Genomic DNA, 57,671 nt, shown 5'->3' with positions numbered 1-57,671 from the left:
GGAACGAGCGCCGGGTCGACGCCCTCCCGCTGCGCGATGAGCGCGCGGCGCTGGTTGACCGTGTCGAGCAGGTCCTGGTTGAACCCGCTCTTGTTGGAGCCACCGGAGGTGGTGGTGTCACCCGGACCCAGCGGGTCGGATGACGAGGCCGAGGGCCGGGCGTGGAAGTACGGGTCGGCGGCGGCGTCGGTCGGGACCGGGTCGATCCCGATCAACGACGACCCCACCGGGGTGCCGTTGGCGTTGTAGATGATCGAGCCTTCGGCGTTGGCTGCCAGCCCCGGGATGTGCCCGACCCCGTACACCACCAGCGGGTAGATGATCCCGCAGAGGATGGTGAACGCGATCAGGACCCGCAGCCCGGTGGCGGTCTGGCGCCACAGCGTGGTGAGCATGAACCTCAGATCCCTGGAATCAGACGGACGAGCAGGTCGATGACGAAGATCCCGGCGAACGGCATCACCACACCGCCCAACCCGTAGATCAGTACGTTGCGCCGCAGCAGGTTCGCCGCACTGGACGGCCGGTAGCGCACACCGCGCAGGGCCAGCGGGATCAGCGCCACGATGATCAGGGCGTTGAAGATGACCGCGGACAGGATCGCGGACTGCGGCGTGGCCAGATGCATGATGTTCAACAGCCCCAGCGACGGGTAGATCGCCACGAACATCGCCGGCAGGATCGCGAAGTACTTCGCGAGGTCGTTGGCGATGCTGAACGTGGTCAGCGCCCCGCGGGTGATCAGCAACTGCTTGCCGATCTCCACGATCTCGATCAGCTTGGTCGGGTCGGAGTCCAGGTCGACCATGTTCCCGGCCTCCTTGGCCGCGGCCGTCCCGGTGTTCATCGCCACCCCGACATCGGCCTGCGCGAGCGCCGGCGCGTCGTTGGTGCCGTCACCGGTCATCGCGACCAGCCGCCCACCCTCCTGCTCCTGACGGATCAACGCCATCTTGTCCTCGGGCGTCGCCTCGGCCAGATGGTCATCCACCCCCGCCTCGGCCGCGATCGCCCGCGCCGTCCGCGGGTTGTCACCCGTGATCATCACCGTGCGGATACCCATCGCCCGCAACTCGCTGAACCGGGCACGCATACCGGGCTTCACCACGTCCGACAACCGGATCACACCCAGCACCCGGGCCCCGGCACCGTCCGGCGAGTTCGCCTCGGCCACCACGAGCGGGGTGCCACCGCCGTCGGAGATCTCGGCGACGATCGCGTCGATCTCCCCGGACTCCACATGGGTCCACCCCGCCACGGCCGATCCTGCGCCCTTGCGGACCGAGCGGCCGTTCAGATCCACACCCGACATGCGGGTCTGGGCGGTGAACGGCACGAACTCCATCACGGCCTCGTCCGCCGTGGCCTCGGCGGGCAACCTGTACTCGCGGGCGCACAGCTCGACGATGCTGCGCCCCTCCGGGGTCTGGTCGGCCAGGCTGGAGAGCCGGGCGGCCGTGGCCAGGTCCTGGGCGCTCACCCCGGAGATCGGGATCAGCTCGGTGGCCTGCCGGTTGCCGAACGTGATCGTGCCCGTCTTGTCCAACAACAGCGTGTCGATATCGCCCGCCGCCTCGACCGCACGACCGGAGGTGGCCAGCACGTTGCGCTGCACCAACCGGTCCATCCCCGCGATACCGATCGCGGACAGCAACGCACCGATCGTCGTCGGGATCAGACACACCAACAGCGCGGTCAACACGATTAGCGACTGGTTCACCCCGGCATACGTGGACATCGGGGCCACCGCCACCACAGCCAGCAGGAAGATGATCGTCAGCACCGCCAGCAGGATCGTCAACGCGATCTCATTCGGCGTCTTCTGCCGCGAGGCACCCTCGACCAGAGCGATCATCCGGTCCACGAACGACTCACCCGGCTTCGTCGTGATCTTCACGACCACCCGGTCCGAGAGAACCGTGGTGCCACCGGTGACGGAACTGCGGTCACCACCGGCCTCCCGGATCACCGGGGCCGACTCACCGGTGATCGCCGACTCGTCGACCGTCGCGATGCCCTCGACGACGTCGCCGTCACCCGGGATCGTCTCCCCCGCCTCGACCACCACCAGGTCACCGATACGCAACTCGGTGCCCGGCACCGACTCCTCCGCACCATGCGAACCCAGCCGCCGCGCGACCGTCTCCTTCTTCGTACGCCGCAGCGACTCCGCCTGCGCCTTACCCCGACCCTCCGCCACCGCCTCGGCCAGGTTCGCGAACAACACCGTGAACCACAGCCACACCGCGATCCACCACGCGAACACCGACGGCTGGATGATCGCCATCACCGTCACGACAACGGACCCGACCCACACCACGAACATGACCGGGTTGCGCAACTGCGTACGCGGGTCGAGCTTGCGCAACGCCTCCGGCAACGACTCCCACAGTTGCTGGGGGCTGAACGCTCCCGCCTTGACGGCCTGCGGCGCGTGCGACGCCGCGGTGGGAGCCTTTTTCTCCTGAAGTCCGAGGGTCATGAAAGAGCCTCCGCGATGGGCCCGAGAGCGAGGGCCGGGAAGAAGGTGAGGGCCGCTACGAGGATCAAGGTGCCGCCGACCATCACCCCGAACAGCGTTCCGTCAGTGGGCAAGGTGCCTGCGCTGGCTTCCACCCGCTTCTGCTTCGCGAGCGAACTGGCGAGCACGAGCACGGCGAGGATCGGCACGAAGCGGCCGAAGAGCATCGCGAGCCCGGTCGTGACCTGGAAGAAGTCGCTGGTGACGGTGAGGCCGCCGAACGCGCTTCCGTTGTTGTTGGCTGACGAGGCATAGGCGTAGAGCACTTCGGAGAAGCCGTGCGCTCCGTCGTTGCCGAGGGCACTGAGTGTGCTCGGGAGCGCGATGGCCAGGCCGGCACCGATCAGGACGATCGCCGGCATCGTCAGCAAGGAGATCGAGGCGGCCGTCACCTGGACCCGGCCGATCTTCTTGCCCAGGTACTCCGGTGTGCGCCCGACCATGAGGCCGGCCAGGAACACCGCGATGATCGCGATGATGAGGATGCTGTAGAGGCCGGTGCCGGTACCACCGGGCGCGACCTCGCCGAGCAGCATGTTCAGGATCGTGATCCCGCCGGCACCACCGGTGAAGCTGTCGTGCCACGAGTTGACCGCCCCGGTGGACGTGCCGGTCGTCGACACGCCGAAGATGATCGAGCTCGGTATCCCGAACCGGACCTCCTTGCCCTCCAAGGCCGCCCCGGCGGCCTGCGCGGCCGGCCCGTTGGGGTGTGCCTCGGACGCCCAGGCGAGTGCGATGAAGACGAGCCAGACCGCACCCATGACGGCGACGAGCACCGTGCCCTGCCGGGTGTTGCGGACCATGGTCCCGAACGTGCGGGTGAGCGCCACCGGGATCACGAGCTCGAGGAAGATCTCGACGAAGTTGCTCAGCCCGTTGGGGTTCTCGAACGGGTGGGCGGAGTTGGCGTTGAAGATGCCGCCGCCGTTCGTGCCCAGCTCCTTGATCGACTCCTGGGACGCCGCGGGCGCCAGCGCGAGCGTGTGCTGCGTGCCGTCGACGGCGGTGACGTCGACGCCGGACTTGAACGACATCACCACGCCCGTCGCGATCAGGATGATCGCGAAGACGAAGGAGATCGGCAGCATCAGCCGGATGACGCAGCGGGTCAGGTCGACCCAGAAGTTGCCCAGCCGGTCGGTGTTGTAGCGGACGAACCCGCGGATCAGCGCAATTGCGACCACGATGCCGACCGCCGCCGACACCACGTTCTGGACGGTCAGACCGGCCATCTGCACGGTGTTGCCGAGCGTGGTCTCCGGGACGTAGGACTGCCAGTTCGTGTTGGTGACGAACGAGATCGCGGTGTTGAACGCGACCGCGGCGGGCACCGGGTCGTGCCCGAACGCCATCGGGAGGAAGGTCTGGAGCCGCTGCAGCAGGTACAGCAGGATCACGCCGACGAAGGAGAAGCCCAGCACGCCTGCCGCGTACGTGCTCCATCGCTGCTCGGCGTTCGGGTCCACCCGGAGTATCCGGTACAGGGCCAGCTCGAGGCCGGAGTGCTTGTCGCTCGTGAAGATCCGCGCCATGTAGTCGCCGAGCGGCTTGTACACGATCGCGAGGACCACGAGCAGCGCGACGATCGTGAGGATGCCGGCAAGGGTGTCGCTCATGAATTCACCCCCGCCCGGGGGTTCTCGTCAGTGCGCATCAGAAGCGCTCCGGACGCAGGAGGGCCACGAACAAATAGATGAGCAGGCCCAGCGCGATGAGCCCGCCGACGATGTATGCAGCGGCGTTCACAGGGACTCGAGCCCCCTCGCGATAAGGGCGAGGATCGCGAAACCTGCGATCACCAGCACCACGTAGGCCAGGTCGGCCATCGTTTCTCCTCCACCAGGACACACCGGTCCGCCGAGCCGACGGACCGGTGCGCGAGCATCGTCGGAGTCGGCGGGGCATAGCGGACCGCGAACGCCGCGTTGACGCCTTTGGCCTGCGACGTTGACGCGTTCCTGACGCGCTGGTGGTGGTGCTCACGCGCGTGGGAAGAGTGGGCCGTGCCGGCGCCCCCGACGCATACCGGCACGGCCCGGGCACAACCGGCCGCCAGCTGCAGCGACCGGCCGGAGCTGACCGCACACACCTGGTGGCCACCGCGCACATGTCATGCCCTGTGTGCGGCGGCCACGAGGTGCGCGCCGTGAGGGTTCAGCCTGTGGGGGTGGGGGGTGCCGTAGGCGGAGCCGGCGGGGTCGGCGGGGCCGGCGGTGTCGTGGGCGGCGGCACCGTCACCTGGCCGGTGGCCGACGGCGTCCCGGAGGGCACCGCCACAACCAGTGGCCCGGGCGGGATGGTCACGCAGTCGCCGGTGCGGGGGTCGTAGTCCACGGTTCCGCGCGGGTACGGGCGGGCCGCGCTCGCCCCGGGCGCCGAGAACCGGTACTCGTCCTCGCACGAGGAACTCGTGGTCGTGTCGATCGGGCGCCCGTTCTGGTCGAACAGGTAGACGCCGGTGAGCGGGTTGCCCGCGGCGTCGACGGGCCGGATGTCGAGGATCTGCCGGTCCATGTCCTGCCACAGGCCCGGCTGCTGGTAGCGCTGCACCGAGGCGCCGGACGACGAGGAGGAGCCGAACAGGGCGGAGCTGCCGAGCAGCAGCAGAAGCAGCGCGGCCGCGAGACCGTTCAGCGGGACCACCGCCCAGAGCCAGCGCCGGTCACGACGGGTGCGGTGCCCCAGCCAGATCGACAACGGCACGGTCACCAGCGACAGCAGGACCACCAGTGCGAGCTCCGCCCCCACCACGATCTCGTCCACCAGCACCGCAGCGACCACCCCCCTGGCCACCCACCAGGCCGGCTGCAGGGCCGCCAGGAAGTCCGTGACGGACCGGGCGGCCGTTCCGGGGGGCGGCATGGCGGCGACGAGCCGGCGCATCGCCGGAAGAGCGGTCAGCGAGGGCAGCTCCGGGCCGTCCCTGGTGACGAGCGGGAGCCCTGCGAGGGCGAGGAGCATCCCGAACAGGACGACCTCGGGGGCGCTCGCCGCGACCCCGAGCATGATCAGCACGGTGGATGCGACGAGCCCGGCGATCGCGAGCCGTGCAGCACCCGCCCTCGACGGCTCCCGCGGTGCTCCGGACGCGGGCGGGTATCCGGCCGCCGCCCGCAGCTCGCCCGCGTAGGCGTCCGGGGTGCCGAGCCGATCCACCAGCGCGGCGAGGTTCGCCTCGCTCCCCAGCTCAGCGGTCAGGTCGGCGAGGTGCGCGCGGGCGTCGTCGAGGATGTCGGCGAGCTCCGGTGCCGGCAGGTCCGCCAGCGCGGAGCGGATGCCGGCCAGGTACTCCTCAACCGGCCCGGCCAGTACCCGCACGTTGGGCACGCCATCGGTTCCACCGCGCTTGACGTCGTCGTTGTCGCCGGTCACGCGACCTCCTCGCTAACGCTCGTCGGCTGCGTTCGCGCCGGTGCTGTGTTGAATGGTGGGCTCGCAAGCTCGCTCACGCTGCCCCCACCAGCCCTTCCATCGTCTCGGCGAACGACCGCCAGGTCTTCACCAGCTCCCGGAGCCGGTCCCGGCCCGGCCCGTTCACGCTGTAGTACTTGCGGTGCGGCCCCTCCTCGCTCGGCACGACGTACGAGGTGAGCAGGCCGGCGTTGTAGAGCCGGCGCAGCGTTCCGTAGACGGAGGCGTCGCCCACCTCCTGTAGTCCGGCCGCGCGCAGCCCGCGCACCACCTCGTAGCCGTAGCCGTCCGCGCGGTCCAGCACCGCGAGCACGGCGAGGTCGAGCACCCCCTTGAGCAGTTGGCTCGTGTCCACACCTCCCCCTCCCCTGGTCGACGTGCCCGGCCGGTCGTGCGGACCGGCTTGCGCACGGCACAGTACTACGCACCGCGCAGTAGTACGACAACCGCATGACAGGCGCGTCAGAGGTCGCCCCGGCCCCGTCAGAAGGACGTCAACAGTTCTTGAGCGCCGGATGCCGCGCTGGATCGTCGAAGACGTGCTCGCACCCCGACCCACCACAGGCGACACCGCTCCCGCGCAGCCCCTCATGTCCGGCCCGGTCGGTGGCGTTCTGGGTCTTCCCGCCGGGGCCATCGCCGCCATCGCCGCCTGGGCGTTCGCCGGCGACCACACGATGGGGCTCGCGTTCGCCGCCGCGGCGGCCGTCATCCTCGCGGCGATGACCACCACGGTCGGTGCCGTCGTCACCGCGAGCCTCAGCTGGGCCTGCTACGACGGCTTCGTCCTCCACCGCTTCGGCACCCTCGAGGGCGGCCGGGGCGACCTCATCGCGCTCGGCATCGTGGTGGGAGTAGCCCTCGCCGCACGAGCGGCCGCCGCCGTCGTGCAGCACGTACGGACGACCGAAAGTCGACGCGACTACCCTGCGAATGTGCCTCCGGAGGCACGGTCGCGCATCCGGAGCATGACCGGGTAGCCGCACCTGACGGGAGTACGGATGTCGGTCGTCGACAACGCCATCTACATCGACGGCCGGCGGGCCGTCGATCCGACGTCGCTCGACCACACCTTCGAGGAGCTCCGCCAGTGCCCTGATCAGGGGCGCAGCTTCTGCTGGATCGGGCTCCTGCGGCCCAGCAAGCAAGAGATCGAAGCCGTCGCCGAGGAGTTCGGCCTGCACCCCCTCGCCGTCGAGGACACCATCACCGCCCACCAGCGGCCGAAGCTGGACCTCTACGGCGATGTCGTGTTCGTGGTGCTGCGCCCCGCCCGGTACGTCGACCCCGTCGAGGTCGTGGAGATCGGCGAGGTGCACCTGTTCATCGGCCCCGACTTCGTGATCACCGTCCGGCACGCCGAGGAGCCCGACCTCGCCGCGGTCCGCAAGCGGCTGGAGGGCGATCCGGAGCTCCTCGACAACGGCCCGTACGCCGTGCTCTACGCGGTGCTGGACAAGGTCGTTGACGACTACTTCCCGGTGCTCGACGGCTTGCAGGACGACATCGACGGCATCGAGGTGCAGGTCTTCGGCGGTGACCCCGGGGTCTCGAAGCGGATCTACCAGCTGAGCCGCGAGGTGATCGAGTTCCAGCGAGCGGTCGAGCCGTTGCGGGAGGTCTTCGTCGAGCTGCGCGACCGGCTGAAGGCCACGGCGAGCCAGTCCGACCTGGAGCTGCGCCGGTCGCTGCGCGACGTGTCCGACCACGCCATACGCGTGATGGAGCGCGTCCAGTCCTTCCGCGACCTGCTCTCCAACATCGTCCAGGTCAACGCCGCGCTCGTCGCGCAACGCCAGAACGAGGAGATGGCCCGTTTGACCGAGGCGGGCTTCGACCAGAACGAGCAGGTCAAGCGCATCTCGTCGTGGGCGGCGATCCTCTTCGCCCCCACGCTGGTCGCCTCGATCTACGGCATGAACTTCACCCACATGCCCGAGCTCTCGTGGACCTACGGCTACCCGTTCGCGATCGGGCTGATGCTGCTGTGCGGGATGATCCTCTACACGATCTTCAAACGGGCCGGCTGGCTCTGAACCGCCCGTACGGCCCCCGAGTGGCCCGAACCACTCGGCGCTATGGCGGCGTCAGGACACGGCCGGTGGCCGTCAACGCCGCGGTGACTCCCTGTTCCGTTCGGTCCGATCGCGGGAGAACGGAGACCTCGGCGGTCTGCCGGCCGCCGTCGCCTCCGGAGACCGCCGGATCTAGGAGAACAGGTGACTCTCGCCGATCTCATCCCGTCACTTCGCACGTCGCTCTCATCCCGACTGGCCCCGGGCCTGTGGCCGGAGACTGCCCGAGCGACGTGTGACGGGCAGCTGCTCGTGGGCGGGGTGGACCTCGCCCAGTTGGCCGCGCAGTTCGGCACGCCGGTCCTGGCCATCGACGCCACGGACGTCCGCTCCCGCTGCCGGGCCTACCGGGAGTCGCTCCCGGGAGTGGAGATCGCCTACGCCGCGAAGGCGTTCCTCTGCCGGGCCATTGCCCGGCTGGTCGACCAGGAAGGCCTGGCGATGGACGTGTGCTCCGGTGGCGAGGTCGCCGTGGCCGCGGCCGCCGGCTTTCCCGGATCTCGGATGGTGATGCACGGCAACGTCAAGACCACCGAGGACCTCAAGACGGCCATGGCCACGGGCGTGGGCCGCATCGTGATCGACTCCCTCGAGGAGATCGCCCCGCTCGCAGCCCTCGTGCCGACCCGCCAGCAGGTGCTGCTGCGGGTCGTCCCCGGGGTCGATGCCGGCACGCACGCCGGGCTCACCACCGGCACCGAGGACCAGAAGTTCGGGCTCTCCATCGCGACCGGTGCCGCCGCGGAGGCCGTGCGTGGCGTGCTCGCCCGGCCCGAGCTGGAGCTGGTCGGCCTGCACTGCCACCTCGGCTCCCAGGTGCGCTCGATCAACCGGTACGTGGAGGCCTCCGAGCGCATGGTCGCCTTTCTCGCCGAGATCGCACGCGAGCACGGCATCGAGCTGCCGCAGCTGGACATCGGCGGCGGCCACGCGGTGGCGTACGCGCCCGAGGAGGAGTCGATGGACCTCGCCGCGTTCGGACGCACCGTGCCGGCCGCGATTGCCGAGGCGTGCCAGTGGCACGGCCTGCGGATGCCCCGCCTGACCGTCGAGCCCGGTCGGGCGCTCATCGCCCGCGCGGGCGTCACGGTGTACCGGGTCGCGGCTGTCAAGCACGGGGTGCACCGCACGTTCGTGGCCGTGGACGGCGGGATGAGCGACAACCCACGGCCGGCGCTCTACGGCGCGCGTTACCACGTGCGGCGCTTCGGCAGGCCCGAACGCGTGCCGTCCCGGCCGGTCACGGTCGTCGGACGGCACTGCGAGTCGTCGGACGTGCTCGCCGAGGAGGCGATGCTCCCCGAGGACATCGCCGCGGGCGATCTCCTTGCCGTGCCCTGCAGCGGGGCGTACCACTCCTCGCTCTCCTCGACCTACAACCAGATCGGCAGGCCGCCGGTCGTCGCGGTGGCGAGCGGCGCGGCCGTGCCGATGCTGCGCCGGGAGACGTTGGAGGACCTGATGCTGCGCGACGCGGGTTGAGGAGCGGTCCGGCGGATCAGGCGTGCGGATGACGCGGTCGTGGCTGGCAGCGCGGGCAGCTGAACGAACTGCGGTTCATGAACGGGTCGCGCCGGATGGGCGTGCCGCAGCGGCGGCACGCCCGGTCCGCCTGGCCGTAGACGTCGAGCGAGCGGTCGAAGTAGCCGGACGCCCCGTTCACGTTCACGTAGAGCGCGTCGAACGACGTGCCACCGGCCGCGAGCGCCGCCGCCATCACCTCGGTGGCGGCGGTGAGCACCTCGCGGCCCTGCTTGCGGGTGAGTGCCTCGGTGGGGCGGGCCCAGTGCAGCCGGGCCCGCCAGAGCGCCTCGTCCGCGTAGATGTTGCCGATGCCCGACACCACCGTCTGGTCCAGCAGCGCGCGCTTGAGCCCGGTGCGCCGCCGCCGGATGGCCGCGACGGCCTCGTCGAGGTCGAACGCCGGGTCCATCGGGTCGCGGGCGATGTGCGCGATCGGTTCGGGCAGCAGGCCTCCCCCGGCCGCAGGCACCAGCGGGTGCACCGACAGGCCCCCGAACGTCCGCTGGTCGACGAAACGCAGCTCCGTGCCGCCGTCGGCGAAGCGGAACCGGATGCGCAGGTGCTTCTCGTCGGGCCGGTCGTCGGCGGTCACGAGCATCTGCCCGCTCATGCCGAGGTGGGCGAGCACGGCATCGTCCCCGTCGGCGCCGCCGTCGAGGTCGAGCCATAGGTACTTGCCCCGGCGGCGGGCCCCGGTGATGGCGCGCCCGGTGAGTCGGGCGGCGAAGTCGTCGCCGCCTGCCACGTGCCGGCGCACTGCACGGGGATGGGCGACCGTGACCGCGGCGATCTTGCGGTCGAGAACGTGGTCGGCGAGGCCGCGACGGACGACCTCGACCTCCGGGAGCTCCGGCACGGCCGGGTGTCAGCCGGGGCCGGACGCAGCGGGCTCGCTGCCCGCTGCGGCTTCGGCCGTGAGAGTGCGCCACGCGAGCTCGGCCGCCTTCTGCTCGGCCTCCTTCTTCGTGCGCCCTTCGCCCGACCCGAGCTCCCGGTTCGCCACGACCGCGGTGGCAGTGAAGATCTTGAGGTGGTCCGGGCCGTCCTCGGCGATCCGGTACTCGGGGACGCCGAGCTCCGCCGCCGCCGTGAGCTCCTGGAGGCTCGTCTTCCAGTCCAGCCCCGCCCCGAGCAACGGCGCGCTGCGCATCAAACCGTCGAAGAGACGGTCGACGAGGCCACGTGCCGTCTCGAGCCCGTGCTCGAGGTACACAGCGCCGATCAGGGCCTCCGTGGCGTCGGCGAGGATGCTCGCCTTCGTGCGGCCACCCGTCAGCTCCTCGCCGCGGCCGAGGTAGAGGTGCGCACCGAGCCCGCCGTCACCGAGGGTGGCCGCCACGCCGGCGAGCGCGTGCATGTTGACGACGCTCGCGCGCAGCTTGGCCAGCTGTCCCTCGGGCAGGTCCGGGTGGTCGCAGTAGAGCCGCTCGGTGACGATGATGCTGAGCACGGAGTCGCCGAGGAACTCCAGGCGCTCGTTGGTGGGCAGCCCGCCGTTCTCGTACGCGTAGGACCGGTGGGTGAGCGCCAGAGTGAGTAGATCGTGGGCGATCTCGACTCCGAGGGACGCGAGAAGGGGCCCGCGGTCCTCCACGGGCCCCTGTAGGCCTCGCGCTACCACTGCGTCGTCGCCGATTCCGTGCTCCCGGCGATCAGGCCGGGGTGACGACCTGGCGGCCGTCATAGGTGCCGCAGGTGGGGCAGGCGACGTGCGGGGGCTTGACGGCCCGGCAGGCGCGGTTCGAGCAGGCGACGAGCGTGGGTGCAGTGGCCTTCCACTGCGACCGGCGCGAGCGCGTGTTCGACCGCGACATCCGGCGCTTCGGAACAGCCACGGTGAATCTCCTAGCAGTACTCGAGGGATCAGTCTGCGGACAGGCGCTCACGCAGAGCGGCCCACCGAGGATCCAGTGTCTCATGCCCGTGGCCGGGCGCGAGGTCGGCCCGCTTCTCCCCACAGTCGGGGCAGAGGCCGAGGCAGTCAGGGCTGCACAGCGGGGCAAGGGGCAGGGCGAGCACGACCGCGTCGCGCACGGTCTGCTCGACGTCGACCATCTCGTCGACGACCCTCGGCAGCTCGTCCTCGTCGGTGGTCTCGTCGGTGACGCTGTCGGGATAGGCGAACAGCTCCGAGAGCTCGACGTCGATCTCGTCGGTGAGCGCGTCGAGACAGCGGGCACACTCGCCCGTGAGGGGCGCGTGCACGCTGCCCGAGACGTAGACCCCTTCGGTGACCGACTCGAGCCTGACGTCGAGCTCGATGGGTTCCCCCGCCGGCACGGCGATGGTCTCCAAGCCGAGCGCAGCAGGGGCCGCCGGAGCCGGGACGGTGCGCTGGTAACTGCGCATGTTCCCCGGACGCCGCCCGAGCTCACGGGTGCTGAAGACCCACGGGCTTGCCGGATCGGGGTGGCCGGGGACGGGGTGGTGCGTACTCACCCCACCAGAGTAGTAGCCCGGGACGATGCGGGCACCGCGCCGGGAAGTCGTCGGTCAGCCCGGTGTGACCTGGAACTCCGCCGTGCCACCCCCGGCGCGCATGACCTCGATCACGGCGGTGCCGACGGTGGCGTCCGAGCCGGGGGCGACCGTCACCGTGGCCCCGTCGGCCGTGAACGTGACGCCGGCGTCCTCGACCGCCGCGATCGCGATGACCGGACTCGAGCCGCAGGAGAACGTCGTGTGCCCGTTGACGGTGGACGAGCGCGCGCTCGTGCCCGAGCTGTTGATCGACGTGCCGCCGGACGTCACCCTCACGCGACAGAACCCTGAGGCCGCCCGCGGCACAGCCGACGGCGAGGCGCTCTGCGGGGAGGGTGCTGCCTGGCCGGACGCGTCCGGGCGGGAGCTGGGCTCACCGGTGATGCTCGTGGTGCAACCCGCCACGACGAGCATCGGCAGCGTGACGGCGACCAGCACGGAGCCGAGCACGCGCAGGCGGGTACGGAGGAGCTTCACGATCCGGATCGTGCCGTTGATCCAGGTTGGTTGGCGAGCCCTGTGCGACGACCGGCCGTGCGCATGCCGCCGACCAGGGTATGCCGCTCGGCATTCGTCCGGCAGGCTGATCACGTGCGTGTACTGGTGGTCGAGGACGACGACGGGGTCGCCGACGCGGTGCTCGAGGCGCTGACGGCCCACGGGCACACCGCGGTCCGGGCGGCCCGCGCAGCCGAGGTCTGGGGCAACGCGCACGACGCGGACGTCGTCCTGCTCGATCTCGGGCTCCCCGACGCCGACGGGCTCGACGTGCTGCGCAGGCTGCGGCGCATCACCTCCACGCCGGTGCTCGTGCTCACCGCGCGCGACACCGAGCGGGACGTGGTGCGGGGGCTGCGGCTGGGCGCCGACGACTACGTGGTGAAGCCGGTGCGCCTGCGCGAGCTGCTGGCGCGCATGGAGGCGGTGGCGCGCAGGGCCCGTGCGGGGCGCTCCGCCGACGACGCCCCGGCGGACGTCGTGGAGATCGAGGACCTGCACATCGACCTGGGCGCCCGGCGGGCCACCGTCGGCGGGAACGAGATCACCCTGACCGTGAAGGAGTTCGAGATCCTCGCTGCGCTCGCCCGCAGGCCGGGAGCCGCCGTCAGTCGTCAGCAACTGCTCGACGAGGTCTGGGGGGATGCCTACCTCGCGGTTTCACGCTCGCTCGACGTGCACCTCGCAGCGTTGCGGGCCAAGCTCGGGCGCCCCGGGCTGCTGACGACGATCCGCGGGTTCGGCTTCCGGCTCGGCGGCTGAGGACATCCCGTGCGCCGTCGCCTGCTGCTGGTCCTCTCGGCGTTCTCGGTCGCCACCGTCGCGGCCTTCGCGCTGCCGCTGCTCGACAGCACGGCGGCCGAGCGCACGCAGCGGTTCGTGCTCGCCCGCACCGCCGACATGGACCGCTTCGCCGCGTACGCCCAGCAGGCGGACCAGGACACGGGCACGGCGCTCGCGGAGGAGGTCCGGGCGCACAGCGAGCTCTACGGCGAAGGGGTCGTGGTCGTGGACCGGGGGGCCCGTCCGATCGTCGAAGCCGGTCTGGACGTCGACGATCCCGGGGTGCTCGCGGCCGTCGACGCCGCCCTGCGCAACCAGCCGGCCGCCCGGCCGGAGCGACTCGGGCCAGGGTCCGACGAGCCGGTGCTGTTCGCGCGTCCGGTCGGAACCGGCACGCAGGTGGAAGGTGCGGTCGTGTTGCGGGCCTCGCCCGCCGGGGCCGCGGCCGACATCGCCACCGCCTGGACGGCCATCCTGGTCGGTGCGCTGGCTGCGGCTGTGGCGTTCGCCGCGCTGGCGCTGGTGGTGGCCCGCTGGGTGCTCCGGCCGGTCGCCGAGCTGGCGGGAGGGGTGCGTGCGGTCGCCGAGGGGCATCCCGGAGCGCACGTGTCGCCGCGCGGCGGCCCGTCGGAGCTGCGCGAGCTGGCCACGGCGTTCAACCGGATGTCCGACGTCGTCTCCACCAGCGCCGAGCAGCAACGCCGGCTCGTCGCGGACACCTCCCACCAGCTGCGCAACCCGCTCGCTGCGCTCCGGCTGCGGGTCGACGCCCTGGACGCGCACGTCCCGGACGACGGCCGCCGGACCTACCGCTCGACGCTCGCGGAGGTGGAGCGGCTGGAGTCGCTCCTCGACGGGATGCTCGACCTCGCCTCCGCCGAGAGCCGGGCCACGGACCTCGCAGCAGGCGACGCCGGCGGCGAACAGGCGGACATGGGCACGGTCGTGGCAGAGCAGGTCGAGCTGTGGGCACCGGTGGCCGAACGCGCCGGAGTGCGGCTCGTCGTCACCGAAGGGCCTGCGGCCGAGGTGGCATGCTCCGCGTCGGAGCTGGCCCAGCTGCTCGACGTGCTGCTGGACAATGCCGTGAAGCATGCGGGGGCCACGGCCACCGCACGGGTCGGCTGGACCGCGGCCGGGACGCCTGGAGCACGGCGGGTCCGGCTCGAGGTCCGCGACGACGGACCGGGGCTGCCTGCCGAGGACCTCGGCCGCGCCACGCAGCGCTTCTGGCGTTCGGCGCAGGCGAACGGGAGCCGCGGGTCGGGGCTCGGGCTCGCGATCGCGGAACGCCTCGCGACCGCACGAGGTGGGGCGCTGTGGCTCGCACCCGCGCCCGGCGGGGGTCTGGCCGTCACCGTGGAGCTGCCGTGCCTGTGACCTTCTCCCGCCGGACGGTCCTGCGCGCGGCGCCACTGGCTCTGGCGTTCGCCGCCGCCGGCTGCAGCGGCGACGGCGAGCCGCCGGTCGTGGTGGCCGCAGGCGAGCCCGGGGGCTTCTATGTGGAGTTCGGCGAGCTGCTCGTCCGGCAGCTGCAGGCCGCAGGGATCCCCGCGCGCGTGATGGAGACGGGCGGCAGCGTCGACAACGCCCGCCACGTGGAGGACGGCACGGCCGCCCTCGGGCTCGCGCTCAGCGACATCGCCGTGGCCGCCCTGCGGGGCGAGGCGCCGTTCGCCCAGGGGGTGGCCCTGCGGGCGATCGGGCGCGTCTACGAGAACTACATGCAGGTCGTGGTGCGTGCCGAGGACTCGATCGCGGACGTCGCCGACCTGGCGGGACGGCAGGTCTCGCTCGGAGCGCTCGGCTCCGGCGCCGCCGTGTTCGGCGACCGGCTGCTCGCCGCGGCCGGGATCACCGCCCCGGTCACCCGGCGGCCGCTGCGCGAGGCCGTCACCGCGCTGGACTCGGGGGCGACGGACGCGCTGCTGTGGTCCGGCGGCGTGCCGACGCCCGCACTCGACGAGCTGGCGGCCCGCCGTCCCATTCGGCTGATCCCGCTGGTCGGGCTCCTGCCGCAGCTGCGCGCCCGCCACGGGGAGGTCTACGGGCCGGTCGCGGTGCCGGCCGGGGTGTACGGGACGAGCACGCGGGTGCCCACCGTCGGCGTCGCGAATCTCCTCGTCGCGGGCGCCTCGCTGCCCGACGACGTGGCAGGCGCGGTCGCGCGCACCCTCGTGGGCTCCGCGCCCGATCTGGTGCCCTCGGCGGCCCTGGGCACCCAGTACCTGGACCAGCGATCGCTCATCGGCACCGGGGACGTCCCGCTGCACCCCGGCGCCGCGGCCGCCTACCGCGACCTGCACGGCTGAGCGACCAGTCTCCTAAGCGTTGGTAAAGATCTCATCCGAGGTACTGCTCCACGTTGTGATCGCTTTTACCTTCCCTGCGACACCTCTGACAGAACGAGGAGCGGGGAGCAGATGACAACGACGTCACCGGTAGGAGAGCTCAGTCCACCGGTCGGATTCACGGCGAAGGTCAAGCAGGTCGGTCCGGGGCTGCTCGCCGCTGCCACCGGTGTGGGTGCGGGCGACCTGGTCGCCACGATGGTGGCGGGCGCCGAGTACGGGATGGTGCTCCTGTGGGCGGCGGTGCTCGGCACGGGTCTCAAGCTCGCGCTGGCCGAGGGCGTGGGCCGGTGGCATCTCGCGACCGGCACCACCCTGCTCGACGGGTGGCGCAGGCTCGGGTACTGGGCCACGGTCTTCTTCGGCGCCTACATCATCATCTGGGGCTTCGTCTACGGCGCCACGGCGATGTCCGCGGTCGGCCTGCCACTCAACGCCCTGTTCGGCGGGCTTCCCGTGCGGTACTGGGCGATGATCGCCGGCGTCATCGGCCTCGTTCTCGTGTGGGCGCAGCGCTACCACGTCTTCGAGAAGTTCATGACCGTGCTCGTCCTGATCAAGTTCGTGTCGGTCGTCTCGGTCGCGCTGCTCGTCTCCCCGAACCTCGGTGAGGTGTTCAGCGGGCTGGTGCCGCGGCTGCCCGAGGGCTCCGTGGTCAACGTGCTCGGCCTGATCGGCGGCGTCGGCGGCACGATCACGATGGCCGCATACGGCTACTGGATGATCGCCAAGGGTTGGAAGGGCACCCGCTGGCTGTCGATGATGCGGCTGGACAACACCGTCGGCTACGTCATGACCGGCATCTTCGTGATCGCGATGCTGATCGTCGGCGCGGAGATGCTGCGGGGCCAGAACCTCACGTCGAGCGACTCGGGCCTGCTCACCCTCGGCACCGCGCTCGGTGAGACCTACGGCGACTGGGCCCGGATCATGTTCCTCATCGGGTTCCTCGCCGTCACCTCGTCCTCGCTGCTGGGCGTCTGGAACGGCGTGAGCCTGCTGTTCACCGACTGGACCCGCACGATCCGGCTGCCGCACGGCAGGAAGGCCGAGGCGGAGCTCGAGGCGGCGGAGGCCGAGACGGCCGCGGGCGCCACCACGGACCCGACCGGCACTTCCACCGGGTACGAGGCCACGGTCGCCGAGCGCAGCCTCCCGTTCCGCGGGTACCTGCTGTGGCTGACCATCCCGCCGATGGCGCTGCTCTTCCTCGACAGGCCGTTCGGGCTCACGCTGGTCTACGGCGTGCTCGGCTCGGCGTTCATGCCCTTCCTGGGCATCACGCTGATGCTGCTGCTCAACTCCAAGCGGGTTGTGGGCAACGGTCGTTCCGGGTGGGTGTCCAACCTCCTGCTCACCGGGGCGTCGGCGCTGTTCGTCGTCCTGCTGGTGATCGACCTGGTCGATCGCTTCGGCTGATCCTCGGCGGGGCGCCGCGTGCCCGGACGGCACGGGGCGCCCCGCTTCCACCTGTGGCACGAAGGGACGGGGCGTGGACTCGGTCATCGAGTTCCGGGTGCTGGGACCGCTCGAGGTCGTCCGCGACGGAGTCGTCCTCCGGTTGGGCGCGGGCAAGCTGCGGGTGGTCCTCGCCGCACTGCTTCTCCAGGCGAACCGTCCCGTCTCGATCGACGACCTGGTCGACAAGCTGTGGGACGGGGACGCGCCCGGCGACGCCCGCGGCACCGTCCAGAAGTACGTGATGCGGATCCGGCGCCTGCTCGGGGGCGGCGCCGGGGACTCCGCCGTGCGGACCGAGCCGGACGGCTACCGGATCACGATCCCGACGTGCCGTCTCGACCTCCACCGGTTCTCCTCGCTCTGCGCACAGGCGGCCCGGGCCGCTGCCGCCGGCGACGACGTCGCCGAGTCCGCGCTGCTGACCGACGCGCTCTCGCTGTGGCGTGACGTGCCGCCACTGTCCGATGTCCCCTCCCCGCCCTTGCAGCGCGACGAGGTGGCCGGGTTGGTCGAGCGCTACCTGCAGGCGCTCGACCGGCGGATCGAGCTCGACCTGGTCCTCGGCCGGCACGCCGACGTGCTCGGCGAACTGGCCGCCCTCGTTCGCCGGTACCCGGAGCGAGAGCGCTTCTGGGCACACCGCATGCGAGCGCTGCACCGTGCGGGCCGCCAGGGCGAGGCGCTCGCGGCCTACCGCGAGGTCGCGAGCCTGCTGGCCGAGGAGCTCGGCATCGACCCGGGGGCCGACCTGCGTGCCGCCCACCGTGAGGTACTCGGCGCGCCTGCGCCTGCCGCGCCCGTCGCTCCGCCCGTGGCGCGTCCGCCTGCCGTCCGCCCGCCGCGCCAGCTCCCCATGGCCGACTCCGGGTTCGCCGGGGGGGAGGCCGAGCTCGCCGCGATCGTCGACGCCCTCGGGGAGACAGGGCCTCGCAGCGGCGCTCCGGTCGTGATCACCGGCATGGCCGGGGTGGGCAAGACGGCGCTGGCCCTGCACGCCGCCCACCGAGTGGCCGACCGCTTCCCCGACGGGCAGCTGTTCGCCGACCTGCGCGGCCACTCCCCCGCGCTGCCCACAGCCGTCCCGGACGTGCTGGCGCGGTTCGTCCGGACGCTCGGGCTGCCGACGGACGCGCTGCCGTCCGACGAGGACGAACTGGTTGCCGCGTACCGGTCGCTGCTCGCCGGCCGTCGCATGCTGGTCGTTCTCGACGGTGCGGCGTCCGCCGAGCAGGTACGGCCGCTGCTGCCCGGGTCCGGGTGCGGAGTCCTCGTCACGAGCCGGGCCGACCTCGCCGGGCTGGCCGTCTCCCCCGGCTCGCACCGGATCGTGCTCGACGTCCTGTCCGCTGCCGACGGGCGCGCATTGCTCGCGGGCGTGCTCGGCGCGCCTCGGGTGGCCGCGGAACCGGCCGCGGCCGACGAGCTGGTGCGGCTGTGCGGCGGGTCGGCGCTCGCGCTCCGCGTGGCCGCCGCCCAGCTGGTGCTGCACCCGCAGCGCGGGATCGCCGAGCACGTCGAGCGGCTGAGCAGCGGTGACCTTCTGGCAGCCCTGCGCCTCGACGGCGACGCCGCCACCGACGTGGTGGCCGCGCTCGACCTGTCCTACCGCACGCTCGACCCGGAACACCGGCGGCTGCTGCGGCTGCTCGGCCCGCTCCCCGGCGTGACCGAGGAGGGTTTCACCGCCGCGGCAGCGGCCGCGGCCACCGGGATGGGCCGAGCCGCCGTGGCGGCAGGGCTCGAAGCGCTGGCCGCAGTGAGCCTGCTCGACCGCCGCCCTTGTGCGCGCTACGGCATGCACGTCCTCGTCCGCCGGTACGCAGCGCGCCAGGCGGAGACCGAGGAGACCCCCGGAGCAGGCGACCGCGCCCACCCGACGGCCGGCGGCCCCGTCATCGTCGGCCACCCGTTGCCTCGCTTCGCGCGGATCTCCACCTCCTGATCGCCGCGAGATCCGGGTTTCGGCCGCGCGGAGGTCCGAAACCCCGATCTCGTCGATCATGACTCACTCAGGGGCAGCGGGCCGTCCTCGAGTCCGGCGACAGTCGCAACCGCACGACGGCGTCCGAACGCACAGCGAGGCCAGCAGCCTCACCATCGCGCACAGACACAGGACTCATGACGGAAGCTCCAGAGGACTCGCCGGACGAAACGGGACAAGGTGACCGAACCGAGTGGTAGCCACGGACACGGCCCGCGGACCACCACGGAGGCATGCAGAGACATGCAAAGACATGCAGAACGACGGGGCTCCGCACGTCGCGCCTGAGGCAGCGACCCACAACCGGACGGTCGAACTCACGCCCAGCAGCCCTTGCGACCCCGCCACCCGACCCGTTGCGTCACGTCAGCAACCGGCGAGGACAGCGTCACAGCCTCGACCTTGACGATCAAGGCGAACGGCAGGTTAACAAAAACCCTACGGCGTTGACCAGATCGACAACGGGAGTTCATCTCCGACCGGGGTGGCACCGCCTCGCCGACGGCTACGCAGGGTGATGCCCAGGCCTGGTTCCACGAGCCGGCTCGGCGAGCCTCCCGACCACCGCGTCCGTGCGACCGGCGGCCCAGGGCGCCACGGACGAGCCAAGCGCACGACAGGTACTCGATCAGCCCGATGGCGCCCACGAACGGCGGACTTCGAAGCCGCGATCGGTGCGTCGGGACCACGCCGATACGGCGGAACGACAATTGTTCCCGAGCCACGCAGAGCAGTCGACGGCCCGCGCCTCCACCGATCCGTGGGACACCTCATCAGGGTCTGTCGGGCTGTTCCGTCCTTTGAAATATTGCCGTGGCCAGACCTGGGAGGCCCGATGACCAGCACCACGACACTGTCCGGACCGGCCGGCGATGTGGGCACGAGCGCCCAGAACTGGTCGATGGTCAGCGATGTCACCGCGCAGAATCGTGCACGGACCGGAGCCGTTCCTGCACTCATTCGGTTCCACGGGGTGCTCTACCTCTTCTATCGGGGTACGTCCGATCGCGGAACGGTCTACTACTGCACCTCGCGTGATGGATCCCGGTGGTCAGCGCGGATCAGGATGATCGAGCGGCCCGGTGAAGCGCAGGCTGCCGCCGAGGTGGTGCCGATCGTCTTCCAGGACGCGTTGTACGTGTTCTTCCGCGACAAGACCGATCCCGGCGTGATCAAGGTCTGTCACACCGTGGACGGGCACGAATGGTCACCGCTCTCCACGATCACCACGGAGGCCGCGCGCAGTTCGAGCAGGCCCGTCCCAATGGAGTACGACGGCTCGCTGTATGTCTTCTACCGCGGCAACAGCGCCACGAGAGGGCTGCGAATCTGTGTGAGCAGCTCCGGCTCGACCTGGACCGCACCCGTGGATCTCGAAAACATGACCGGAACGATGGCGGACGCGCCGGTTCCGGTGGTGCACGGCGACCGCCTTGTGGTGGCATTCCGGCCCAGCCGGTCTCCCGCCACCCTGCTCACCCTCGTCAGCGACAACAGCGCCGGCTGGCGTTACGGCGGCACGATCACCAGCGCGTCCTTCGACACCGCCACGAATCCCGCACTGATCAGTTACTGGGGAATGCTCTACGCGTTCTACACCGATCACGTGGACGAGGGCACGTTGCTGGTGGCGCAGAGCCTCGACGGGCTCGCCTGGTACGGGTGGCGATCGATCAACGGCCACAACCGCAGCCGCGAGACGCCGGTACCTGCCGTGCACGATGACGGGCTGTTCCTGTTCTTCCGCGACGAATCGGACCCGACCCTGATCAATGTCTGCACGAAGAACAACAACGACAGTTGGAACAGGTACACCTCGATCTCCGCCCGCAACCACGCCGCCGCCGACGGCGCGCTGCAGGTGGTTTCCGACGAGTTCGGCATCGATGTCGGCTACCGCTCCACGGACCACGACGGCACCGGTCTCGCCACATTCCATGCCACCACGCCCGAATGGTGGTCCCCCCGGCTCATCGACGTGCCCGCCGCCGTGGCCGCGGTGTCCCCGACCGGCGTCTTCAAGCACTGCGTCGTGGGTGACGTCACCCAGAACACCTATGACCGCATCCGGGCGATCCTGCCCTACCGCGACTGGTTCCTGCTGCCGCGCCACCGCGCGCTCGAGGCCCGCGGCCAGATGGACATCGCCGATCGCGATCGTGACCGGGAGGCCCGGGTCGTCACCCTGCCCGAGGACGGACTGAACCATCCGGGCGGCGGTCAGGTGATCGGCGACTACCTCGCCCTGTCACTCGAGGGCACGGCCGGGCGCCACGGCTGCGTCCGCTTCTACGATCTCGCCTCCCTGACCGACACCACGGAACCGGCTCTGCTGGACCTGCGGGTCGACGTCGGACGGGCGGTGAACGCCGTCGGCATCACCGACGTCGGGTCGGGGGCGGGCCGGCGCTACGTGATCGCCGTGTACGGCGAGGGCGAGGTGTCGGTGTACGAGTCGAACCCGCTGCCGCTCGCCGACCCCCGGTGTCGCTTCACGTTCCGCTTCTCCTGCCGGACGACCGGCGAACCGGCACCCGATCACATCTCCCTGCTCACCGACATCCACGGTGACGTGTGGTTGCTCGGCCTCGGGTCGCACGAATCGGCGGGGCCCACGGACTCGTCGCCGATCGGCTTCGACGACTGGGTGACGCTCTACAAGCTCGATCTGGCGGGCCGGCACATGGCGCTCTGGAGCAGGGAGCAGGTGCGCGTGCGGGCACCCGAGCGCTTCTTGATCCACTTCCGGTTCGGCGCGGGCCTGGAGGTGATCGACCCTGGTTCGGTGCGCCTGTTCGCCTCCGATCGCAACGTCGACAGCGCGAACCGGAACTGGCGATTGGCCTACAACGAGTTCGGACCGCGCGTCTGACGGTTGCCGCTGGTCACCGTGACCGGGGATCGGCTGCCACAGGTTCGGCAGGCGCGGGCTCGCGGGGATTCGCGGTGCCGAAGTCGTCGGCCACGAGTGCGGTGAGCTCGAGAACGGCGTCGACGGTGCTGCGACGTAGTGCACCCATGTCGATCCGGCCGCCGGTGGCGAGATGCGGGTCGTGGGGCAGATCGATCACGGCCCGGCAGCGCGCCGCGAAGTGCGACCGCAGCCGGGTGGTGTCCACCTCCTTGCTCGTGCGGTCGCCTGCGAGCGCCACGACAGCATTGCCGACGAGGTCACGGTGGCCGTGCGCCACCAGCCAGTCGAGCGTCTTGCTGGCCCGGCTGGCGCTGTCGAGGGTGAGCGCGCCCACCACCACCAGGGTGTCGGTCCGAGCGAGGATCCCGTCCATCGCCGAGTGCAGGATGCCGGTGCCGGAGTCGGTGACGACGATGTTGTAGAAGCGCCGGAGCACACGGCACACCTGCTCGTACTCCGCACGGTTGAAAGCCTCGCTCCGGGCAGGATCCTGCTCCGAGGCCAGCACCTGCAGCCGGCCCGCGAGACTCGTGAACCGGGCGACGTCGGGAAGCGCCCGCACGCCGTCGATGTGCTCGATCAGCTCGCGCACCGTGACGCCGGGCTCGCCGGTCAGGCGGTCGGCGAGCGTTCCTGCGTCGGGATCGGCATCGAGCGCGACGACCCGGTCGCCTCGGTGCTCGGCGAGCGTCAGACCGAGCAGGGCCGCGACCGTCGTCTTGCCCACCCCGCCCTTGATGGAGGAGACCGCGATCTGGTGCGGCCCGTCCAGTGGCCTGCGGATGCGCAGCGTCAGGCCCTGCCGGTGACGTTCGGCGGGGCCGGCGCCGGGATTGATCGCCCCGCCGCTGAGGGTGTGCACCGCCCGCCTCCACCCTGCGGTGGGTGGGTCGGAGCGGCGCCGGACGATCGTGTCGTCGGTCAGTTGCGCCGCGCTCCCAGCGGTGCGCTCGTCCGAAGCCGGACCCTCCGCGGGACCGCTCGGGGTGCGGGCGGGCTCGGTCGCCGGCTCCTCGGACGACGACGGCTCGTTCCCGGCCTCGGCGTGTGGCAACGGCTCCGGATCGGCCGGCACGTCCGGCGCATGATCGGTGGCCGATGACACGAAGGCTCGCTTGGGCATGTTCCCCCCACCTGCACGGCGACGGCCGATGCTGGAACCGGACAGTGGGCCGGATGCTACGAGATCGAGAGATCTCGCATGATCACCGCCGACGGGATCCTACGCACGTTCGCCCAGCAGTCGGTGATCGCCAGGAGAACCACCCGTCCGCCCTCGCCGGTCCAGAAATCGCAATATATCGGGAGATCATGGAGAAATCCGGGCATACCATGATCATGTGGATGGTCGGCGCGTAACGCTACAGGGCCATCGCGGCGATGAGTGATCGGTTGCGGTGCGGGCTCTCGGGTCATTGCGCGCTCACCCCGGCACACCGTCGACGGGACGGCCGTCACGGCATCGTGCTGGCATCGGCGTGGCAATACCGTCGGCCACACTCGCGATCATGGGCGTCGTGTGCCGAGAGGGCCACAGCGAGGCCTGCGTTTGCAGTGGTGGAGATGCAAGGGGGGCAGGTGCGCTTGCGGGTTGTGCCCGGAAGTGTTCCGGCCGCCGGCTGGGCGACACGGCGAGACGCGTGAGCATCGCGCAGGCGTGAACTCGCCAGGGGGGACGACATGACCGAGGAGCCGACCGCCTGCGCCCTACCCGGGTGCAGCGCCACGATCGAACAGCCGGAGGACGGCGGGCCGCCCCGGCGCTACTGCTCACCCGCCCATCGGGCGGCCGCCCGCAAGCAACGCCACGTGGCCGCCCAGACCGAGGCCGAGGAGGCAGGCCCGGCAGCACCCGCGGCCCTGACGGTACCTACGGCCCCGGCAGAGTCGGCCGAGCCGGCAGCGGCCGAGCCCCTTCCCCCGAGTCGCCCCTCCGCGAGGCCGTGGAGCGCTGCCGCCAGCTGGCTGATCACACCGACACCCCCGCCACCGCCACGACCCGTCCGCCCGGCGGGGGAGAACCGCGGCACCGCGCGGAGCACCGGTGAGCGCAAGCGCGCCGCCGTGCTGCTACGCCAGCGAGCGGTCGCGAGCATCGCGGTCGCGAGCCTGATCGCCGGAGGCGGCGGGTACCTGCTGACGCAGACGCCGGTTCCGGTCGCCCCGCCGCCGTCCCCGCCCGCCGCACCCCAGCCCTCGGTGGACCCCGCGCAGTGGGCAGCCAGGGCCGAGGTCGTTCTCGCGTCGATCAACAAGCAGCTCGACACGGTCGCGGTCACCGAGGCGAGCTGGAACCGGCTCCCCGAGGCTCAGCGCGCCGGACAACCGGCCGCACTTCAAGCCCTCCAGGAGCGCAAGGCGCTGCTGGAGCAGCAGCGCGCCACACTGCAGTCGCAGATCAGCGCGTTCCGCTCCCTGCCGGACGTCACCACCGACCTCACCACCGCCCAGGCGCAGCTCGACGCCGTGGAACGGGCGCTCAGCACGGCCCCGCCGGAGCCGGCCACTCGAGACCAGGCCGAGACCATCCGCACCCTCGCTGCCCAGCGCGACGTGCATCGCCAGCAGCGCGACTACAACTCTCAGGAGCTCGAGGTCCTGCGCCACGGCGTGGAGGAGGCGGTCTCCACGCCACTCCCGGACGCGAGTGACCACACCACGTCGATTGCGCAGCAGGTCATCGCGCTGATCGAGAGGCGGCCCGACCCGAAGCCGCGGGCGCAGAAGCCGCAGCAGGAGCTGGCGATCGCTCCCCGCCGGGAGAGCACGCGCGAGGAGCGGAACACCGTGAGCTCCACGGCCCCGCCCGACCCGTCCCGGCCGAAGGCCGACGGGCGCTCCACCACCGACCTGGCCATGGCGCTGCGCGGCAGCAACGGTGCCGGCGGCGGAGCGCAGGGTGGTGCAACGAACGTCGCAGCGAGCGCGGTCCGCACGGGTGGTGCGGTGCTCCGTACCGCAGGCGACGTCGTGGACACCGCCCGGCAGGTCGTCACCGGCCGGTCCGACTCGGGAAACCGGTCCGACTCCGACCGCGAGACCGGCGCTGACAGGCAGTCCGGCTCCGACAACCGCAACGAGCAGTCCTCCGAACGCGTACGGCCGGTCAGCAACGTCGTCAACACCGTCACCGGATCACTGCTTGGCCGCTCCGACGAGCGCCGGAGTTCATCGGAGAACGGCTCGTCGAACCAGCCCGGCTCCGGGAACCGCTCCGACTCCGACCGCGAGGCCGGCACCGACCGGCAATCCGGCTCCAGCAACCGCAACGAGCAGTCCTCCGAACGCGTACGGCCGGTCAGCAACGTCGTCGACACCGTCACCGGATCACTGCTGGGCCGCGGCAGCGAGCGCCGCACGTCGTCGGAGAACGGCCCATCGAAGGGGTCCACGCCCGCAGGCAAGGCCGAGCGCAGTCAGAGCGGCAACGCCCGCACCCCCGCGAGCTCCTCGGCGTCGCGCGACGATCGGCAGCGGGCGTCCGGACGGTCGACGGCCGGCAAGCAGCAGCCGAAGGAGAACACGCCGCGCGGCAAGGCGGAGCGCATCAAGGACCGCGTGGGCACGGCCCTCGGAAATGCGGGACGGGTGCTCGACCCTGGGAAGGCGCGAGGCGGCTCGACGGAAGGCAAGTCGGGCTCCGAGGGAGCACGTACCGGGAGCGACCGCTCGGCCGCGAAGGGCGAGGGGCGCGGCACGGACACGCGCAACAACGCGGCCGGCGGCAGCAGGTCCGGCTCGTCCACCGACTCCGGCTCCACCGGCCGGGCCAAGTCACCGTCCAAGTCCTCGTCCACCTCGAAGAACGGTGGCAGCACGGCCGGTAGCAAGAAGAGCAGCACGACCACCAGCCCCGGCACCAAGACGGCACGCAACAAGAAGAGCACCAAGACCGGCCCGAGCAGCGGCAACACCGCGACGCGGAGCACCAGCGGCGGCAGCAAGAGCGACGCCGGGAAGAGCAGCTCGGGCGGGTCGTCCAAGTCGGGCGGGTCCGGAGCCAAGAAGTAGTCGTCGGCCACGAGCTGATCGACCCGGCGGTGCCGGGACGTGCCGGGTCTCCCTGCGGCACGACCGGCACCGTCGCCATGTCAGGACTGTGGGGAACGGCGGCTGCCCGGACGTCCCGGCGCCCACCGCAGCCGGTCGGCTGCAGGCAGGCGCCGGCGAACCGGGCTGCTCAGCCGAGGCTCGGCACCTGCTCCGGAGCGACCTCCGCACGCGGGACTCGCGGGCCGAAGCCGTCGGCGAGCAGCGCGGCGAGGTGCAGGAAGGCGTCGTGGGTTGCCGGACGCAACCGGGCGAGCTCGATACGACCGCCGGTGGCGAGGTGGGGGTCGTGGGGCACCTCCACCACCTCGCGGCAGCGGGCCTCGAAATGGCCCCTGACGCGCTTGAGGTCGACCTCCTTGCTCATGCGGTCGCAGCTCAGCACCACCACGGAGTCGGCCACCTGCTGGCCGTGGCCGTGCGCGATCAGCCAGTCGAGCGTCTTGCTCGCCCGGCTCGCACCGTCGACGGTGGGCGCGCCCACGATCACCAGGCTGTCGGCCAGAGCGAGCGTGCCCTCCATCGCGGAGTGCACGAGGCCGGTGCCCGAGTCGGTGATCACCACGTTGTAGAAGCGGGTGATCACCTCGCAGACCTGCTCGTACTCGGTGCGGTTGAACGCCTCGCTCATCGCGGGGTCCTGTTCGGACGCGAGCACCTGCAGCCGGCCCGCGAGGCTCGTGTACCGAGCGACGTCGGTGAGCGAGTGGGTGGCGGCGATGTTGTCGAGCAGGCTGCGGACCGTCACCGCTGTCTCGGTCGTCAGCCGATCAGCCAGCGTGCCGGCGTCGGGGTTCGCGTCGAGCGCGATCACCCGGTCGCCGCGATTCTCGGCGAGCACGAGCCCGAGGCATGCCGACACCGTGGTCTTGCCGACCCCGCCCTTCAGTGAGCTGACAGCGATCTGGTGCGAGCCGGGAAGCGGACGCCGGATCCGGCGCAGCTGGTCCTGACGCCGGCGTTCGGTGGCCCCGACGCCCGGGTTCACGAGCCCTCCGGTGATCGTGTAGAGCGCAGCGCGCCACCCGTGCTGCGGGCGGTCGCTGCGGAAACGCACGATCGAGTCCTCGGTGAGCTCCGCGGCGCTGCCTGCGTCGGGCCGCGGGCGGTTGGCCCGGTCGCCCGCAGGCTCCGGCGCCACCGGGGCGCTCGATGCTGCGCCTGCCGGCTCGGGGTCGTCGGACGACGCCTCCGGCCGATCGCCTGCGACCGTCTCGTTCGGCTGTGTCATGCCCGCTCCGCCCCCGGATGCGCGCCTGTGGCGGCGCTCCGATCGCCGTGTGCGGCAGCAGCCGCGATGGTGCTCTCCCGGCTGCTCACCGCCACCATTCCCCCGTGATCACGGGCCCGCGCCCGAAACGCGGGCAGGGTACCGCTCCGGATGATCATTGCGGGCCGGCGGTGGCGTCCGGCGACGGCTGCTGCGAGGTCACGAACCGGTCGGCCATGAGCGCGGCCAGGCGGTAGGCCGCGTGCCGCGTGGAGGGGCGCAGCCGGGCCAGCTCGACCCGGCCGCCCGTGGCGAGGTGCGGGTCGTGCGGAAGCTCGACGACGGCCCGGCAACGGGTCGTGAAGTGCTCGCTGATGCGGGCGCGGTCGACCTCGGCACTGACCCGGTCGCACGACAGCACCACCACGGCCTCGGACGCCAGCTCGGCGTGGCCGTGCGCGTGCAGCCAGTCGAGGGTCTTGCTCGCGCGGCCCGCCCCGTCCACCGTGGGCGCGCCGACGACGATGATGCTGTCGGCGAGCTTGAGGGTGCCCTCCATCGCGGAGTGCACGAGCCCGGTGCCCGAGTCGGTGATGATGATGTTGAAGAAGCGGTCGAGCAGCTCGCAGATCGCCTCGTACTCCTCGCGGTTGAACGCGTCGCTCGATGCGGGGTCCTGCTCCGAGGCGAGCACCTGTAGTCGGCCGGCAAGGCTCGTGTAGCGCGACACCTCGGTCCAGGAGTGGATGCGGGCGATGTCACGCAGCAACTCGCGGACGGTCACCGACGACTCGCCGGTGAGACGGTCGGCCAACGTGCCGGCGTCGGGGTTCGCGTCGAGCACGATCACCCGGTCGCCGCGGTTCTCCGCCATCACGAGGCCGAGCAGCGTGGCGACCGTGGTCTTCCCGACCCCGCCCTTGATCGACGTCACCGCGATGCGGTGCGACTGCAGGAGCGGATGGCGGATGCGGTGCAACTGGTCGCGCCACTGCACCTCGGCAGGGCTCGGGCCCGGGTTCACCAGGCCGCCGGTGGCCCGCAGCACCGCACGGCGCCAACCGGAAGCGGGTTCGTCGGGCCGGGCCCGCAGGATCGTCTCGGAGCTCAGCTCCCCTGCCGTGCCCGGCGTGCCGTCCTGCTGCTGCGAGGTGATCGGGGACCGATCTCCTGTCGAGCCCACTGCACCCACGTGTTCTCCCGGCCCTTCCGGACCTGCGTGCCGCTGGTCGGTCGTCGTGGCCCCCGGACGGGGTTCCAGCCGATAGCCGTACCGCTCCCACCACACGGACGGGTCGGGTTCGACGGGGCGGCTCGCCACCTGCAGAGGGTAACGCGGTGACGATCACGGTCCAGCCGATAGTGACCGAGTGGTGATCCGTTCGGCCGTATTCGCTGTGGGCTATTCGATGAGGTCCATACCGGTACCCGAGCGGCCGTTCGACAGTCCCGTCGGAGCTCCGCTCGGAGGGCCGCCGCGCCACATCTGGGTGCGGCCGCGGGAGACCGTACGCAGGGCCTTGGTGAGGGTGTCCTCGAACTCCGCCAGCTTCGCGTCGACGTAGCCGTCGCACTCCTGGCGAAGTCGATCCACCTCGCTGTCGGCCTCGTCGACGATCCGGGCCGCCTCGGCGTTGGCCGCGCGCACCACCTCGGTCTGCGACACCAGCCGGGCCTGCTCGGCCTGTCCGTCCGCGACGTAACGATCATGGGCGGCCCGGCCGGCGTGGGCGAGCCGGTCGGCATCGATCTGGGCCCGGTCGGTCAGCTCGGTGTACTGGCGGCGGCCGTCGGTGACGGCCCGCTCGGCGTCGTGCCGGGCCTTCGCGAGGAGCTGTTCGGCCTCCGCGCGCGCCTCCGCGACCATGCGCTCGGCCTCGGACTGCGCCTCGGCGAGCATCTCCTCGGCGTCGGTCTGAGCGGTCGACCGCGTCTGCTCGGCCTCCTGCGCCGCGTCGTCCACCAGCTCGTCACGGCGGTCGAGCACATCCTGGGCGTCGTCCAGTTCCCCGGGTAACGCCTCGCGGACGTCGTCGAGCAGCTCGAGCACGTCACCACGCGGTACCACGCAGTTCGAGGTCATCGGGACACCCCGAGCCTCCTCGACCAGCGTGACCAGCGCGTCGAGCGATTCGAAGACCCGGTACACGCTGGGCATCCTCTCACCGTGGCACCCCGTGCCGCGTCATTCCGAGCACCCGCGTGTCAAGTTCCGAACGGGTGACTCAAGCTCGTTCGGCGATCCGTTCGAGCAGGTGGCGGTGCACCGACTCCGGCAGAAGGTGCGCGACGTCGCCACCGTACGTCGCCACTTCTTTGACGAGCGAGCTGGACACGAAGCTGTAATCGGGGCTCGTGGACATGAAGAGCGTGTCCACGCCGGACAGGCGCTGGTTCATCTGCGCCATCTGCAGCTCGTACTCGAAGTCGGTGACCACACGCAGGCCCTTGACGATGGCCTGGATGTCGTTCTCCTTGCAGTAGTCCACCAGGAGCCCGTGGAACGAGGCGACACGCACGTTCGGGTACGGGGCGGCGATCTCGCGCAACATCTCCAGGCGCTCGTCGACGGTGAACAGGCTCTTCTTGTTCTTGTTGATCAGCACGGCGACGACGACCTCGTCGAACAGGGCAGCCGTCCGGCCGATCACATCGAGATGCCCGTTCGTCGGGGGGTCGAACGAACCGGGGCAGACCGCGCGCGTCATCTCGGAAGCCTCACAATGCGGACGCTACCGGAGGCCGACGTGCAGTGCTGTATCTCCGTAATGGCGCTCACGGACACCGCGCAGCGGCTCGGGCCAGGGGAACGAACCCGAGCGCGCCGAGCGCTCCACCACCACGGTGGCCTCCTCCGCCAGCCAGCCGTGCGCGGCGGCCGCTGCGAGCCAGCCCGCGACCTCGCTGTCCGGGACGTCGTAGGGCGGATCGACGAGGACGACGTCGTAGGAGCGGTCGGCGGTCGTGCCCAGGACCGACGCCGCGGACGCCGCGCGCACCACCGCACCCGGGAGCCCGAGGGTGTCGACGTTGCGGCGCAGCACGGTGGCCGCCCGGCGGTCCGACTCGACGAACAGCGCGTGCGCCGCACCACGCGAGAGCGCCTCCAGGCCGAGGGCACCCGACCCGGCGCACAGATCGAGAACGGCCGCGCCGTCGAGTCCCGGGTCGTTCTCCAGCGCGCTGAACAGCGCTTCGCGAACCCGGTCCGACGTGGGGCGGGTGCCCTTGGCCGGCACCGCGAGGCGGCGCCCTCCGGCAACTCCGGCGATCACTCGTGTCATGCGGCTCCGCCGTGCCTCACGACAGCTCGAGCAGCAGGTCGCCGCCCTCGACCTGCTGGACCTGCCCGATGGCGAGCCGGGCCACCGTGCCCGACCGGTGCGCGGTGATCGACGCCTCCATCTTCATCGCCTCGATCGTGGCCACCGTCTGGCCCGACTCCACGGTGTCGCCCTCGGCCACCCCGAGCGTCACGACACCGGCGAACGGCGCGGCGACGTGCTGCGGGTTGGACCGGTCGGCCTTCTCCGCCGCCTTGACGTCGCTGTCCACCGACAGATCGCGTACCGATACAGGGCGCAGCTGGCCGTTGAGGGTGGCCAGCACCGTGCGCATACCGCGCTCGTCGGCCTCGGAGATCGCCTCCAGCTCGATCAGCAGCGTCACGCCGGGCTCCAGCTCGGCCGTGTGCTCGATGTCGGACTCGAGGCCGTAGAGGAAGTCCTTGGTGGACAGCACCGACGTGTCGCCGTAGGCCTCCTGGTGGGCCACGTACTCCTTCGCCGGCGCGGGGAACAGCAGCCGGTTGAGCGTGGCGCGACGATCGTCGCGCAGGCCGCGGCGGTCCTCGATCGTCAGCTCGGCGGAGTCCTCCTCCTCGCTGCGGCCCTCCAGCGCCCGCGAACGGAACGGCTCGGGCCAGCCGCCGGGCGGGTCGCCCAGCTCGCCGCGCAGGAACCCGATGACCGAGTCGGGCACGTCGAACTCGCCCGGGTCGGCCTCGAAGTCCTTCGGCTGCACCCCGGCCCCGACGAGGTGCAGCGCGAGGTCGCCCACCACCTTCGACGAGGGCGTCACCTTGACCAGCCGCCCGAGCATCCGGTCCGCGGCGGCGTAGCAGTCCTCGATCAGCTCGAACCGGTCGCCGAGCCCGAGCGCGATCGCCTGCTGGCGCAGGTTCGACAGCTGCCCGCCGGGGATCTCATGGTGGTAGACGCGCCCGGTGGGCGACGGCAGCGCCGCCTCGAACGGCGCGTAGACCTTGCGCACGGCCTCCCAGTACGGCTCCAGGTCTCCCACCGCGGTGAGCGACAGCCCGGTGGGACGGTCGGTGTGGTCGGTGGCCGCCACCAGCGCCGACAGCGAGGGCTGGCTCGTCGTCCCGGCCATGCTCGCCACGGCGGCGTCCACGGCGTCCACCCCGGCGTCGATCGCCGCCACGAGGGTGGCGAGCTGGCCGCCTGCCGTGTCGTGCGTGTGCAGGTGGACGGGCAGGTCGAAGCGTTCCCGCAGGGCCGTGACCAACTTGCGGGCCGCGGGCGGGCGCAGCAGCCCGGCCATGTCCTTGATCGCGAGGATGTGGGCACCCGCATCGACCGCCTGCTCGGCCAGCCGCAGGTAGTAGTCCAGGGTGTAGAGCGTCTCGTCCGGATCCGAGAGGTCGGCCGTGTAACAGAGGGCCACCTCGGCCACGGCGGTGCCGGTGCCCCGGACCGCCTCGATCGCCGGGCGCATCTGCTCCACGTCGTTGAGTGCGTCGAAGATCCGGAAGATGTCCATGCCGGTGCGCGCCGCCTCCTCGACGAAGGCATCGGTCACCTCGAGCGGGTAGGGCGTGTAGCCCACGGTGTTGCGGCCCCGCAGCAGCATCTGCGTGCAGATGTTGGGCACCGCCTCGCTGATCGCCGCGAGCCGCTCCCACGGGTCCTCGGCGAGGAACCGCAGCGCCACGTCGTAAGTGGCGCCGCCCCAGCACTCCAGGCTGAACATCTCCGGAACGGTCCGCGCCACGTACGGGGCGACAGCCAGCAGGTCGCGGCTGCGTACCCGCGTGGCCAGGAGCGACTGATGGGCGTCGCGGAAGGTGGTGTCGGTGACGGCGACGTTCTGCTGCGCGCGCAGCCGCTCGGCGAACCGCTGCGGACCCAGCTCCCGCAACAGCTGCCGTGAGCCGTCGGGCGCGGGCGCCTCCAGGTCGCAGAACGGCAGCTTGTCCGCCGGCTCGACGACCTTGGGCCGCGGCCCGTTCGGCCGGTTGACCGTGGTCTCGGCGAGATAGGTGAGCAGGCGGGTGCCGCGGTCGGCCGGCTGGCGTGCGGTGAGCAGCTCGGGACGTTCCTCGATGAAGCTCGTGGTGACGCGCCCCGCCTGGAAGTCCGGATCGCTCAGCACGGCGGCGAGGAACGGGATGTTCGTGGAGACGCCCCGGATGCGGAACTCCGCCACCGCCCGCTGCGCACGGCGCACCGCGATGGGGAACGTGCGACCCCGGCAGGTGAGCTTCACCAGCATCGAGTCGAAGTGGGCGCTGACCTCCGCACCCGTGTGCGTGGTGCCGCCGTCCAGACGCACGCCTGCGCCGCCGGGCGAGCGGTAGGCGCCGATCACGCCCGTGTCGGGACGGAAGCCGTTGGCCGGGTCCTCCGTGGTGATCCGGCACTGCAGCGCCGCCCCGCGCAGGACGATGTTCTCCTGCGCCATGTTCAGCTCGGCGAGTGTCACCCCGGAGGCGATGCGCAGCTGCGCGATCACGAGGTCACGGTCGGTGACCTCTTCGGTGACGGTGTGCTCCACCTGGATGCGCGGGTTCATCTCGATGAAGACGTGGTTGCCGCGCTCGTCGAGCAGGAACTCGACCGTGCCCGCGTTGACGTATCCGATGTGGCGGGCGAACGCCACGGCGTCGGCGCAGATCCGATCGCGCAGCTCCGGGTCGAGGTTGGGCGCCGGCGCGATCTCGATGACCTTCTGGTGTCGCCGCTGCACCGAACAGTCGCGCTCGTAGAGGTGGATGACCTCGCCCGTAGCGTCGGCGAGGATCTGCACCTCGATGTGGCGCGGGTTCACCACCGCCTGCTCCAGGAAGACCGTGGCATCCCCGAACGCCGACTCGGCCTCCCGCATCGCGGCCTCGATGGCCTCGCGCAGCTCGCCGGGCTCCATCACGCGGCGCATCCCGCGGCCGCCGCCACCCGCGACCGCCTTGACGAAGACCGGGAACCCGATCTCCTCGGCCGCCGCGACGAGCGTGTCGACGTCGTCGGAGGGTTCGGACGAGTCCAGCACCGCCACCCCCGCCTCGCGGGCGGCGGCGACGGCGCGGGCCTTGTTGCCCGTCAGGTGCAGCACGCTCGGCGGCGGCCCGACGAACGTGATGCCGGCGCGCTCGCACGCCTCGGCGAGATCGGGGTTCTCCGACAGGAAGCCGTAGCCCGGGTAGATCGCATCGGCCCCGGCCCGGCGCGCGGCGTTGATGACCTCGTCCACCGACAGGTAGGCGCGGACCGGGTGGCCCGGTTCGCCGATCTGGTACGACTCGTCCGCTTTGGCACGGTGCAGAGAGTTGCGGTCTTCGTACGGAAAGATCGCAACGGTCGAGATGCCGAGCTCATAAGCCGCCCTGAACGCCCGGATCGCGATCTCTCCCCGGTTCGCGACGAGCACCTTGCTGAACACGGCAACGCCTCCCTGCTGATCGGTGATGCGAAGGCGAACGGTACCTGTGGGCACTCGATCGGACCCTGCGAACAGCACTGTGCTTCGGTACTAAGGAGAGGTGCGACACCATCTGGACTCCGTGGCCGTCGCCTCGGGTAGAGATGCGTCGCCGTTCGTGACGACGGAGGGTGCGACGTGATGCCACGAGTCCGGCCGGGGCAGTCCGCGGCGTTCGCGGAAGGACGTCGACTGCGGGAGCAGGCAGAGAGGCGCAGGCGGCGCCACGGTGGACGTCATCCCCGATCGCCGTGGCTTCTGTTGTTCGCTGTGCCCGTCATCGCCGGCGGGGCGGGCGCGCTCGCGATGGCGACGATATTCAGCATCATCGTGCTGGGTGTGGCGATCGTCGCGGGCTCGGCGCCGCTGCTCGTGGCGGGTGCGCTCACCTTCGTCGCCGTGCACCGCAGCAGGCGCCACGCGGCCCTGCGCCACCGGAACGTGTCCGTGCCCGTGCCGCCACCCCCCGCGCGGCCGGTACGCCGCCCCGACCTCGAGTGGGGGAAGGTCCGCAACCGGTTCCACGCCCTGCGGTCCGCGTACGCCGCGTTCGAGTGCGACCCCATGGAGGTGCTGCGGCTGCCCGCGCTCGCCGACGTGTCGGTGCCGAGCACCGCGCGGTTCGTCGACGCCTTCGCCGAGGCCCAGGCCCTCGACACCGACCGGTTCCCGCCCGCTTCGCACGCGGCCGCGTTCGAGGCCGCCGTCGATCGGGCCGAACGCGCATGGCAGGCCGCCCGCGAGGCGGCACAACGCATCCGGCTCTCGGGCCTGTCCCCCGCCGAGCGCGCCACCGTGGAGCGCGTGATCAAGCTGCTCACCACCGCTCGCGACTCCGACAGCGACCCGGAGCGGCTCGCCGCCTACTCCCGGGCCCGCTCGGAGCTCGCCAAGCTCGACCGCGCCGGGGTGATCCACCTTCCACCGACGGCCGGGGCTGCCCTCGACGCCGCGGCCCGAGGAGCGCTCCCCGGCTGACTCACACGGCCGCGGCGCACGAACGGCCCAGCAGCCCGCTAGGACGGGACGCACGGGCCGCTCGTGCGGAGCCGAGCCGCGTCAGACCTTGTCGAGATACGCCGCGCGCTCCTCGTCGCCCACGGTCTCGCCGACGAGCGCGGCGAGTCCGGGGTGGTCGCGGAGACCGGGGTCGTCGGCGACGATGTCGGCCGCATAGACCTGCGCCTTCGCGATGATCTCCTCGTGGCGCAGCAGTGACAGCAGCCGCAGGCCGGAACGGCGGCCCGACTGCAGCGCGCCCAGCACGTCGCCCTCCCGGCGCAGCTCCAGGTCGAGCCGGGCGAGCTCGAACCCGTCGGTGGTGCCGGCCACCGCGTCGAGCCGCTCCCGCGCGGTGCTCGCCGCAGGCGCTTCGGTGACCAGCAGGCAGACACCCGGCGCGGAGCCCCGGCCCACCCGGCCACGGAGCTGGTGGAGCTGGGAGAGACCGAACCGATCGGCATCGAGGATGACCATGCCGGTGGAGTTGGGCACGTCGACACCGACCTCGATCACCGTGGTGGCCACCAGGACGTCGAGCTCGCCGCGCTCGAACGCCCGCATCACGGTGTCCTTCTCGTCGGGCGGCAGCTTGCCGTGCAGCACACCGAGCCGCAGCCCGTGGAGGGCTCCCTCCTCCAGCCGCGGCAGCACTTCGAGCACCGCCAGCGGCGGGCGGCGGGCGCTGCCGTCGTCGGAGTCGGCACCCTCGTCGGGATCGTCGAGGTCGACGAGATCCGCGTCGGGATCGTCTCTGCCGTTGTCTCCGTTGTCGCCGCCCACCCTCGGACACACGATGTAGACCTGGTGCCCGGCCTCGACCTCCTCGTGCACGCGGCGCCAGACGCGCTGCAGCCAGACGGGCTTCTCCGCCAGCGGCACGACGGTGGTGGCGATCGGCGAGCGGCCGCCCGGAAGCTCGCGCAGCGCGGAGACCTCCAGGTCGCCGTAGACCGTCATCGCGACGGTGCGCGGGATCGGCGTGGCCGTCATGACCAGCATGTGCGGCGCGAGCTCACCGCGCCCGCGCAGCGCGTCGCGTTGCTCCACACCGAAGCGGTGCTGCTCGTCGACGACGACCAGGCCGAGGTCGGCGAACCCGACGTTGTCCTGGATCAGGGCGTGGGTGCCGACGATGATCCCGGCGGCGCCGGACTGGGCGTCGAGCAGCGCCTGGCGCTTGGCCTTGGTGCCGAGCGAGCCGGTGAGCAGCGTGACGGCGGTGGCCTGCTCCGCGCCGTCGAGCTCGCCGCGGCGCCCGAGCGGGCCCAGCAGGGTGCGCAGCGACCGCGCGTGCTGGGCCGCGAGCACCTCGGTGGGCGCCAGCAGGGCCGCCTGCCTGCCACCGTCGACGACCTGCAGCATCGCCCGCAGCGCGATGACCGTCTTGCCCGCGCCGACATCGCCCTGCACGAGCCGGTTCATCGGGTGCTCGCCGGCGAGATCGGCGGAGATCTCCGCGCCGACGGCGTGCTGCCCCGCGGTGAGCGTGAACGGCAGCGCGGCGTCGAACGCGTCGAGCAGGCCACCCGGCTTGGGCGGGCACGCCGCAGCCGGCCGCGAGACCGTGGCCTGCCTGCGCAGCGCCAGCGCGAGCTGGACGCCGATCGCCTCGTCCCAGACCAGCCGGTTGCGGGCGGCGTGGAAGTCGGCCTCGGACTCGGGCACGTGGATGCGCCGCAGGGCCCGCCCCAGCTCCGCCAGGCCCTCACGCTGCCGAAGCCCGGCGGGAAGCGGGTCGGTGGGGTCGTCGAGGAGTTCGAGCACCTGACGCACGCAGCGCGCGATCTCCTGCGAGTTGACCTTGCCGGTGGCCGGGTAGACGGAGAGGAACGGACGCACCTCGTCGGCCTCGTCGAGCGGCTCGAACTGCGGGTGGGTGAGCTGCAGCTTCTTGTTGAACACCCCGACCTTGCCGGAGAACACCGCGCGCACCCCGGGCCGGATGACGTGCTGGACCTTGTGGCCGTTGAAGAAGGTGCAGTCGAGCGTGGCGCCCTTCTCATCGCGGATGACGACGTTGAGCAACTTGCCGCGCCGGGCCCTCATGTCCCGCAACGTGGCCTTCTCCACCTGGGCGACGAGGGTGGCGTGCTCACCGATCTCGAGCCCGGCGATGTCGGTGAGCTTGCCGCGGTCGACGTAGCGGCGCGGGTAGTGGCGCACCAGGTCGCCGACCGTATGGATCTCGAGCTGCGCCGCGAGCAGGTCGGCCGCCCGCTTGCCGATGAGCGGGAGCAGCGGGCTGAGCATGTCGACGTCCGTCATTCCACCCCCAGCACGATCGCGTAGTCGGACTGCCCGCCCCGGTGCACGACGACGTCGACCTCGGGGTGGGCGCGGCTCAGTTCGGCCGCGAGCGCGTCGGCGAGTGACGGGTCGGTGCCTTCTCCGAGGAGCACGGTGACGAGCTCTCCGCCGACGGTGAGCATGCGATTAGCCAACCACAGCCCACCGACGGCCAGGTCGGGGGCGATCACGACGACCTCGCCGTCGGTGATCCCGAGGACGTCGCCGGGCTCGCACGGGCCCACCCACGTGAGCGCCTCGGTCTCGGCGGTCAGCAGGCCGCCGGTACGGGTGCCGGCGGCGGCCTCGGCCATCGCGACGACGTCGTCGCCCACCCGGCGCTGCGGGTCGTGCACGGCCAGTGCCGACAACCCCTGCAGCACCGACGCCGTAGGCACCACGAGCACCTCCTGCCCGTCCCGGCGCGCCAGCACCGCGGCCCGCTCGGCAGGCGCGGTGAGCTCGGAGTCGTTCGGGAGCAGCACGACGTGCCGGGCCCGCGTGCCGGCGAGCGCGGCGACGAGGTCGGCCACGTCCACCTCCCGGTCGCGCGGGCGCTCCAGCACCGCGGCTCCCGCCGACCGTGCGAGCTCCGCGATCTCCGCCCCACCCACGACCATCAGCACCGCACGGTCCCGGACGAACCGGGCGTCGCACCCGGACCCCGGGTCGTCGCCGATCTGGTCGGCGAACCGGATCACGGTGATCCGGTGCGGCCTGCCGGCGGACAGACCCGCCTCGATGGCCGCCCCGATGTCGGTGCAGTGCACGTGGACGTTCCAGAGGCCGTCACCGTCGCCGACCACGGAGACACAGTCCCCCAGCGCCTCGAGCTCGGCCCGCAGTGCGTTCACGCGGTCCGCCGACATGCCCTCGAGCAGGTACATGACCTCGTAGTCGTGGCCGGGCCGGCCGCCCTCCCGCTGCGCGACGAGCACGTCCCGGGGGCTGACCGACTCCGGGACGGACACGACCGGGGCCGGGAGACGATCGGTGCCGCTGCGCCCGCTCACCAGCGCGGCCAGTGCGTCGAGCACGATGTAGAGACCGAGGCCGCCTGCGTCGACGACCCCTGCCCTGGCGAGCTCGGGGAGCTGCCCGGTGGTGGCCTGCACCGCGCCTGCCGCCGCCTCGGCGGCCGCGAGGGCGACGTCGTCGAGCCGCTCGGGGCCGGCCGCGACCGCGGCGCCTGCTGCGGCGTCGAGCACCGTCAGCACCGTGCCCTGCTGTGGCCGGGCGACCGCGGCGGTGGCCAGCCGGTGGGCCCGGCAGAGCGCGTCGGCGAGCACGGCCCCGGCAGGCGTGGGACCCGCGCGCGCTGCCAGTGCGTCGGCGACACCGCGCATGACCTGCGACAGGATCATCCCGGAGTTGCCCCGGGCCCCCACGAGCGCGCCGCGGGCGAGCGCTCCGGCCACCGCCGCAACCCCGCGGGCCGACCCGTCGCCGTTCTCCCGGCTCTCCCGCCGCACCCGGCGCACCGCCTCAGCCGCGGCGCGCATGGTCAGCAGCAGGTTGGTGCCGGTGTCACCGTCGGGCACCGGGAAGACGTTGATGCGATCGATCTCGGCGCGGTGCCGTTCCAGCGCCTGGGTGGCGGCCCGCGTCCAGCCGGTGAGCAGCGCGGAGTCGAGGGTCGGGGGCACTCGCCACAGGGTAGCGACGGGCGGTGTGCGACCGGTGCAGCGGCGCAGGTACTCTGGTCTCTCGCGACCGGGCTGGACCCGGCTCCCCCATCGTCTACCCGAGGAGTGTTCGACGTGGCTGCCGTCTGCGACGTCTGTGGAAAGGGTCCGGGCTTCGGCATGTCCGTCTCGCACTCACACCGCCGCACCCACCGTCGCTGGAACCCGAACATCCAGACCGTGCGTGCCCGCATCGGTGGCGGCAACCGCCGCCGCATGAACGTCTGCACGTCCTGCCTGAAGGGCGGCAAGGTCGCCCGCGCCTGAGCGCGCGCGACATCCGGTTCTCTCGAACGGCGCTGCCCTCCGCTCCGGCGGACGGCGGCGCCGTTTGCACTGCGGCAGTGATCGTTCTTTCAGTACCCGCCGGTGGTGATCGTGCCACCATCGGTGGCCGTAGCCGGACGACCACCGCTCGAGGAGTTCCCGCATGACGCTGGCCCCCGACCCCTTCCGGTCGGCCACGCACGGAGCGCGCCACAGCGCCTACACCGAGCTGAACGACCGCGGCCCCGTGCATCTCGTGCGGCAGACCCGCTCCCGGTCGATCTGGCTGGTCACGAGCTATGACGAAGCCCGCGCGTGCCTCACCGACCCCCGGCTGGTCAAGGGCGGGGGAAGCGCCAACATCTTCGGCCAGCGGCTCGATCCGGGGCTGCTCGCCGCCACCCGCACGGAGATGCTCAGCAGCGACCCGCCGGACCACACCCGGCTGCGCAAGCTCGTGTCGGGCGCGTTCACCATGCGGCGCATCGACCAGCTCGCCCCCCGCATCCAGGAGATCGTCGACGAACTGCTCGACGACCTCGTCGACGTCGAGTCCGCCGATCTCGTCGCCGCGTTCGCCTATCCGTTGCCGATGACGGTGATCTGCGAGCTGCTGGGGATTCCGGAGGAACGGCGGCGCGACTTCCGTACCTGGTCCTCGCTGGTCATCGACCCTGCGGTGAGCGGCTTCGAGACCTTCGCCGCCGCGGCCGAGGCGCTCGTCGGCTTCGTGCGCGAGCTGATCGAGATCAAGCGTGCGCAGCCGGCCGACGACCTGCTCTCGGCGGTGGTCGCCGTGCGGGACGGCACTGACCGGCTCTCGGAGGACGAGCTGACGTCGCTCGTGGTCCTGCTGCTGATCGCGGGCCACGAGACCACCGTGAACCTGCTCACCAACGCCACCTACGCCCTGCTGACCCATCCCGGCCAGCTGGCGCTGCTGCGGTCCGAGCCCGAGCGGCTCCCGGCCGCCGTCGAGGAGTTCCTGCGGTTCGACGGTCCGCTGCAGATCGCGACGCAGCGGGTGGCCGCCGAGACGTTCGAGCTGGGCGGCGTCACGATCTCCGCCGGCGACCCGGTTCTCGTCGGGCTCCTCGCCGCCAACCGCGACACGTCCCACCTGCTGGGCGCGGACGTTCTCGACATCACCCGCACGCCCACTCCGCACCTGGCATTCGGGCACGGGATCCACCATTGCCTCGGTGCACCGCTCGCCCGTCTCGAGGCCCGCATCGCGCTCGGCTCGCTGATCAGCCGCTTCCCCCACCTCCGGCTGGCCGAGGCCGCCGCGGACGTGCCCGTGGACGACGCCGTGTTGATCAACGGCCTCAACGCGCTCCACATCGCAACGCGGCCGCTGCCCGCCTGACCAGCTCGGATCAGGTCAGGGCAGCTTCCAGTCCACCGGATCCCCGCCGAGCTCGTCCAGCAGCGCGTTGACCCGGCTGAACGGGCGCGACCCGAAGAACCCGCGGTCGGCCGACATGGGGCTGGGGTGCGCCGACTCGACGCACGGCACGTCCCCGAGCAACGGCACCAGGTTGCGCGCGTCACGACCCCACAGGATCGCGACCAGCGGCTCGCCCTCGCGGTCCACGAGAGCGCGGATCGCCTGCTCGGTGACCTTCTCCCAGCCCTTGTTGCGGTGCGAGCCCGGGTTGCCCGGCTCCACCGTCAGCACTCTGTTGAGCAGCAGCACACCCTGGTCGGCCCAGGGTGTGAGGTCACCGGTGGACGGGGTGGGGTGGCCGAGATCCTCGCTGTACTCGCGGAAGATGTTGGCCAGCGACCGCGGGACGGGGCGCGTCTGCGGTGACACCGAGAACGACAGCCCGATCGCGTGGCCCGGCGTCGGGTAGGGGTCCTGGCCGACGATCAGCACGCGCACCTGGTCGAACGGCTGGGTGAACGCACGCAGGACGTTCGCCCCGGCCGGAAGGTAGCGGCGCCCCGCCGCGATCTCCGCGCGCAGGAACTCCCCCATCTCGGCCACCACCGGTGCGACGGGGGCGAGCGCCCGCGCCCATCCGGCTTCCACGACCTCTTCGAGTGGCTTGGCCATCAGGGAAGCCTCCGCAGCTCGGCGCGGAACCGTTTCCCGCGTTGGATGTAGCTCTGTACGGCGCGGTCGTAGTAGCCCTCGGGCACCTCGTAGCCCTCCCGCACGCGCGCCGGCACGCCCAACGCCATCCGCCGCGCCGGGACCTTCGCGTTCGGCGACACCACGGCCCCGGCACCGATCACGGCTCCCTCGCCGACCGTGGCCCCGTTGAGCACCACCGATCCCGACGAGATGAGTGCCCGGTCGCCGACCGTGGCGCCCTCGATGTGGACGTTGTGCCCGACCGTCACCTCGGCACCGATGATCGTGGGGTGGACCGGGGTGCAGTGGATGATCGAACCGTCCTGCACGCTGGTGCGCGGACCGACCTCGATGCGTCCGTCGTCGCCGCGGAGCACCGCCCCTGGCCAGATCGAGGCCTCCGCGCCGATCGTCACGGTGCCGATGACCACGGCGTCGGGATGGATATACGCATCCGGATGGATGACGGGTTCGGCGTCGCCGAGCGCGTAGAGGGGCACGCGGCGAGCCTATGACGAGCCGTCTCGCGGCAGCTTCCCGGCCAGTTGGTCGACGACGAGCAGGTCGCGCCGCACACCACCGCTGCGGTAGGCCGACCGGCCCGCGAGCTGGGAGATCACCGGCGCGGTGATCACCTGGAAGAACGCGACGAGTACGAGCGTCACGGCACTCTCCAGTTCCACCCGCAGCGCGGTGCCGGCGAGCACCAGCAGCAGGCCCAGCGTCTGCGGTTTGGTGGCGGCCTGCAGCCGCCCGAGCAGGTCCGGCAGCCGGAGCAGGCCGACCGCACCCAACAGGCACGACAGCGCCCCGAGGAGCAGCAGCACCGCGGAGGCGATGTCCCGTGCGGTGTGGAGGGCGGGGGTCACCGGTGCCGCTCCCTGCGCTCGGCCAGCCGCATCGCGGAGGCCGACCCGACGAAACCGAGCAACGCGACCGCCGCGAGCAGCGGGATGTTGGAACCGTCCTCGTAGAAGGCCACGTAGACCGCGGCGGCGGCGACCATCAGCAGCACGAGCACGTCGAGCGCCACGATGCGGTCGAGCGTCTCCGGGCCCAGCAGCAGCCGCACGAGCGTGAGGGCGGCGGCGAGCCCGAGCATGCACAGCACCACCACGAACACGATGGTCATTCCGCCGTTCATCGCGGCCCTCCTTCCTGCACGATCCGGCGCCGCGCCTCCGCCAGCTCCTCCGCGGTGCCGAACGCCGCGAGCACCCGCCGCTGCATGTCCAGGGTGCGCAGCCGGGCCCGTTCGGCTCCCGCACGGTCGCGCGGGCCGAGGGCGTAGACGTACCAGACCTTGTGTTCCTGATCGATCTGCAGCGCCATCGCGCCCGGCGACAGCGACAGCGCGTTGGCCATGATCGTGATCACCCGATCCGACGTGGTGAGCAGGGGAACCACGACGATCGCGCCCCGGGCGTCCGTGCCGCGGCGCAGGATCTGCCAGGCCACCTCCACGCTCGAGGCCGCGAGGTCGTACAGGAGGAAGACGGCCAGCCCGAGCAGGCGCAGCGGCCGCACCGACAGCCGGTCGAGCAGCCGCGGCATCGGGAACAGCGCCGTGACGATCACCGCGACCACCACACCGCCGAGCACGCTCTGGGGCGTGAACGTTCCCCACAGCAGCACCCACACCAGTGTCAGCCACGCCACGCGTGGCAGCCGGGCCAGCAGGCCGGGGGCGCGCCTCGGCACAGGCGGCCGGTCGTGGTGGATCATCGGCCCTCCTGCGGACCCAGCACCGCGTCGATGTACGGCGTCCGCTCCATGAGGTCCACGCCTGCCTGGGCGGTGACGGCCGTCAGTGGGCCGGCGAAGACCACGATCGCGAGGCTGACCGCGATCAGCCCACCCGTCGCCGCGTACATCGGCGCGGACGTCCTGGCCGTGCCGACCAGCACCTCGTCGGTGGGGTCGTCGTCGGGACGCGGTGGCTTCGGCTTCCCCCAGAACACCCGGACCCACACCCGGACCAGCGCGTAGAGCGTCAGGAGGCTGGCCAGGATCAGCACGCCTGCCACGACCTGGGGGAAGGGGCCCGCCTCCGCACCGGCCTCCAGGAGCGCGAGCTTCGCGACGAACCCCGCGGTCGGCGGGATGCCCGCCAGCGTCAGGGCCGGCACCGCGAAGAGCACGGCGAGGCCGGGTGCGGTGCGTGCGAGTCCGCCCATCTCGTCGAGGGCCACCGTGCCGGTGCGGCGCGTGATCAGGCCGCTCACCAGGAAGAGCGTGGCGAGCACCGTGATGTGGTGGGCGGCGTACAGCATGGCCCCGGACAGCCCGGCCGCATCGAAGACGGCCAGCCCGAAGAGCATGAACCCGATGTGGCTGACCAGCAGGAACGACAGCAGCCGGTTGAGGTCGTTCTGCGCCAGCGCGCCCAGCGCCCCGACCAGCATGGTGGCGATGGCGAGCACGAGCAGCAGCGTCCACGGCGCGTCGCGGCCGAAGAGGAGCGTCTCGGTGCGCAGCAGCGCGTAGAAGCCCACCTTCGTCAGCAGGCCGGCGAACAGCGCGGCCACCGGCCCCGGCGCATTGGGATAGCTGTCGGGCAACCAGAAGTGCAGCGGCACGATCGCCGCCTTGATCCCGAAGACGACCAGCAACATCAGAGCCAGAACCGGGCCCACGCCCGGCTGCAGCATGCCGATGCGCTCGGAGAGATCCGCCAGGTTCACCGTGCCGGTCGCCGCGTACACCAGGGCCACCGCCGTGAGGAACAGCAGCGACGACAGCAGGCTGACCGTCACGTACGTCATGCCTGCCCGGATCCGTCGCGCGCCCGTACGCCGCGTGATCAGCACGTAGGACGCCGTCAACATCAGCTCGAACGCCACGAACAGGGTGAACAGGTCCCCGGTGAGGTAGGCGAGGGAGACCCCGGCGCAGAGCATCAGGTACATCGGGTGGAACGTGGTGCTCGCGGTGCGGCGCCCGTAGTCGGCGATCCGCTGGTCGATCGCGTACACCAGCACGGCGAGCGTCACCAGCGTCGAGACGAGCAGCAGCAGCGCCGAGAGCCGGTCGGCCACGAGCGCGATGCCCACGGGAGCGGCCCAGCCACCGAGTTCGGCGACGACCGGGCCGCGCTCGTCGGCCACGACGAGCAGCACGCCGGCGATCACCGCCACCACCGCGAGCACGGCGACGCCGACCACGCGCTGTAGCGCAGCGGACCGGCTGCCGATCACCGAGACCGCGGCGGCGAGCATCGGCAGCAGCACCGGCAGCGTGATGATCGTCGTCACGAGCGCTCCTGCCCTCGCGCGGCCTGGGCCTCGACCTCGTCGTCGGCGCGTTCGAGGGCGTCCTCATCGCCGTCGTCGGCCTCGAGCGGCGCCGACGGCGTCTTCTGCCGCGAGATCCGCCGGTCCTCGACGTCGTCCTGCACCTCGTCGTGGCCGACCAGCACGAAGGCGCGGTAGCCCAGCGCGAGCAGGAAGGTCGTGAGCGCGAAGGTGATCACGATGGCGGTGAGCGCCAGAGCCTGCGGCAACGGGTCGGCGAACGACTCCGTCGGCGCGGTTCCGACGATCGGCGGCCGCCCCGGCGGACCACCGGCGAGTTGCAGCAGCAGGTTGGTGCCGTGGCCCAGCACCACCACGCCGATCAGCACGCGCATCAGCGACCGCGACAGCAGCAGGGTGAAGCCGACGGCGTAGAGGACGCCCACGGTCAGCGCCATGACCAGGTTGATCGTGATCGGTGAGCCGGCCTCCGCGGCCGGCGCCGACGGAACGGACAGGAGGTGAACGATCATGGTCACGGCAGCTCCCCGGCGTCGTCCATGTCCCGTTCTATGCCGGTGCCGAGGGCGCGCAGCAGGTCGAGGACCACCCCGATGATCAGCACGTAGACCCCGATCTCGAGGAACAGGCTGGTCTGCAGTTCGATCGGGCCGAGCAGCGGCAGGTCCACCGCGAGTTTCGTGGTGGAGAGCACGGGCGCACCGAACGCCGCCGGCACCAGCCCGGTGACGAGCGCCAGCGCCAGCCCGCTTCCGATGACAGCGGGCACGCGGGGGGCCATCACCGCCCCGAGGTCGGCGCTGCCGCCCGCGATGTAGCGCAGCACGAACGCGAGCCCCGCCACGAGACCCGCGGAGAACCCGCCGCCCGGCCCGTAGTGCCCCACCAGCAGGAGGTACAGGGAGAAGACGAGCACGGTCGGGAACACCGCGCGCGTGGTCATCTCCAGCAGCAGGCTCCGGTCGTCGGGGTTGCGGCACTCCCCCGGCAGCATCCATGGCTCCTGCGGCCGGTCCCACTCCTCGAAGGGGCGCTGGTACGGGCTCTCGTCCGTGGTCATCCCGTCGGTCCTCCCACTCCTTCGCGTCCCAGTACGTCGTCCTCGTGCCGGGGGCTGCGACCGCTCTCGACGCGGCGGCGCTCCCGCTGCCGGTCGTAGCGGGTGGCGAGCACGAGGCTGGCGACGCCGGCTGCGGCGACGAACAGCACCCCGATCTCCCCGACCGTGTCCAGCGCCCGGAAGTCGACGATGATCGCGCTGACCACGTTGGTCGCCCCGGCCTCGGTGGGTGCGAGCCGGGCGAACTCCTCGGTGGTCGCCGACGGGGTGGTGCGGGCTCCGGACATCACCACCGCGTACGCGGCGACGGCGGCCCCGCCCACGATCCCCAGCAGCGCCTTGGGCACCCGCACCCGGCGCGGCGGCCGCTCCTCGGTGAACTCCGCGGGGAGTCTGCGCAGCACGAAGACGAACGCCACCACCGACAGGGTCTCGACGAGGAACTGCGCCAGCGCCAGGTCCGGTGCCCCGTCCACGATGAAGAGCCCACCGACGCCGTATCCGATCACCCCGACGAGGAGCACGGCCGTGAAGCGGCGGCGCGCTCGCAGCAGGGCGACCGCCGCGATCACGACGATGATCGCGAGGGGCACCTGCATCACCGAGTGGTACATCGCCTGACCTGCCGGCCAGGCGCCGCCCACCGCGACCGCAATCCCCGGCAGCAGCACGAACGCGACGAGGATCGTGGCGAGGTACGCGGGGAGGGACCCGACCTGCAGACGGCCTGTCACGGCGAGGGCGACGCGGGCGATGGCCGCGATCGTGAGCTCGTAGGCACGCTGCGCGGTGAACGGGCTGCGGTGGGAGAGAGCGGTGACACGGTCGCGCTGCACGTACAGCACCAGGCCGCCGGCGACCGCGAGGGCGGCGAGCAGCAACGGCGGGCCGACGCCGTGCCAGAGCCCGAGGTGGTAGCCGGACCCGCGGGGGTAGGGGCGCGCGTAGCTCGCGCCGAGCGCGTCGACCACGGGGTAGGCGATCCCGAGCACCAGACCGGCAACCGAGCAGACCCAGACGGGCGCGGTGAGCAGCGGGCCTGGCGGGTGCGCCACGCGGGTCGGTTCGACGCGGGGCTTGCGCGCGAACGCCCCCCACAGGAACCGCGCGCTGTACGCCACGGTGAACATCGACCCGAATAGCAGGACGAGCGTGACGGTCCACCCGCGCGCGCCACCCTCGCGGACGAACGCCTCGAACGCGGCTTCCTTGCCGACGAAGCCCAGGAACGGTGGCAGTCCTGCCATCGATGCCGCGGCGAGTGCCGAGGCGACGGCGGAGCCCGGCATCGCGGAGTAGAGACCGGAGAGCTTCCGCAGGTCGCGCGTGCCCGTCGCGTGGTCGATCGTGCCGACGGTCATGAACAGCGACGCCTTGAACAGCCCGTGCGCGAGCAGCAGGGCCATCCCGGCGAGCGCGGAGATCTCCCCCAGCCGTCCACCGCTCCCGAGCAGCACCATGAGGAAGCCGAGCTGGCTGACCGTGCCGAAGGCGAGGAGCTGTTTCAGGTCGGTGGCCGACAGGGCGCGCCAGCCTCCGACGAGCATCGTGCCGAGCCCGACGGCGATCACCGGCACCCACCAGACGGCGAGGTCGGAGAACCCCGGCGCCAGCCGAGCCACGAGATAGACGCCCGCCTTCACCATGGACGCCGCGTGCAGGTAGGCGCTCACCGGTGTGGGGGCGACCATCGCCGCGGGCAGCCACGGGTGGAACGGCAGCTGGGCCGACTTCGTGAATGCCCCGAGCAGGATCAACAGCAGCGCCGCCGACACGAGCGTGCCGTGCAGCCTGCCCGCGCTCCCGGCGGCCACGATCTCGGAGATCTGGTAGGTGCCCGCGGCCTCGCCGAGCAGGACGAACCCGAGCAGCATCGCGAGCCCGCCGAACACGGTGACCAGCAGAGCCTGCACGGCGCTGCGCCGTTCCTCCCCTCGCTCGCCGCTCTGTCCGATCAACAGGAACGACGCGACCGACGTCAGCTCCCAGAAGACGTAGAGCGTGAGGAGGTCGTCGGCGAGCACCAGGCCGAGCATCGCGCCCGCGAAGGCGAGCAGCAGCGCAGCGGTACGCGGCGCATCCGGCGAGTCCGGGCCGAAGTAGCCCATGCAGTACACGAGGATCACCGCGCCGATCCCCGACACCAGAACGACCATCCCGAGCGCCAGCGCGTCGAGCCGGAACCCGAGCATCAACCCTAGAGCGGGAGCCCAGGCCGTGGTCTCGGTGACCCCGCCCGCGAGTGCTGGGGCGGTGTTGGCGAGCGCCCACACCAGTGCGACGGCGGGGAGGACGGCCGCCACCGCGAATCCCGCTCGCCGGTTGCGCGCCGAGACGAGCGGCAGCAGGGCGGCGACCACGAGGTGCGCGACGACGAGCGCGAGCAAGGGCGACTCCTCTCGTCCTGGACCGGACCACGGGCGAGTTGCCCGAACGGGAGAGCGATCCCCGGATCAGCGGGGCGATCGGCCCGGGCTCGCGCACCCCTGCCGCACACCGGATCCGATGATCCGGGCGGCCCCGGCGCTCGGTACGACCCTACCTTCTGTCTCTTTTCGTACAGGACGGCCCAAAACCCGCGACCGCGACCGACGGCCTCCCGTCGCGTGCGTGCCTCGTCTCACACTTCGATCTGGAACGATCCAGTAGATCGATTCGCTGCACTGGGTGTAGGCGCACAGTGCGACTGCCACCCGCAGTGGAGCGGGTGTTCGAAGAACGATGAGGAGGACCGCATGACCGACACCACCAGGCGATTCGCCGCCGGGCTCCGGGAGGCGCTGCGTCGCCTCGACGACTGGACCTTGATCGCGTTCAACCCGCGCTACCCCACCCCGGGCCGGCGCGGCTGAGCACGAACCGGCGGGCGCCGTTCCTCAGTGGCGCTCGCCGGGCGGAACCAGCGGTCGCAGATAGGCCCACAGCGCGAACAGCACGGCGATCACGATCATGACGACCCCTGACCACAGGTTGATGTCGATGCCGCCGGCCTTCTCGATCTCACCCGGGCTCTCGAAGAACAGGCCCATCACCAGCAGGATGATCCCGTAGACGCCGAACAGCAGCGCGATGATCGAGCGCAGGTCGAACAGCTGCGACGCCGCGCTCGGTGCGGCCTCGGTGGCGGCGTGGTTGACGGTGTTGCCCTCGGGTTCGCTCACGGATGCCTCCCTCTCGGGTTCTCGGCCAGTCTCGGGTGGGTCATGCGAAGAGCAGGTAGAGCACGATGGTCAGCGCGATCACGATCGAACCCAGCACCACGGGCGACTGCCACCAGCTGCCCTCGTCCTCACCGGTGCGCATCCGGTCCCGCGGCGTCAGCGACCAGACCAGGCCGACCAACTCGGCGTCGGGCTTCGGGGCGGTGACCGCCGAGACGGCGACGGCGACCGCGATACCGACCACGAACGCGGCGCTCGCACCGATGAACGACCCGGCCTGCGACGACACGGCGATGGCGCCGGAGCGCACCAGCACATCGATCACGATCGCCGCGATTGTGCCGGAGATCAGTCCCGTCCAGCCCGCCGTGCCGGTCATCCGCTTCCAGAACAGGCCGAGGATGAAGATCGCGAACAGCGGCGCGTTGAAGAAGCTGAACAGCGTCTGGATGTAGTCCATCAGGTTCTGGAAGCTGCCGGCGATGAACGCCGTGCCGATGGCCAGCAGACACCCGACGACGGTGATGGTGCGGCCGACGCGCAGGTAGTACTCGTCGGGACGGCCGGGACGCACCCAGTCCTGCCAGATGTCGTAGGTGAACACAGTGTTCAGCGAGCTGACGTTGGCCGCCATGCCCGCCATGAACGACGCCAGCAGGCCTGCCAGGGCAACGCCGAGGATGCCGTTGGGCAGCACCTCGTTCATCAGCAGCGACAGCGCGTTGTTGTAGGTGACGTCGGTGGCGCCGCCCTCCTTGAGGGTGGTGAGCTGCGGCACCAGCACACCCGCGATCATGCCGGGGACCACCACGACCAGCGGGATGAGCGCCTTCGGGAACGCGGCGATGATGGGAGTGCGCCGGGCGGCCGACATGCTGCGGGCCGAGAGCGCACGCTGCACCTCGGCGAAGTTGGTGGTCCAGTAGCCGAACGAGAGCACGAACCCGAGCCCGAAGACGATGCCGAGCACCGACAGGAACGGGTTGGCGATCTCGGTGAGGGCGGTGCCCGGCCACGTCGACACCTGCTCCGGCCCAGGCGGGAGGCCGATCACCTGCGCCTTCAGCCCGTCCCACCCGCCGACGCGGGCGAGCCCGGCGACCGTGAGCGGGACCAGCAGGGCGACGATGACGAAGAACTGCAGCACCTCGTTGTAGATCGCCGCGGACAACCCACCCAAGAACGTGTAGCTGAGCACCACCAGTGCGGCGATCGGGATCGCGAGGTTCAGCGACCAGCCCAGCAGCGCCTCGAGGATCAGGCCCAGCGCGAACAGGTTCACCCCGGCGATCAGCACGGCTGCGACGGCGAAGGTGACGGCGTTGACCCGTTGTGTCGTCTTGTTGAACCGCTTGCGGAGGAACTCCGGAACGCTTCGAGCCTTGCTGCCGTAGTAGAAGGGCATCATCACGATGCCGAGGAACACCATGGCCGGGATGGCGCCGATCCAGTAATAGTGGAATGTCGCCACGCCGTACTGCGCGCCGTTCGCCATCATCCCGATGAGCTCGATCGCGCCGAGGTTGGCCGAGACGAACGCCAGGCCCGTCACCCATGCCGGCAGCGACCGGCCCGACAGCAGGAAGTCGAGGCTGGACGCGACCGATCGGCGGGCCATCACCCCGATCCCCAGCACCAGCACGAAATAGAAGACGACGAACACGTAGTCGATCGCGGTCGTGTCGAGCCGCAGATCGGTCTGTGCGAGCACCGCCACCGTTGTCCCCTCCACCGCTCGTCGAACCCGTGGTGTGCGGATCATTCGCCACGTGGGCGCGTCTCGCCATCGCTGGGAGCGACGTACGCCCGATCGACACCCTCCAGTTGCCCGACCGATGGCACTGAAGACCCTGGTGGGGCAACGGACTAGGCCATTTCGGCCCTGCCGGCGCGACGGGTGTGGCCCCTGACTGGCCGGGCAGGCTCCCGCTCGGCGGTCACCTGTGCGTCGTCGTCGACGAGCGACCGCCGTTCGTCGTCACCCGCATTGCGGGCCCCGGGGCGATCAGCGGCTTGCCGAAGAACAGGCTGTTCGGTGAGTCGCGGTAATGGCCGAACGCCGGGATGGGCTCATACCCCGAACTGCGGTAGAGGGCCACGGATTCGGGTTGGTGGGTGCCGCTCTCCAGCACGGCCCGCACCCGGCCCGCGGCAGCGGCCGTCAGCTCCAGCTCGGCCAGGATCGCGCGGGCGTAGCCGCGCCCGCGGTGCGCCGCCGCCACGTACATCCGCTTGATCTCGGCGTCCCCCGGCCACAGCTCGGGGTCCTCACCGCCGTCCCGGGCCCGCCAGCCCCCACATCCGACCGCAGCACCGTCCACGTAGCCGACCACGAACAGGCCGTGCGGAGCGTCGAACTGCGTCGGGTCGATCGGCGTGGAGTCCTCTCCGCCGTACCGGATTCGGTACTCCTGCTGCAGCTCCGCGTTCAAACGGACGGCGTCGGCGTTGCCGATCGATACGGCGCAAAGCTGAAGCACACGCCCAAGCCTACGAGCACCCACCCGCCGCGCCGCGCGCCCGCCGGGGCTCCGGGAGGCCGGCCTGCGCAGGCAGGCGGCCGCTGCGCAGCACCACCGCGAGGCTGACGAGCGCGAGCACGGCGGGTCCGAGCAGCAGTTCGGGGTAGCCGGCCTGCGGGGTCAGTGCCGCGAGCACCACCGGGAACAAGAACCCGACGTAGGTGATCGTGTAGTACACGGCCGTGAGCGCGCCGAGATGCTCGGGAGCGGCCATCCGTTGCACCTCCAGCAGACCCGCCACCAGGCACAGGCCGTAGGCCGCTCCCAGCACCGCCGACGCCACCACGGCGAGGACCACGGACCCGAGTGCCGCGGATCCCGCGGCGAGCAGGACGCCGGCGACCGTCGCGGCGAGCCCCACGCGCGCGGTGAGCGCAGACGAGCGACGGTCGAGCCGCCGTGCCCACGGCTGCACCGCCACCCCCGCCCCGAGGGTGACGACGGTGACCAGCGTGGCGAAGACCAGACCGAGACCTCCGGTCGCGTGCGCCAGAGCGGCCGGCTGCACGGCGAAGGAGATCGACGGAGCCCCGAACACCCACGGCGCCATCGGCGCGACGACCCACCGGAACCGGGTGGGAAGGGCCACCCGCAGCCGGATCCGCTGCCGTGGTGCGGTCGTCACGCGCGTCTCGGGCACGCCCAGCACCGCGACGATGGCCGCCAGCGTGATCACGATGTGCACGAGGTAGGGCAGCTCCATCGGTAGCGGCGCCCACTGCGCCAGCAGCCCGGCGACGAGCGGGCCACCGCCGAACCCCGCCGAGAGGGCCAGGGCCGCCCGGCGCGCACCCGCTCCGGCGTCGGCATCCGGGTCCCACGGCGGCTGGGAGAGCTCCTTCACCCATGTCGTGCCCACGGCCATCGCCACGCCGGTGACAGCCCCGAACAGGAACCGTCCGGCGAAGAGCGCGGGCTCCGACACGCCGGGTACACCGCCCAGTGCGAGCACCGCGCTCGCCGGCACCGACACGACCAGTGCGGGCAGCAGGACCCACCGGCGGCCCCGGACGTCCGACGCGGGACCACCGAGCAGCAGTCCCGGCGCGAGACCCAGGATGTAGACGGCGAAGAAGGCGGCCACCGTCACGGCCGAGAAGTGGCCCTGCTCGCGGTAGAGCACCATCAACGGGCTGAACTGGTTGGCACCGTAAGCGATCACGAACAGCACGGCCACAACGCGAACCCACGCCCGCACCTGCGCTCCTCACCGCCGCGCGAGAGCGCGGATACGGCCGGAGGGGGGCGGCCGTATCCGCGCAGGACTTGGAGCGTCAGCCGGCCTTGGCCGCCTGACGCCACTTCGTGAGCGCCCGCTCCGTATAGCCGCCCGGCTCCTCGCGGCCGGTGAAGACCAGCTCGAGCGCCGCCTGGAACGACGGGCTGCTCTCGAGGTCCTTCGCCATCGGCTCGTAGCCGGGCTCGTTCGCGTTCTGCTCGTCCACCAGGGCCGCCATGCGGGCGAACGTCTCGCGCACCTGCGTCTCGTCGGTCAGGCCGTGGTGCAGCCAGTTGGCGATGAGCTGGCTGGAGATCCGCAGCGTGGCGCGGTCCTCCATGAGCCCGACGCCCGCGAGGTCGGGCACCGTGGAGCAGCCGATGCCCAGCCCGACCCAGCGCACGACGTAACCGAGGATGGACTGCGCGTTGGTCTCCAGCTCGTGACGCTTCTCGTCGTCGGTGAGCTCACCGGGCAGGAGGGGCACCCGCAGCAGCTCACGCCGGTCGGTCGTGCGCCCCGCGAGCTCGCGCTGCCTGGCGGCGACATCGGTGCGCAGGTAGTGCAGCGCGTGCAGCGTGGCGGCCGTGGGCGACGGCACCCAGGCGGTGTTCGCACCGGCCTCCGGCTGCGCGCCCTTCGTGTCGAGCATCTCGCGCATGGCGGCGGGCTTGGCCCACATGCCCTTGCCGACCTGCGCCTGTCCGCGGAAGCCCGCGCGCAGCGCGACGTCGACGTTGCGGTCCTCGTAGGCGATCAGCCAGGGCGTGCTCTTCATGTCGTTCTTGCGCACGACCGGGCCGGCCTCGAGGTCGGTGTGGATCTCGTCGCCGGTGCGGTCGAGGAACCCGGTGTTCACGAAGATCGTGCGGTCCGGGGCCTGGGCGATGCAGTTCTCGAGGTTGAGCGACGTGCGCTTCTCCTCGTCCATGATCCCGATCTTGCACGTGGCCGGCTCCAGGCCGAGCGCCTCTTCCACCGCGGCGAAGAGCTCCACGGTGAGCGCCACCTCGTCGGGCCCGTGCTGCTTGGGCTTGACGATGTAGACGCTGCCGGCGCGGGAGTTGGAGAACCGCCCGAGCCCGCGCAGGTCGTGCAGTGCCGCGACGGCCGAGACCATCGCGTCGAGCACGCCTTCGCCGATCGGCTCGCCGTCGGCGGTGCGGACCGCGTCGGTGGTCATGTGGTGCCCGACGTTGCGTACGAGCAGCACGGATCGTCCGGGCAGCGTCAGCTCGGAGCCGTCGGGCGCGGTGTAGTGGCGGTCGCCGTTGACCTTGCGCTCGATCGTCTCGCCGCCCTTCTCGAACGTCGCGGTGAGCGCGCCGGTCATCAGGCCGAGCCAGGTGCGGTAGGCGCCCACCTTGTCCGGCCCGTCGACCGTGGCCACCGAGTCCTCGAAGTCGACGATCGTGGTGACCGCCGCCTCGAGCGCGACGTCGGCCACATCCGCGTGGTGCTGGCGCCCGACGCGGTGCGCGGGGTCGATCGTGAGCTCGACGTGCAGCCCGTTGCGGCGCAGCAGAACAGCCTGCACGGCGCCGTCGGCTCCGGCACGGTGCCCCGCGAACTGGCCGGGGTCGGCCAGGCCCGTGCTCCCGCCCGTCGTCTCCACGACGAGCGCACCGTCCTGCACGCGGTAGGCGGTGGCGTCGGCGTGGCTGCCCGACCGGAGCGGGAAGAGCTCGTCGAGCAGCTTGTCGGCCTCGGCGATCACCTGGGCGCCGCGGCGCTCGTCGTAGCCGGGTTCGAGCTCGTGGTCCGGCGGAAGGACGTCGGTGCCGTACAGCGCGTCGAAGAGCGAACCCCACCGGGCGTTGGCGGCGTTCAGCGCGTACCGCGGCACGGTGGCGGGGACCACCAGCTGCGGACCGGCGATCTCGGCGATCTCCGGGTCGACCCGGGAGACGTTCACCTGCGGCGACTCCGGCGGGAGCAGGTAACCGATCTCGGTGAGAAAGGCCTCCAGCGCCTCGACGTCGCCCGCCCCGTTCTCCCGGTGCCAGGCGTCGATCCGCTCCTGCAGCTCGTCGCGACGGGCGAGCAGTTCGGCGGTCCGGCCGGCGAACCGCTCTTGCAGGGCGGCGCAGGTGGACCAGAACCAGGTGGGATCGAGGTCCAGGCCGGGTAGGAGCTCTTCGGCCACGAATGCGCGCAGCACGGGGTCGACCTGCAGATCCGTCACTTCTCCACCATCCGCTCGTCGTTCGGCAGGGCCGCCGTCCGGCGGTTACCCGAACGCGACCCGTCCCCGAACATTCTTCTACCAGACGGACTGTGGTTTCCGCATTGCGGAAGATGGGGTTAGGGAGCAATCACGCTCGTGGATGCGGGCACGGGGGCTGCCGCAGCGGGACCGACCGCGCCGGTGAGGGCAAGCAGCAGCGCCAGCGCTGCCGCGACGACAAGGGACAGCTGCAGCGTCCGACGGGGACCCAACGCTCTCAGCCTCCTGAGGGCTCGAATCAGCGACGACAAAGCGATCATTCGCCCGGGCGGTGTGACGAGCTCCTGGGGCGAGCACGCCACGCACCCGGTGCGTAAGCGGGTCGTACCGTACGCGGGCACCCAGATCCCCCACACAGCGGCCGTACCGCCGGGGAAGCAGGAGATGCGCAACGCAAGGTCCACGATCTACCCGGCACAGACGTAGGCTCATCCGGGCAACGATGCGCACGAGGTGGAAAGGGTGACCAGTGGCGCTGGACGGCGGAGTACGGCAGGCGTTCGAGCTGGCGCTCGGCCCTGCCGACGTGATCAGCGACCCGGTGCAGTGCCGGGCCTACGAGTGCGACGGCCTCACCGGCTACCGGGTCGTGCCGGAGATGGTCCTGCTGCCCCGCAACGCGGCGCAGGTGGCCGCGGCGGTGCGGGTGTGCGCCGAGCACCGGGTGCCGTTCGTGGCACGCGGGGCCGGCACCGGGCTCTCCGGTGGGGCGCTGCCGGTGGCCGACGGTGTGGTGATCAGCCTGGCCCGGCTCAAGCGGGTGCTGGAGGTCGACCCGGTGAACCGGCGCGCCGTCGTCGAACCGGGCGTCACCAACCTGGAGATCACGGCTGCCGCGGCACCGCACGGGCTGTACTACGCCCCCGACCCGTCGAGCCAGCAGGTCTGCACGATCGGCGGCAATGTCGCTGAGAACTCCGGAGGCGCCCACTGCCTCAAGTACGGATTCACCACCAATCACGTTCTGTCCTTCGAGACCGTCCTTCCCGACGGTTCGGTCGTCACGCTGGGCGCCGACACCGGTGAGCAGGCCGGCCCCGACCTGCGTGGGGTGTTCCTCGGCTCGGAGGGCACGCTCGGGATCACCACGAAGATCGTGGTCCGGCTGCTGCGCACGCCGGAGTCGGTGCGCACGCTGCTCGCCGACTTCCCGTCGGTCGCCGCCGCCGGCGACGTCGTCTCCGACATCGTGGCGGCGGGGATCGTGCCCGCGGCCGTGGAGATGATGGACACCCTGGCCATCGAGGCAGCGGAGGAGGCGGTGCACGCGGGCTACACGGTCGGCGTGCCCGCGGCGCTCGTCGTCGAGCTGGACGGGCCGGTCGAGGAGTGCGACATCCAGTTCGAGCAGGTCAAGGAGATCTGCGACCGCCACGGCTGCACCCGCCTGCACATCGCGGGCTCTCCGGAGGAGCGCGCGGCGATCTGGCGGGGACGCAAGGCCGCCTTCGCCGCGGTCGGCCGGATCTCGCCCGACTACTTCGTGCAGGACGGCGTGGTGCCGCGCACCCGGCTCGCCGAAGTGCTCGACCGGATCGCGAAGATGGGCGCCGAGGCCGGCATCCGCGTCGCCAACGTGTTCCACGCCGGCGACGGCAACCTCCACCCGCTGGTGCTCTACAGCGCCGACGCCGGGGAGACCGAGCGCGCCGAGAAGCTGTCCGGCGAGATCGCCGAGCTCTGCGTGGAGCTCGGGGGCTCCCTGTCGGGCGAGCACGGCATCGGCACCGACAAGGCGTGCTCGATGCCGAAGATGTTCTCCCGCGACGATCTCGCCGTCATGGCGCGGGTACGCACGGCCTTCGACCCGCAGGGGATCTGCAACCCCGGCAAGGTGCTGCCGACGCCTCGCCTCTGCGGGGAACGGCCAGGGAAGTACAAGCCCCATCCGCTGGAGGAGTCGGGAGTGATCGAGCGCCTGTGATCGAGTTCGCGAGTTCGCCGTCAGGCGCGTGTGAGGAGTCACGGTGACGACGTCAACCACGCTGCGCCCGGACGATCTACGGTCCCTCCGCGACGCCCTGCTCGACACGGCGGGCACCGTCGCGATCGCCGGTGCCGGCACGGCCGCCGGCTGGGCGGGACGGCTCGAACCGGTCGACGCGGTGCTCGACACCACCGGCCTGTCCGGTGTGATCACCCACAACCCCGGTGACATGACGGTCTCCGTGCGTGCGGGCACCCCGCTGCGCACGCTCGTCGGTGAACTGGCGCCGCACGGGCAGCACGTCTCGTTCGACGCCGCGCGCGTCGCCGACGGGGCCACCGTGGGCGGCCTGATCGCCACCGGGGACGCCGGCCCGGCCGGGCTGGTCTTCGGATCGCTGCGCGACCTGGTCATCGGCGTCACCGTCGTGCTGTCCGACGGCACGGTCGCCCGCAGCGGTGGCCACGTGATCAAGAACGTGGCCGGGTACGACCTGGCGAAGCTGCTGCACGGCTCCTACGGCACGCTCGGGGTGATCGCCGAGGTCGTGCTGCGGCTGCATCCCGTCCCGAAGCGCACGGCCACGCTACTGGCCGACTGTTCGCTCGCCGATGCCGCCGAACTCGCCGGGCGCGTGCTCGGCGGTCCGTACGAGCCTGCGGCATTGGAGTGGGTGTCCAATGACGCGCGAGGGGACGGCGGCCTGCTCCTGCGCATCGAGGGCACGGAGGATGCGGTGTCGGCCCGGCTGCAGCGGCTGCGCGAGGTGCTGGGGTTCAGCGCGCGAGTGGTGGCCGACAGCTCGCCCCACGCGGCATGCAACGAGGGCGACAATCTGTGGACCCGCCACGCCGAGCTGGTGCGGGGCACCCCTGATCGCGCGGTGCTGCGGGTGGGCGTCACACCGAGCAGGTTGCCCGGGCTGCTCACCGATCTGCCGCCCGGCACCGTCACCGCCGGGCTGGGCACCGGGGTCGCCACGGTCACGATGGCCCCCG

49 protein-coding genes and 1 pseudogene (2 of these 50 only partly in view) are annotated in these 57,671 nt (G+C 71.5%); 16 read left to right on the top strand and 34 right to left on the bottom strand.

Features of this window, described 5'->3' with window-relative positions:
• The 6 genes from ACQPZQ_RS09555 to ACQPZQ_RS09530 form a co-directional block, all read right to left on the bottom strand.
• Positions 1–395: the 5' portion of a potassium-transporting ATPase subunit C gene (locus ACQPZQ_RS09555; RefSeq protein WP_433294170.1), read on the bottom strand. It extends 223 nt beyond the left edge of the window; only the first 395 of its 618 coding nucleotides appear in the window; it begins with the start codon at positions 393–395; the stop codon falls past the left edge of the window.
• A gap of 5 nt (positions 396–400) precedes the next feature.
• Positions 401–2,482 carry a potassium-transporting ATPase subunit KdpB gene (gene kdpB / locus ACQPZQ_RS09550; protein ID WP_433294168.1) on the bottom strand — a complete coding sequence of 694 codons (2,082 nt, stop codon included), beginning with the start codon at positions 2,480–2,482 and terminating at the stop codon, positions 401–403.
• Positions 2,479–4,140 carry a potassium-transporting ATPase subunit KdpA gene (kdpA, locus tag ACQPZQ_RS09545; protein WP_433294166.1) on the bottom strand — a complete coding sequence of 554 codons (1,662 nt, stop codon included), beginning with the start codon at positions 4,138–4,140 and terminating at the stop codon, positions 2,479–2,481. The genes kdpB and kdpA overlap by 4 nt, the downstream gene beginning before the upstream one ends.
• Before the next feature lie 37 nt (positions 4,141–4,177).
• The gene (kdpF, locus tag ACQPZQ_RS09540) at positions 4,178–4,270 is read right to left on the bottom strand and encodes a K(+)-transporting ATPase subunit F (RefSeq protein ID WP_241041304.1); all 93 of its coding nucleotides are present in this window, start codon (positions 4,268–4,270) and stop codon (positions 4,178–4,180) included.
• 408 nt (positions 4,271–4,678) lie between these two features.
• Entirely contained in the window at positions 4,679–5,896 is a 1,218-nt protein-coding gene (locus ACQPZQ_RS09535) for a DUF1700 domain-containing protein (protein WP_433294163.1), read from the bottom strand.
• Between the two features lie 73 nt (positions 5,897–5,969).
• Entirely contained in the window at positions 5,970–6,290 is a 321-nt protein-coding gene (locus ACQPZQ_RS09530; protein ID WP_241041306.1) for a PadR family transcriptional regulator, read from the bottom strand.
• Positions 6,291–6,474: 184 nt separating this feature from the next.
• Here ACQPZQ_RS09530 and ACQPZQ_RS09525 point away from each other — a divergent pair, with 184 nt between their 5' ends.
• From ACQPZQ_RS09525 to lysA, 3 genes are all read left to right on the top strand, one after another.
• Complete coding sequence (locus ACQPZQ_RS09525; protein ID WP_433294161.1) at positions 6,475–6,915, top strand: hypothetical protein; 441 nt, start codon at positions 6,475–6,477, stop codon at positions 6,913–6,915.
• Positions 6,916–6,936: 21 nt separating this feature from the next.
• Positions 6,937–7,971 (top strand): magnesium/cobalt transporter CorA, encoded by a 1,035-nt coding sequence (corA, locus tag ACQPZQ_RS09520; protein ID WP_433294159.1) that lies wholly within the window; start codon positions 6,937–6,939, stop codon positions 7,969–7,971.
• Positions 7,972–8,154: 183 nt separating this feature from the next.
• Positions 8,155–9,492, top strand: a complete 1,338-nt coding sequence (lysA, locus tag ACQPZQ_RS09515; RefSeq protein ID WP_433294157.1) for a diaminopimelate decarboxylase — start codon at positions 8,155–8,157, stop codon at positions 9,490–9,492.
• A gap of 16 nt (positions 9,493–9,508) precedes the next feature.
• Here lysA and mutM read toward each other — a convergent pair whose 3' ends face one another.
• Genes mutM through ACQPZQ_RS09490 form a run of 5 tightly spaced genes read right to left on the bottom strand, consistent with a single transcriptional unit; the run spans position 9,509 to position 12,492 of the window.
• Positions 9,509–10,390, bottom strand: a complete 882-nt coding sequence (mutM, locus tag ACQPZQ_RS09510) for a bifunctional DNA-formamidopyrimidine glycosylase/DNA-(apurinic or apyrimidinic site) lyase (protein WP_433294155.1) — start codon at positions 10,388–10,390, stop codon at positions 9,509–9,511.
• 9 nt (positions 10,391–10,399) lie between these two features.
• The gene (gene rnc, locus ACQPZQ_RS09505; protein ID WP_433294153.1) at positions 10,400–11,128 is read right to left on the bottom strand and encodes a ribonuclease III; all 729 of its coding nucleotides are present in this window, start codon (positions 11,126–11,128) and stop codon (positions 10,400–10,402) included.
• A gap of 58 nt (positions 11,129–11,186) precedes the next feature.
• Positions 11,187–11,369 (bottom strand): 50S ribosomal protein L32, encoded by a 183-nt coding sequence (gene rpmF / locus ACQPZQ_RS09500; RefSeq protein WP_241041312.1) that lies wholly within the window; start codon positions 11,367–11,369, stop codon positions 11,187–11,189.
• A gap of 28 nt (positions 11,370–11,397) precedes the next feature.
• Positions 11,398–11,973 carry a YceD family protein gene (locus ACQPZQ_RS09495; protein WP_433294151.1) on the bottom strand — a complete coding sequence of 192 codons (576 nt, stop codon included), beginning with the start codon at positions 11,971–11,973 and terminating at the stop codon, positions 11,398–11,400.
• 54 nt (positions 11,974–12,027) lie between these two features.
• Positions 12,028–12,492 carry a hypothetical protein gene (locus ACQPZQ_RS09490; RefSeq protein ID WP_433294148.1) on the bottom strand — a complete coding sequence of 155 codons (465 nt, stop codon included), beginning with the start codon at positions 12,490–12,492 and terminating at the stop codon, positions 12,028–12,030.
• Between the two features lie 114 nt (positions 12,493–12,606).
• On the opposite strand from ACQPZQ_RS09490, the gene ACQPZQ_RS09485 reads away from it, so the two are divergent.
• The 6 genes from ACQPZQ_RS09485 (at position 12,607) to ACQPZQ_RS09460 (ending at position 21,961) form a co-directional block, all read left to right on the top strand.
• On the top strand, positions 12,607–13,275 hold the full coding sequence (locus tag ACQPZQ_RS09485) for a response regulator transcription factor (RefSeq protein ID WP_433294146.1): 669 nt from the start codon (positions 12,607–12,609) through the stop codon (positions 13,273–13,275).
• 9 nt (positions 13,276–13,284) lie between these two features.
• Positions 13,285–14,676, top strand: a complete 1,392-nt coding sequence (locus tag ACQPZQ_RS09480) for a sensor histidine kinase (RefSeq protein WP_433294144.1) — start codon at positions 13,285–13,287, stop codon at positions 14,674–14,676.
• Complete coding sequence (locus ACQPZQ_RS09475) at positions 14,673–15,608, top strand: TAXI family TRAP transporter solute-binding subunit (protein WP_433299090.1); 936 nt, start codon at positions 14,673–14,675, stop codon at positions 15,606–15,608. The genes ACQPZQ_RS09480 and ACQPZQ_RS09475 overlap by 4 nt, the downstream gene beginning before the upstream one ends.
• Before the next feature lie 111 nt (positions 15,609–15,719).
• Positions 15,720–17,066, top strand: a complete 1,347-nt coding sequence (locus ACQPZQ_RS09470) for an Nramp family divalent metal transporter (RefSeq protein ID WP_433294141.1) — start codon at positions 15,720–15,722, stop codon at positions 17,064–17,066.
• A gap of 73 nt (positions 17,067–17,139) precedes the next feature.
• Positions 17,140–19,050 carry a BTAD domain-containing putative transcriptional regulator gene (locus ACQPZQ_RS09465; RefSeq protein ID WP_433294139.1) on the top strand — a complete coding sequence of 637 codons (1,911 nt, stop codon included), beginning with the start codon at positions 17,140–17,142 and terminating at the stop codon, positions 19,048–19,050.
• A gap of 799 nt (positions 19,051–19,849) precedes the next feature.
• Positions 19,850–21,961, top strand: a complete 2,112-nt coding sequence (locus ACQPZQ_RS09460; RefSeq protein ID WP_433294137.1) for a hypothetical protein — start codon at positions 19,850–19,852, stop codon at positions 21,959–21,961.
• Positions 21,962–21,974: 13 nt separating this feature from the next.
• Here ACQPZQ_RS09460 and ACQPZQ_RS09455 read toward each other — a convergent pair whose 3' ends face one another.
• On the bottom strand, positions 21,975–23,126 hold the full coding sequence (locus ACQPZQ_RS09455; protein WP_433294135.1) for an AAA family ATPase: 1,152 nt from the start codon (positions 23,124–23,126) through the stop codon (positions 21,975–21,977).
• A 557-nt stretch (positions 23,127–23,683) separates the two neighbouring features.
• On the opposite strand from ACQPZQ_RS09455, the gene ACQPZQ_RS09450 reads away from it, so the two are divergent.
• Positions 23,684–26,014, top strand: coding sequence for a hypothetical protein (locus ACQPZQ_RS09450; RefSeq protein WP_433294133.1), 2,331 nt, complete (start codon positions 23,684–23,686; stop codon positions 26,012–26,014).
• Between the two features lie 169 nt (positions 26,015–26,183).
• On the opposite strand, the gene ACQPZQ_RS09445 is transcribed toward ACQPZQ_RS09450, so the two are convergent.
• The 6 genes and pseudogenes from ACQPZQ_RS09445 to ACQPZQ_RS09420 all read right to left on the bottom strand — a co-directional run bounded on the left by ACQPZQ_RS09445 (position 26,184) and on the right by ACQPZQ_RS09420 (position 33,941).
• Positions 26,184–27,284, bottom strand: coding sequence for an AAA family ATPase (locus ACQPZQ_RS09445; RefSeq protein WP_433294131.1), 1,101 nt, complete (start codon positions 27,282–27,284; stop codon positions 26,184–26,186).
• Between the two features lie 154 nt (positions 27,285–27,438).
• Entirely contained in the window at positions 27,439–28,584 is a 1,146-nt protein-coding gene (locus tag ACQPZQ_RS09440; RefSeq protein WP_433294129.1) for an AAA family ATPase, read from the bottom strand.
• Positions 28,585–28,665: 81 nt separating this feature from the next.
• Positions 28,666–29,412 carry a DivIVA domain-containing protein gene (locus ACQPZQ_RS09435; protein ID WP_379660415.1) on the bottom strand — a complete coding sequence of 249 codons (747 nt, stop codon included), beginning with the start codon at positions 29,410–29,412 and terminating at the stop codon, positions 28,666–28,668.
• A 76-nt stretch (positions 29,413–29,488) separates the two neighbouring features.
• A complete protein-coding gene (gene coaD / locus ACQPZQ_RS09430; RefSeq protein ID WP_433294127.1) occupies positions 29,489–29,971 on the bottom strand; it encodes a pantetheine-phosphate adenylyltransferase in 483 nt (160 codons plus the stop codon).
• Positions 29,972–29,995: 24 nt separating this feature from the next.
• Positions 29,996–30,550, bottom strand: a pseudogene (gene rsmD, locus ACQPZQ_RS09425) (16S rRNA (guanine(966)-N(2))-methyltransferase RsmD); the annotation flags it as partial.
• Positions 30,551–30,563: 13 nt separating this feature from the next.
• Positions 30,564–33,941: a pyruvate carboxylase gene (locus tag ACQPZQ_RS09420; protein ID WP_433294125.1), complete on the bottom strand. Its 3,378-nt coding sequence runs from the start codon at positions 33,939–33,941 to the stop codon at positions 30,564–30,566.
• Positions 33,942–34,250: 309 nt separating this feature from the next.
• Here ACQPZQ_RS09420 and ACQPZQ_RS09415 point away from each other — a divergent pair, with 309 nt between their 5' ends.
• A complete protein-coding gene (locus tag ACQPZQ_RS09415; RefSeq protein ID WP_433294123.1) occupies positions 34,251–34,958 on the top strand; it encodes a hypothetical protein in 708 nt (235 codons plus the stop codon).
• Positions 34,959–35,039: 81 nt separating this feature from the next.
• Here the strand turns inward: ACQPZQ_RS09415 and ACQPZQ_RS09410 are convergent, their stop codons facing one another.
• Together ACQPZQ_RS09410 and ACQPZQ_RS09405 are read right to left on the bottom strand one after the other, a co-directional pair.
• Complete coding sequence (locus tag ACQPZQ_RS09410; protein WP_433294121.1) at positions 35,040–37,247, bottom strand: ATP-dependent DNA helicase RecG; 2,208 nt, start codon at positions 37,245–37,247, stop codon at positions 35,040–35,042.
• Positions 37,244–38,914 (bottom strand): DAK2 domain-containing protein, encoded by a 1,671-nt coding sequence (locus tag ACQPZQ_RS09405; RefSeq protein ID WP_433294119.1) that lies wholly within the window; start codon positions 38,912–38,914, stop codon positions 37,244–37,246. The genes ACQPZQ_RS09410 and ACQPZQ_RS09405 overlap by 4 nt, the downstream gene beginning before the upstream one ends.
• A gap of 114 nt (positions 38,915–39,028) precedes the next feature.
• Between ACQPZQ_RS09405 and rpmB the strand changes: the two genes are divergently transcribed.
• Both rpmB and ACQPZQ_RS09395 read left to right on the top strand, forming a co-directional pair.
• Positions 39,029–39,220: a 50S ribosomal protein L28 gene (gene rpmB / locus ACQPZQ_RS09400; protein WP_241041332.1), complete on the top strand. Its 192-nt coding sequence runs from the start codon at positions 39,029–39,031 to the stop codon at positions 39,218–39,220.
• 163 nt (positions 39,221–39,383) lie between these two features.
• The gene (locus ACQPZQ_RS09395; RefSeq protein WP_433294115.1) at positions 39,384–40,589 is read left to right on the top strand and encodes a cytochrome P450 family protein; all 1,206 of its coding nucleotides are present in this window, start codon (positions 39,384–39,386) and stop codon (positions 40,587–40,589) included.
• Positions 40,590–40,604: 15 nt separating this feature from the next.
• Here ACQPZQ_RS09395 and ACQPZQ_RS09390 read toward each other — a convergent pair whose 3' ends face one another.
• The 14 genes from ACQPZQ_RS09390 to ACQPZQ_RS09325 all read right to left on the bottom strand — a co-directional run bounded on the left by ACQPZQ_RS09390 (position 40,605) and on the right by ACQPZQ_RS09325 (position 54,704).
• On the bottom strand, positions 40,605–41,285 hold the full coding sequence (locus tag ACQPZQ_RS09390) for a uracil-DNA glycosylase (RefSeq protein ID WP_433299088.1): 681 nt from the start codon (positions 41,283–41,285) through the stop codon (positions 40,605–40,607).
• Entirely contained in the window at positions 41,282–41,803 is a 522-nt protein-coding gene (locus tag ACQPZQ_RS09385) for a gamma carbonic anhydrase family protein (RefSeq protein ID WP_433294113.1), read from the bottom strand. The genes ACQPZQ_RS09390 and ACQPZQ_RS09385 overlap by 4 nt, the downstream gene beginning before the upstream one ends.
• 9 nt (positions 41,804–41,812) lie before the next feature.
• Positions 41,813–42,172 carry a monovalent cation/H(+) antiporter subunit G gene (gene mnhG / locus ACQPZQ_RS09380; RefSeq protein ID WP_241041335.1) on the bottom strand — a complete coding sequence of 120 codons (360 nt, stop codon included), beginning with the start codon at positions 42,170–42,172 and terminating at the stop codon, positions 41,813–41,815.
• Positions 42,169–42,447, bottom strand: a complete 279-nt coding sequence (locus ACQPZQ_RS09375; RefSeq protein WP_379660412.1) for a monovalent cation/H+ antiporter complex subunit F — start codon at positions 42,445–42,447, stop codon at positions 42,169–42,171. Before ACQPZQ_RS09375 ends, mnhG begins: the two co-directional genes overlap by 4 nt.
• On the bottom strand, positions 42,444–43,028 hold the full coding sequence (locus ACQPZQ_RS09370; protein ID WP_433294109.1) for a Na+/H+ antiporter subunit E: 585 nt from the start codon (positions 43,026–43,028) through the stop codon (positions 42,444–42,446). Before ACQPZQ_RS09370 ends, ACQPZQ_RS09375 begins: the two co-directional genes overlap by 4 nt.
• Positions 43,025–44,557 (bottom strand): Na+/H+ antiporter subunit D, encoded by a 1,533-nt coding sequence (locus ACQPZQ_RS09365; protein ID WP_433294106.1) that lies wholly within the window; start codon positions 44,555–44,557, stop codon positions 43,025–43,027. Before ACQPZQ_RS09365 ends, ACQPZQ_RS09370 begins: the two co-directional genes overlap by 4 nt.
• Positions 44,554–45,012 carry a Na(+)/H(+) antiporter subunit C gene (locus ACQPZQ_RS09360; protein ID WP_433299086.1) on the bottom strand — a complete coding sequence of 153 codons (459 nt, stop codon included), beginning with the start codon at positions 45,010–45,012 and terminating at the stop codon, positions 44,554–44,556. Before ACQPZQ_RS09360 ends, ACQPZQ_RS09365 begins: the two co-directional genes overlap by 4 nt.
• 59 nt (positions 45,013–45,071) lie before the next feature.
• Entirely contained in the window at positions 45,072–45,617 is a 546-nt protein-coding gene (locus ACQPZQ_RS09355) for an MnhB domain-containing protein (RefSeq protein ID WP_433294104.1), read from the bottom strand.
• Entirely contained in the window at positions 45,614–48,004 is a 2,391-nt protein-coding gene (mbhE, locus tag ACQPZQ_RS09350) for a hydrogen gas-evolving membrane-bound hydrogenase subunit E (protein WP_433294102.1), read from the bottom strand. The genes ACQPZQ_RS09355 and mbhE overlap by 4 nt, the downstream gene beginning before the upstream one ends.
• A 489-nt stretch (positions 48,005–48,493) precedes the next feature.
• A complete protein-coding gene (locus ACQPZQ_RS09345) occupies positions 48,494–48,778 on the bottom strand; it encodes a hypothetical protein (RefSeq protein WP_433294100.1) in 285 nt (94 codons plus the stop codon).
• Between the two features lie 40 nt (positions 48,779–48,818).
• A complete protein-coding gene (locus ACQPZQ_RS09340; RefSeq protein ID WP_433294098.1) occupies positions 48,819–50,540 on the bottom strand; it encodes a sodium:solute symporter family protein in 1,722 nt (573 codons plus the stop codon).
• Between the two features lie 175 nt (positions 50,541–50,715).
• The gene (locus tag ACQPZQ_RS09335) at positions 50,716–51,258 is read right to left on the bottom strand and encodes a GNAT family N-acetyltransferase (protein ID WP_433294096.1); all 543 of its coding nucleotides are present in this window, start codon (positions 51,256–51,258) and stop codon (positions 50,716–50,718) included.
• Between the two features lie 10 nt (positions 51,259–51,268).
• Positions 51,269–52,498: an MFS transporter gene (locus ACQPZQ_RS09330; RefSeq protein WP_433294094.1), complete on the bottom strand. Its 1,230-nt coding sequence runs from the start codon at positions 52,496–52,498 to the stop codon at positions 51,269–51,271.
• Between the two features lie 76 nt (positions 52,499–52,574).
• Positions 52,575–54,704, bottom strand: a complete 2,130-nt coding sequence (locus ACQPZQ_RS09325; RefSeq protein WP_433294092.1) for a malate synthase G — start codon at positions 54,702–54,704, stop codon at positions 52,575–52,577.
• Between the two features lie 315 nt (positions 54,705–55,019).
• On the opposite strand from ACQPZQ_RS09325, the gene ACQPZQ_RS09320 reads away from it, so the two are divergent.
• The 3 genes in view from ACQPZQ_RS09320 to ACQPZQ_RS09310 are tightly spaced (at most 43 nt apart) and all read left to right on the top strand, a layout consistent with a single transcriptional unit that may run on beyond the window.
• Positions 55,020–55,172, top strand: coding sequence for a hypothetical protein (locus ACQPZQ_RS09320; RefSeq protein WP_433294090.1), 153 nt, complete (start codon positions 55,020–55,022; stop codon positions 55,170–55,172).
• A 43-nt stretch (positions 55,173–55,215) separates the two neighbouring features.
• Positions 55,216–56,670 carry an FAD-linked oxidase C-terminal domain-containing protein gene (locus ACQPZQ_RS09315; RefSeq protein WP_433294088.1) on the top strand — a complete coding sequence of 485 codons (1,455 nt, stop codon included), beginning with the start codon at positions 55,216–55,218 and terminating at the stop codon, positions 56,668–56,670.
• Between the two features lie 43 nt (positions 56,671–56,713).
• On the top strand, positions 56,714–57,671 hold the 5' portion of the coding sequence (locus ACQPZQ_RS09310) for an FAD-binding oxidoreductase (protein WP_433294086.1). 221 nt of this gene lie beyond the right edge of the window; 958 of the gene's 1,179 nt are visible here — the first part of the coding sequence; it begins with the start codon at positions 56,714–56,716; its stop codon lies off the right edge, out of view.

This window comes from Pseudonocardia sp. CA-142604 (assembly GCF_050948475.1).
GTDB classification, from domain to species: Bacteria; Actinomycetota; Actinomycetes; order Mycobacteriales; family Pseudonocardiaceae; genus Pseudonocardia; species Pseudonocardia alaniniphila.
The sequence above is the reverse complement of the archived record's forward strand: the minus strand, read 5'-3'. Positions and strand labels throughout refer to the sequence as shown.

Coding starts and splice junctions, on each gene's coding strand:
- kdpB (WP_433294168.1), bottom strand. CDS start 2,482: ATGACCCTCGGACTTCAGGAGAAAAAGGCTCCCACCGCGGCGTCGCAC.
- kdpA (WP_433294166.1), bottom strand. CDS start 4,140: ATGAGCGACACCCTTGCCGGCATCCTCACGATCGTCGCGCTGCTCGTG.
- corA (WP_433294159.1), top strand. CDS start 6,937: ATGTCGGTCGTCGACAACGCCATCTACATCGACGGCCGGCGGGCCGTC.
- ACQPZQ_RS09470 (WP_433294141.1), top strand. CDS start 15,720: ATGACAACGACGTCACCGGTAGGAGAGCTCAGTCCACCGGTCGGATTC.
- ACQPZQ_RS09455 (WP_433294135.1), bottom strand. CDS start 23,126: ATGCCCAAGCGAGCCTTCGTGTCATCGGCCACCGATCATGCGCCGGAC.
- ACQPZQ_RS09450 (WP_433294133.1), top strand. CDS start 23,684: ATGACCGAGGAGCCGACCGCCTGCGCCCTACCCGGGTGCAGCGCCACG.
- ACQPZQ_RS09445 (WP_433294131.1), bottom strand. CDS start 27,284: ATGACACAGCCGAACGAGACGGTCGCAGGCGATCGGCCGGAGGCGTCG.
- coaD (WP_433294127.1), bottom strand. CDS start 29,971: ATGACGCGCGCGGTCTGCCCCGGTTCGTTCGACCCCCCGACGAACGGG.
- ACQPZQ_RS09410 (WP_433294121.1), bottom strand. CDS start 37,247: ATGACGGACGTCGACATGCTCAGCCCGCTGCTCCCGCTCATCGGCAAG.
- ACQPZQ_RS09395 (WP_433294115.1), top strand. CDS start 39,384: ATGACGCTGGCCCCCGACCCCTTCCGGTCGGCCACGCACGGAGCGCGC.
- ACQPZQ_RS09375 (WP_379660412.1), bottom strand. CDS start 42,447: ATGAACGGCGGAATGACCATCGTGTTCGTGGTGGTGCTGTGCATGCTC.
- ACQPZQ_RS09370 (WP_433294109.1), bottom strand. CDS start 43,028: ATGATCCACCACGACCGGCCGCCTGTGCCGAGGCGCGCCCCCGGCCTG.
- ACQPZQ_RS09355 (WP_433294104.1), bottom strand. CDS start 45,617: ATGACCACGGACGAGAGCCCGTACCAGCGCCCCTTCGAGGAGTGGGAC.
- ACQPZQ_RS09340 (WP_433294098.1), bottom strand. CDS start 50,540: ATGATCCGCACACCACGGGTTCGACGAGCGGTGGAGGGGACAACGGTG.